Origin of the sequence: Bacillus sp. FSL R10-2201 (genome assembly GCF_038008665.1) — a bacterium.
GTDB lineage: Bacteria > Bacillota > Bacilli > Bacillales > Bacillaceae_G > Bacillus_A > Bacillus_A mycoides.
In genome coordinates, this window is the sequence record NZ_JBBOZP010000001.1 from 4,888,159 (window position 1) to 4,945,829 (window position 57,671).

Below are 57,671 nucleotides of genomic sequence, written 5' to 3' on the forward strand. Positions count from 1 at the left end.
GCTTCCGGCTGATAATAATCGTAATAACTAACAAAATACTCCACAGAATTGTTAGGAAAGAAATCTTTCAGCTCACTATATAACTGTCCTGCTAACGTTTTATTATGAGCCATTACAAGTGTTGGTTTCTGCACTTCTTTAATGACATTTGAAATCGTAAATGTCTTACCCGTTCCTGTCGCTCCAAGCAACACTTGCTTTTTCTTTCCACTATTAATTCCCTCTACAAGCTTCTCTATCGCTCCCGGCTGATCACCTTGCGGGGAATACTCTGAGATAATTTCAAATGGATGTTCCAACTAAAAACCGACCTCCTCATAAAAATCTGTATTATTATTTTACCACGAATGCCCATAAAAAACCTAAAAAAACGAACAGATATTCGGTAAAGTTTTCGACAAGTTATATATAGAAAAAGGAAGGAATAAATACTTCCTTCCTCTACTAACTCTATTTTTCAAGTACATATAATAAGTCATATCCATTGCGCCCATTTTCATTCGTACAATCTATTAACCTATATGCCGTTTCTGATTCACGTTGCTCTTTAACAATCCTTTTACAACTATCTTTATGTAACCCTTTATGGTCACCAGCAAATTGATCTTCTCTATTATCTAACACATAAAGTATATCTTTCTCACTATGCTCTAACGTTTGAAAAATCGGGTCACCTTCATGTGTATACTGTACAATTCTTATTTTATCAACTTCTCCTTGTTCCACATTCCAAACGAACTTCTCGAATTTATCTAGATTAGAAATTTCTGCCCCCTTTGCAACGACATCATTCTTCTTATCAATTGCACTGTTAGGTTGTGAACATGCTACTAAACTAAAGAGAAATAAGCATATAAAACCTGTTCTTTTCCCTATTGTTATCCTCTCCTATACAAACTATTGGTATAATAGAAAAAAGCTACTTTCCTCTATGAAAGTAGCTTCTTGTTTCCTTTCTCCTTCTTCGGAAAAATAACATATGAAAATGAAATCGCAGTATCCACTAAAAGAATAATAGCCCATACTTGGCTTACACGGCTTGCTGTTTTATTTAAAACGATTCCTGACTCTAACCAATTCCCCCACTGTTCTACTGGAATAAGCCCATACATGAAGAAAAAGAATATATGAACCGCAATAAACAAAATAAGATGTAAAACCCAATTTTTTATTTCCTGCTTCGCATGCGCCATCCCTGTTACTTCAAGTGGTTCTTCGATAATAGGCGCCGGTTCATTCCGCCACTTCGCAACTAATTTTTGTACATATATATCTAATTTCTTCAAATCCTTTTTCCCATAAAAAACTGCATATAATAAAATGATTACCGTAATGATTTGAAAATTAGAGAACTTCCCTGTTTGATAGTAGTCCACTACTCCTAAAGTTAAAATAAACACTTCATTTACAAGTAGCACAATCCCCATAATAAAACTTGCCTTTTTCAAGCGAAATCCATACCTTAGTAAAAAGAATCCGATAGCTGATAACCAAAATACAATCTCTGCCCCAATTAAAAAATACCAACGATATTCTGCAAGTATACTCATTTATCCCTCTCCCTTTCGTCATATATACGAAAAGCCTCATCCATATATAATAGAAGCTCTTCTTCAATTGGATACATACTCATTTTCTGTGAATCTTCTTTTGACTTTCTTACTTCCCACAATTTATCTAAAAATGCTTCATCACCATTTGCCATCTCTAAACACTTCTGCATTAATTTCTTTGTTGCGCCTTGTACTTCATCACATGATGCTTCCTTACCGTCTTTCATAAAGTTACGTAGTTGCTTCAATAAATTTACCCATTCTAAAACATTCGGATCTTCTTCACTCATGTTCGGCAAATTATGAAGCAACTTTTGTTCTCCCTTAGAAAAAACTTCATTTTGAAACATCTCACGTATTCGCGGAGACTGTTTCGAAAGCTGAATGAGTTCAAACATAACTTTCCAATCCAGTTCTCCCTCCACATCTACTGAATAAACAACTGCCTGTAAAATACGTTCCATTCGATTAAATTTTTTCTGTTCTTCCTGTACAAATCTAAGTTGCTTTTCAAGCGATACTTTTAAATTGAGCTCATCCGTTATTAACATATTCGTAATCTCTTTTAATGAAAAACCCATTTCTTTTAAAAATAAAATTTGCTGCAAACGAACAACATCTCTCTCGCTATATAACCGATGTCCTCCATCAGTTTTCCCACTCGGCTTTAATAAATCAATTTGATCATAATAACGTAACGTCCTTACTGTAACCCCTGTTTCCCTCGTTAGTTCTTGAATTGAAATCAACTCCATCACCTCTTCTCCTTCATTATAAAAGATGACGTAACGTAACTTTCAAGTAGTTTGTAAAAAAAATACAAAAAGCTGTTTATACCTTTTGTATAAACAGCTTTTATGGAAATAACCCCTTTTGTATAGCACGACCACAAAATAAAATAATTGCCCCTACAACAACACTTGTTGCTGTTTTATGATAATGCGCTAAAATTAATAAATAGTATGATAAACCTACAGCACCAATCATAATACATACACTTGGCACTGGATTACGAGAGAAGTTTTGTATTCCCCAAAACAAAGCAAAAATAGCCGTAGCGACACATAATACCGGTAATCCCATCCCAGTTCCCCTTTTTCTATCTATTCCTTGTTGCTAACACACTCGTCGATGCCATACTTATTAATAAACCAAAAATAGCAATATATAATAACTCATTTACATGTACTACTTGCCTATCTAAATACTTATTTACACAAAGATACATAATGAACAAAAAAACGCAGCTTGTAATACAAATCGTAAAATATGACTTCATATTGTTCACAACTCGCTCATCAATTGACGGTACTCTCTCTTCTTTCAAACGCTTCTGTTCTCTATATTCCGAAATGCCATATAAAATGACTAGTGCTACATTCGATATGAAGATCGTTCCCCACGAAATACTTAAAATCATTAAACTCACATTTAAAACAAGACCCGCTAAAAACAAACTTCCTATGAACCGTATAATATCTTGCTTACTCATACATGATCAGCCTCTTTTTGATTTCTATATTTCCATTTCGGCCAATAGTTCACAAAGAAATAAACAAACTGTCCTAATACAAATAAAACAAACGGCATGCCCGCATTTCCATAAACAATTAAATTATACAAACTCCATACCGCTAAACTCATTGTTAAAAACAACCCTAAATATTTAAACGCTTTATCCGACTGAAATCTCTCAAACTCATCTTGCATTTTCATTCCTCCTATCGTTATGCTCGTTTTCCCGCCATTACTCCTATGATGAGACTACCAGCAAATAAGAAACTACATACAATGAATATTTCTGGAATCGGTATAGTAATTCGCCCTATCGCTTTGCTTGCAACAATATAAACAATAAGCAAAAGAAATGCGAATATAAATGAGACATTTACATACTTTTTTATATTTTCATTTACCCGCTCATCTATATCTGGAAGTTCTTCTTTTTTGTACTTCCGCTTTTTGTAATTCGTATACAATATCAGAAATACAATTGCTAAAATGTTACTAACTATAAGCGATAACATCGGTATGGATGGGTCCATAATCCGAACTAAAACGTCCCCCTCCACATAATCCTAAGACCGTAGCGATATACAACTTTTTAGTATCGTTCATTTTCTCTCCCCTTACTCCAGCGTAAATATTTCCTCTACCTTCATTCCAAAATATTTGGCGATTTTTAGGGATAACTCTAGACTTGGGTTATAGTGGTGGTTCTCAATCGCCACTATTGTCTGCCGCGTCACTTGCATCGCCTTTGCCATTTCAATTTGCGTTATATGATGTTGTTTTCGCAATTCTTTAATTTTATTTTTCACACCCATAGGCTCCACCTTCGAAAGTAAAGATATCTTTACTTTAATTATAAATATTTTCCAAATCCAAGTAAAGATATCTTTACAAAAAAAGGTAAAAAAAAGAGACATCTATAAGATGCCTCTTTTTTTGCTACATAAATCCTAACGCATACACAAGAACATACCCAAGAACAGATAAGCAAACCGAGCCAATCAACCCTGCCACAAATGCTCTGCTTCCTAATTTGCGGAACGTTTTAAACTCTACATTTAAACCGAGCCCTGCCATTGCCATTGCAATAAGCATGTACGCAATTACTACAATATATCCGGCAACAACTTCTGGGATAATCCCAATCGAATGCACCGCACTCATTGCTAAAAATCCGAAGATGAACCAAGGAATCGGAAGGTCGCGCCACGATCTTTTTTCCTTGCTGTCCTCGCTCTTACCAAACCATAATCCAATTAAAATCGCTACTGGCACAAGCATCGCTACGCGCGTTAACTTCACAATAACCGCGATGTCTACAGCCGTGCTACCTCCTGGCGCTGCAGCCGCGATAACGTGAGCGATTTCGTGCAGCGTCGCCCCTGAGAACACCCCGTAACCGTAGGGTGAGAAGCCAAGCACTGGGTATAATAGCGTATAAATAAGTGTAAATATTGTACCTAAAATTGCAATAATTGCTGCCCCGACTGCTGTTTCTTCATCTTTCGCTTTCACTTGCGGTGCAATTGCCACGACCGCTGCAGCTCCGCAAATTGCCGTCCCACATGCTGTTAAAATTCCAAGTTTCTGTTCTACTTTAAATACTTTCGTTAGTCCATATACAACGAAAATTGTAAATGTAATAACAACCGCTGCGATGACCAATACTTTCGGCCCCGCCTTCGCAATATCTACAAGATTTAACCTCATTCCGAGTAAGATGATCCCAAAGCGTAGCAACTTCTTACTCGCAAAGTTCGTTCCCGCTATCGCTTCTTGAGGAATCCCGATTGCCGCGCGCCAAACCATCCCGATTAGAATAGCGATTACTAATTGTCCCATAATATTTAAAAATGGAAGCTCTGCTAAATATTTCGCGGCGATTGCGATTAATAACGTAATCCCAATACCTTGCGAAAATCCAAAGCCCTTCTTCTTTTGTATAACAAGTGTTTGTTCCACTTTGTACCACCCCAATAATCGTATTGGAACATGCATGTTCTTTCTAGTTACATTATAAGAGAGTTTTAATAATAAGTTTAATATCAATATTGAATACCTATCATCAGAAATACTTATGATAAAATAAAAGCAAAAATAAAGGGGCCTAACAAATGAACGTCGACATTTTAAAGATCTTTGTTACTGTCGTTGAACAAAAACATTTTTCGCGTGCTGCGGAACTATTAAACCTTTCACAACCTGGCGTTAGTATGCACATTCGCAACCTGGAAAATGAATTTGGGACTACACTTATTCAGCGCTCCCCAAAGCACGTCCAAGTTACGGAAGCTGGAAACATATTATACATACACGCAAAGCAGATGCTCTCACTTTATGAAGATGCAAAACAGGAAATTAATGCGCTGCATAACGTCGTAACAGGAACACTTCGCATCGGCGCTAGCTTTACAATTGGCGAATACTTACTTCCAAAAATACTTGCGCGCTTTGCCAATGAAAATGCACACGTCGAAGTTCATACATTTATCTCCAATACGGAAGAAGTTTTGCAAAGCCTCCGCTCTAATCAAATTGATATCGGCTTAGTGGAAGGCCAAGTCGTATACGCTGACGTAGATGTTGAAACTTTTATGCAAGATGAAATGAAACTCGTCGTCCCGCCAAACCACCCATTGCTCCATATCAAGGGGATTAACGAAAATGCATTGCAAGACCAAGTCTGGGTATTAAGGGAGAGCGGCTCTGGCACACGTGCCTATAGCGATCGATTTATACACCAACATCATTTAAAAATGAAACGCTTCTTTACATTTAGCAGTATTCAAAGCGTGAAGGAAGCCGTTGCAGCCGGTCTTGGCATCGCCATCCTTTCAGATTGGACTGTTCGAAAAGAACTATTAGCAAAAGAACTATTCCACATCCCTGTTCCGAACGAAGAGCTAATCCGTCCATTCTCCATCGTGCGCGGCAAATATTTTATCCCGTCTAAAGCTATTCAAGTCTTTTTAAAACACGTAGATTCTTTTGCGAAAAAACAGAGTTGACCTTCACATTAGTGTGAAGGTTTACAATACATGTAAAAGGAGTGAAACGCATTGCGAATTGGAGAGTTATCAAAAGAAACTGGGGTTAGCGAAAGGGCACTAAGACATTATGAAGAAAAGGGATTACTCCCTTCGAAACGCCTAGCAAATGGCTACCGTGATTTTGATGAAAGTGCAATCGAAAAAGTAGAGCTGATTCAAATGTACTTGCAAATCGGCTTAAATTTAGAAGAAACAGAACGAATGCTACGTTGCCTTGAAATCGAGCCACATCTCTACGAAAATCCGTGTAGTAGTATCCTTGCACTTTACGAAGACAAACTTGATGAGGTAACGAAGCAAATCACATTACTTTCCAACATTCAAACGAATTTACAAAAACACGTTTCACTCCTAAAACACGTAAAAGAAAAGGGATGATTACATGTTTGTTATACATGGCAGTTCAAGACAAAACGGAAATACGGAAGCTTTAACACATATGGTGATTGATGGGATTGAAACAGAACAAATTTACTTGCGTGATCATATCGTCCACCCAATCATAGATCAGCGCCATGATGTAGAAGGATTTCAACCTGTAAATGATGACTACGAGCAGTTAACCAAACGCATGCTAGAGCACGACACGATTATCTTCGCTACACCGCTATACTGGTACGGAATGAGCGGCCACATGAAGAACTTCGTTGATCGCTGGTCACAAAGCTTGCGTAATAAATCTCTTCATTTCAAAGAAAAAATGAAAGGCAAAAAAATGTACGTTGTCATCGTTGGCGGAGACAGTCCAAAACTGAAAGCATTGCCGCTTATCGCCCAGTTTCAATATATCTTTGATTTTGTTGGTTCATCATTTGAAGGGTATATTATTGGGGATGCGAATGGACTAGATGAAATCAAGAACGATGCTGAGGCACTGGCAAAAGCACAATTGTATAATAATAAATTCAAAAATAGCACACAGAAATAAGTTTGACAAATTCATTTGTATGCGCATACAATAAAAGTAATATTATGAAAGGAAGGTACTTTGACCAATGAAGTTCTAATTCTCTTATTTATTTCATCCATCACAAATAGTGAACAAAAATGATGAAAACTAGCAGAGGATTAGTCTGTCCATTTGTCGATACTTTCTTTCGATACGATCATGTAAAAAATCGTTTATTTATGTACGATTTTTACATTGAAGGGCGACATTTATCCTCTCTAGTGAAACTAGGGAGGTTTTTTTATGACTATTTTAATCGCACGTAATATCGAAAAGAGCTTTGGTGATCGCACCATATTTACGTTACCATCACTAGAAATTCAAGCAAACGATCGTATAGGAATTGTCGGAGTCAACGGAGCTGGAAAATCTACGTTATTACAAATATTAAGTAAAGAAATAGAAGCTGACGAAGGCACAGTAACTCATCATAGTTCTATCGCCATCATTCCACAGCTTAGCGAGGGGATACCGGAAACCGCTTCTTCCCTCGCTAAGGGCAAATGGAATATTTCAAACGTCGCAAATTCAATGAGCGGCGGTGAACGAATGCGCCTAAAGATCGCCCATGCCCTCGAACAAAATGCAGGCATTCTATTTGCTGATGAGCCAACAAGTCACTTAGATATGTTCGGTACAGAGCAATTAGAAAAGGCACTTTTATCTTATAAAGGTGCACTTGTTTTAATATCGCATGATCGTGATCTTTTAGATGCCATATGTACAAAAATCATCGAAGTTGAAGACGGTACTATTCAAGAATATAAAGGTAATTATTCAAACTATCGAAAGCAAAAAGAACGTGAGCGAATACAAAAGCAGGCAGAATATGATCAATATATACAAGAAAAAAATCGGTTAGAACAGTCAATTTCACAAAGAAAGCAACGTGCTTCTAGCATGACAAAAATCCCAACACGGTTCAGTTCATCTGAATCTAAACTTTATAAGTGCAGCGGGGCTCATGGGCAAGAAAATGTTAGCAAAGTAGCGAAAGCACTAGAAACACGCCTTGAAAAGTTGGAACAGAAAGAAAAACCGAAGGACTTTTCTCAAGCTCAGTTTGACGTACAATACCACACACCAATTCATAGTAAAGCAGTTGTTCAGTTTAATAAAACAACGAAGAAAATAGGGGATCGCACATTATTTAAAAATATGAATGGAACAATTGTCCCTGGGGCAAAGCTTGCTATTTTAGGGGCAAACGGAAGCGGAAAAACAACTTTGTTCAAAATGCTTCTCGCGAACGAGCGTGGCATTCAGCTTTCGAAAAGTTGTAAAATTGGATACTTTGAACAAACATTATCTATTTTAAAAACAGATAAAACAATTTTAGAAAACGTTCTAGAAGAAACAAACTATACAGAATCGTTCGTTCGAACAATACTTGCACGGCTCCTATTCCGCCGTGAAGATGTTCATAAACCTGTGCACATCTTAAGTGGTGGGGAACGCATGAAGGTTGCACTCGCAAAAGTATTTTTAGGAAACTATAATATGCTTCTGCTCGACGAACCGACAAACTATTTAGACTTGGCAACGCAAGAAGAATTAGAAAGCATGTTACAGGAGTATCCTGGTACAATACTTTTCATTAGCCATGACCGTGCCTTTATTCGTTCTGTTGCAAACCATATTCTACAAGTAGATGAGAGCGAACCAAGAATATTCCACGGCAATTACGAGCAATACACAAAAAGAACCACCCAAGCTTCTGTAAACGTTACTGAACAAGAATTATTACGATTACAAACAAAATTAACAGAAATCATCAGCCGGATTTCTATCCCAAATCAGCATGATGACATCACATTTCTCGAACAAGAATACGAAAAATTATTAGTTCGAATTCGGCAGTGTAAAGAAGCGCTCTAATGTCTTCCCCATATATCGACGGGACCTTCCACATTTCCCAAGAAATATCGAGGCTTCGACATAGAATATCACCCTACCTATCATGTTAGACACAATAACAACAAAAAGCCGTGCACCAGCACGGCTTTTCACTTTATCCCGCATTAACGGGCAGTAAGACTCCCACCTCAAAATTCGGCTTGAGCAAAGAAATTAGGTGGGAGATCAACTGCCCGTAAACGCCCGATTGGTTCAACTAATAATCAGTGGGGGATGAACCCCCCACTGATTAAAGTTTCACTTTATATACGGACAGCAGTCCCACTTACCGCAACCATTAGCATTCCTTCGCGAACTACTTCGTAGTCCACGTCGATACCAACAATGGCGTTCGCATTTTTTTGTCTTGCGAGAGTTTTCATCTCTTCCATTGCAATGTCGCGCGCTTCTTTTAATTTACTTTCGTAGGCGCCTGCGCGACCACCGACAACGTCACGGACAGAAGCGAAAAGGTCACGCACGATATTCGCACCCATGATTGCTTCGCCATTAACGATATCGATATACTCAATAATTTCTTTCCCTTGAATTGTAGAAGTTGTTGTTACAATCATGCTTTATAGCCTCCCATATAAGATTTCCACTTACTTATGGTGCACTAATTCAGCAGAAATTATATTTACGAACTAAACTGCGCCTCATACAATCGGCTGTAACCCTCGCCTCGTTTGATTAGTTCCTCATGTGAACCTTGTTCTGCAATACCGTCTTTATTTACAACGACGATGCGATCTGCATTTTTAATAGTTGCAAGCCTGTGAGCGATAACTAATGTTGTACGGCCAACAGATAGTTCTGCAAGTGATTTTTGGATAGCAAGTTCTGTCTCTGTATCTAGCGCAGAAGTTGCTTCATCTAAAATTAAAATTGGCGGGTTCTTCAAGAACATACGGGCAATTGCTAAGCGCTGCTTTTGTCCTCCTGAAAGTTTCACACCACGCTCACCAATAACTGTATCTAAACCGTCTGGTTGCGAGTAAATTAAGTCCTCTAGCTGAGCACGTTTTACCGCCTGCCAAATTTCAGATTCTGAAGCTTTTAAGTTTCCGTAAGCGATATTTTCACGAATTGTTCCTGAGAATAAGAAAACATCTTGCTGTACAATTCCGATTTGCTTACGAAGTGACGATAACGTCATCTCTTTGGTGTCAATGCCATCAATTTGAATTGATCCAGATGATTGTTCATAAAAACGAGGTAATAAACTACATAGTGTTGTTTTCCCTGCCCCTGATGGTCCAACGAAAGCAACTGTTTCACCTGCATGTATTTTCAAACTAATATCGTTTAAAATCGGCTCTTTATTTTCATATCCGAACGTGATGTTATTGTATTGAATATCGCCGTGTACATGTTTAACTTCTATTGCATCTTTAGAATCTACAATATCCGGCTCTGTTTCCAGAAGTTCTACATATCTTTTAAAACCAGCGATTCCTTTCGGATAACTTTCAATAACCGCATTAATTTTTTCAATTGGGCGGAAGAAAATATTCGTTAATAAAACGAATCCAATAAATCCACCGTACGTTAATTCACCTTGCAGAACAAACCATGTACCACATATTAATACAAAGAGTGTTACAAGACGCATCAGCATATAACTAATCGATGAATTTAACGCCATAATTTTATACGCCATTAATTTTGTTGTACGGAAACGAGCATTATTTACAGCAAATTGCTCTTTCTCAAACTTTTCATTTCCGAATGCTTGTACAACGCGGATACCACCTACATTGTTCTCGATACATGCATTGAAATCAGCAACGTCTGAGAATAAACGTCTAAACGTACCTGTCATTTTTTTATTGAAGTAAAGTGCCAACCATAATAAGAACGGGATTACGAAGAATGTTAGAAGTGCTAACTTCCAGTTAATCATCATCATAAATGAAAATGCTCCAACTAAAGTCATAATGGCAATGAATAAATCTTCTGGTCCATGGTGAGCAATTTCCCCAATTTCCATTAAATCGTTTGTAAGACGTGAAATTAAATGACCTGTTTTATTATTATCAAAAAATCTGAATGATAGCTTTTGAATGTGATCAAACAATTTCTGCCTCATATCTGTTTCAATGTTAACCCCAAGCATATGTCCCCAATATGTAACGACATATTGCAAACCTGCATTTAACACATAAACTACGAACAAACCGAAACAAGCCCATAAAATAAGCGTCCAGTTTTGTCCTGGTAATAACTTATCAATAAATTGATTTACGATAAGCGGGAAACCAAGTTCGAGTAAACCTGCGATAACTGCACAGGAAAAATCGAGTACGAATAAACCTTTGTACGGTTTATAGTAAGAAAAAAATTTACGTAGCATATCTTTCCTCCCTTTTCCAAATTAAAAGACTCTCTAAATGATAACCATTATCAAATAATTATTCAAGTTATCCGTCTATGAAACTAAAAAAACCTTCATCTATATTTGATGAAGGTTTCCATTTTATTTTATATAGCTTCCGAATCCCACTCGTGCTCTTGCTGAACAAATACAACACCTAATTCATGATGTCCCCCGGCGTATAATGCCGTTTGAGCAAGACGAAGCTCACCATTTGTATCTACTACTTCTAATTTACAAAACGCTCCTGTCGTCTTCGTTTGAAGCGCGTCATAAAACTCTTCGGTACTTCTTGGAATGATTCCATTTACTTTCGTAATAACTTCTCCAGGCTTTAAATTCATCTCTGCCCCAATTGTATTAGGAATTGTATCTAACACAACAAGTCCATCATTACGTGCGGCAAAGTATGCTGGTCTTTTCTCGTCTGCAATTTTCTCTTGCATCGAGATTGTAAAGCGCCCAAGCATTGCGACTCCCATCGCGATAATTGCGAATACGTGCCACCAGTAACTTGCGATACCTAAAACGAGTACGAGCCCCGCTAAACCATAGACACGTCTTCCTGTAAATAATAAAGCTTCCGTCGGCTCATAACTTCTAACCTTTCTCATAAATCCAATTAAAAATGGAACGAGGAATAAAGAGTATGTAGTCGAACCTATTGAAACGACAGGCCACCAAGAAATAAATCCTGTCACCGCGTCTCCTGGTATAAGAATAAATACTGGTACAAGCCATAAACGATTGGATTCATGTAGTCCAATTCGTAGCCCACGCTTACCTTTGTTAATTTTCGGCGTAGAATAACGAACTGCATTTTTAGAGATTAATAAACCCTCTACAACGAGCATAACGCCTAGTAAAATAGCAAGGGATACAATCGTACCCTCTTCACCTTCTCCAAGCTGTAAGAAGGAAACTGGCATCTTAGACGATAACAACACGAGTGCAATCGCGATTCCGAAAGTATAAGCTACAGATAAATATCGATACATAGCAGTTAATCCGAATAATAACGTCCAAAGTAAAATTGCCCATAAACTCGCTTTTGAAACAACAAGCCCAAGCCCAATCGTAATAATAGATACGATTAATCCGTACCCAATACCTGCAAATAGAGTTGTTCGTAGTTCAAACCAAATATCATATACTTTAAAAGAAAAATCTTTTCGTTCTCGTAATATACGTAAGTATCCAACGAAGATACTACTAATTAAAAATACATAGACAGCAGGGTGTAAGAAAAAACGTCCAACTGCTCGTAGTATTTCAAAAAGCCATGCCTCCACGAATTCATTCACCACCATTTATATCATTCTTTCTTTTTATCTTATCATATTTAACACATAAAAAAATACAGGCATCAAAGTGCCTGTATTCTTTCTTATTTCGCTATTAATTTCAATGCCGTCTGTAATTGTAAATCATTTTCTCCAGAACGGATTTTTTCAATGATTTTAGTTTGAATCGCTTCAGCTGTCTTTTTATCAAGTTGTCCTGTTGCTTCCATCTCATTCGCATTTTGGAATGCTTTTAGTGCTGATTCTGTCTCTTTGCTAAAGTATCCATCTTCACGTCCTGGTACATATCCTAAGCTCTTAAGCATTTCTTGCGCGTGTTTTACTTGTACATCATTTGAATTGTATGAAAGTGTCTTTTCAATTTGAATTGGTGTCGCATGATAATAATCTGGTTGCTTCACTTCTACAGTTGGCGCGATTCCTTTTTTATGAATCCAATTGCCATCTGGTGTTAACCATTTAAACATTGTTAATTTAATGTTGCTGCCATCTTTAAATGGAACAGCCTGTTGAACAGTACCTTTACCAAACGTTTTTTCACCAATTAAATCGTATCCTTCTCCTTCTTTTAGCGCACCAGCTAAAATCTCTGAAGCAGAAGCACTTCCGTTATCAATTAATACTGAAATTGGATATGACTTTCTCTCTTTCAGTTCCGTAGAGAATTTCTTCTTCTCACCATTTCGCTGTTCTACTTGTAGCATTGGCTTTTTATCTGTCATGATGTCTCCTAGTATATCTTCTACACTATTTAAATAACCGCCAGGATTACCACGCACGTCAATAACTAAGCCCTTTATGTTTTTCTTCTCTAGCTCTTTTAACTGATCCTTAAATTCTTTCGCAGTATTTTCAGCGAAAGAAGTAATTTGCATATAACCGATATCTTTTCCGCTATCTTGCTTTACGGAACTAAATACAGTGAAAATCGGAATCTTTTCACGCTTAATTTTAAATTCTATCGGATCAGCCACTCCTGCGCGCTTAATTTCAATTGCAACAGTCGTTCCTTTTTTACCACGAATTTTTAATACTGCTTCTTCACGTGATAAATCTTTCACACTATTTCCATCTACAGATAAAATTTGGTCATTCGGTTTAATTCCTATCTTTTCTGCTGGTGAACCTTTAATTGGCGATACGATAATAAGCTTACCGTCCGTCTTGTTCACTTCAGCTCCAATCCCTTCAAGTTCAGGATCCAATGACTGACTAAACTGTTTTGCCGTTTCTTTATCCATATACGTGGAATAAGGGTCCTTCAGCGTAGACAACATTCCCTGTATCGCACCTTCGACTAATTTGTCGTCTTTCACGTCTTCCACATAACGTGAATCAATTAGTGCATACGCCTCATTAATCTTTACCAAATTCCCTTGCGCTGTGCCAGCATTACCATTCGATACTGTTTGCGTTACATACGCTGGGTTTATCCCAAACCAGTACATACCACCAAACATCCCGCCAGCACCAATTAAAAATGCAACAACCATTCCAATAATTGCAACTCTACGTTTCAATGCGGAATTCCCCTTTCCAGAACACACAGGTGGTGTAGCAAAAGGCATCACACGATGTGTGATGCCTTTACCTATTTCTACTATATGATAAGCTTGTACGAATTATGTTTGCAACTTTTTATACTTTTAAGAAGCGACGAATTGACATTACACTTCCCCACATACCGATTAATGCACCGATTAACATTAATAAACCAGCTAATTGGAATACGAATGGGTTGTATGGTAGAAGCTCGAAAATTGTTCCGCCAAGTTTTTCATTAAACACACCTTGCAACGAATTATACATAACTAAAATTAGGCCAATTGGAATAATTGATCCTAATACTCCTAGGAATAATCCCTCTAACAAGAACGGCCAACGAATAAACCAGTTTGTTGCACCAACAAGTTTCATAATTTCAATCTCAGTACTACGAGCATAAATTGTAATTTTAATTGTGTTAGAGATTAAGAACATCGCTGTGAATAGAAGACCCGCAATTAACGCAATCCCGATGTTACGACCAGTTTTTACAGTATCAAATAATTTTTCAACTTGACCTTTACCGTATTGAACATTACTTACAAACTGCATTTTCTCAATCTTTTTCGCAATTGTTGCCGTATCTGTTGGTTCTTTCGCCTTTACAACAAATACGTTTTTCAGTGGGTTATCTTGCTCAAATAACTCGAACGTTTTTCCACTATCGCCTAAGCTTTTAATTAAACGTTTCAACTCTTCTTCTTTAGAAGAATATTTAATAGAATCTACTTTCGCAATTTTACTCATATCTTCTTCTAATTTCTTTTGATCAGCTTCTTTTGCTGCTGGATCAACATGCACACGAATTTCTACATCTTGCTCTACTTTCGTCGCAAAATGGTTCATATTCATAATCGCTGTCAAAAAGACACCTACAAGTAATAATGTAACTGTTACTGCACTTACAGAAGCAAATGTCATCCATCCGTTACGGGATAGATTTTTCACACCTTCTCGCAAATGTCGACTAAGGGTTTTAGCCTTCATATCCGTATCCTCCCTCAATCTCGTCTCGAACAATTTTTCCGCCTTCAATTGCAATTACACGATGACGAATTGTATTTACGATATCTGCGTTATGTGTCGCCATAACAATCGTTGTACCACGCTCATTAATACGTTTAAAAATCTTCATAATATCAAGAGCTGTTTCAATATCTAAGTTACCAGTTGGCTCATCGGCAATTACAACCTTTGGCTTATTTACAATCGCTCTTGCAATCGCCACACGTTGTTGCTCTCCGCCCGAAAGCTCATTTGGAAGTGCATCGGCACGCTCTTCAAGACCAACAAGACCTAACACTTCTGTAACGCGCTCACGAATCGCTTCCTTCTCTTCTTCAATTACTTCTAAAGCAAACGCAACATTCTCATATACCGTTAATTTAGGTAGCAATTTAAAATCTTGGAAAATCACGCCTAATTGACGACGGAAATATGGAACATCTCTTTCTGCTAATGTTTCAATTACAAGTCCATTTACATTAATTGATCCTGTAGATGGCTTCTCTTCACGATACATCATTTTAATAAATGTAGATTTTCCGGCTCCACTCGGTCCAACTACGTATACGAATTCACCTTGTTTAATGTTAACTGTGAGACCAGCAATGGCTTTCATACCATTTGGGTACTCCTTATAAACATTCGTCATTTTTATCATTATTTATCACCCAATACTTAATGATTTTTTTAGAAATACTTTTCTGTACATTTGAAAATAAAAGAAAAACCTTTATTTTCATTCGACCATTCTTGTTGAAGGTAGCTTCCATACATACTTTTTATTAGCAATGCTACTCTATGTAATATATTTCATCAAAATTCTACAAACCCCATTGTAACATCAATCGGTTTCCAATTCGGATACAATTTTGTTACAGTTATGTTACATCCTAATAAAAGGTAAACGAGCTCATGTAATTACTTAACTCGAAGCACTTTTCGGTCAAGTTATACAATCAGCTCGTTTATTAATTACGTTTCTTATTTATGCTCCGCTAACCATTCAGCTACTTTTTTCGCATCTTCACCTTGAATAATTCCTGGTGACATTGAACCGCGGCCTTTTTCAATAATCTTTTCAATCTCTGCTGCGTCATATTTCTGTCCTACTTTTCGTAAATCTGGTCCAGTTGCTCCTGATAAATCTTTAGCGTGACAACCTATACAACTTTTTTGGTAAATTTGCTCTGCGCTATCTGTGCTTGCAGATTGTTTTGATGGTTTACTCTCTTCTTTATTTCCACATGCTCCTAAAGCAAAAACGACTGACGTCCCCAGCATAATAGCCAACAATTTCTTTTTCACTTCTATCGCTCCCCATTGTTGATATTCTTTTCATTCATAACTAGGCAATAGTTTTCATAACACATTCAATATTCATTATAAGCATTATCTTTATATAGAAAAACTAAGGTGTATTTCATATTTTTCACAAATATAGTGAGAAGCCTAATAAAATAAGCTTTCATAAATTGTTTCAATTCTGTGAACACCTTAGAAAGTTCTATAAAGAGCCTTTTTCTCCAATCAAAACTGAGAAATTCTATATAAAGTCCTACTCTATTACCACTTTGTTTTACTATTCTCTACCTTTTACAAAACAATATACGGCATTGTATTCTACATATAATCTCATCAAAAAGAGAAGTTGTCGTTTCCAACTTCTCTTCCTCTTTATTTCATCAATATAAATAAGATAAGCCTCTTTATATCCTCTTGGACCTCAGCATGTGCCAACAATTCTGTTGGCTTTTTCTCTTATTAAATACGAGAACGTAAATACGCATCAATAAACGGATTAATTTCTCCATCCATAACTGCTTGTACGTTACCAACTTCTGTATTTGTACGATGGTCTTTCACAAGAGAATACGGGTGGAATACGTAAGAACGGATTTGGCTGCCCCATCCAATTTCTTTTTGCTCTCCGCGAATCTCATCTAATTGTGCTTGTTGTTCTTCTAATTTCTTTTGATATAATTTCGCTTTTAGCATTTTCATCGCATGCTCACGGTTTTTAATTTGAGAACGCTCTGACTGACATGTTACAACCGTGTTTGTCGGTAGATGAGTTATACGAACTGCTGAATCTGTCGTATTAACGTGCTGTCCACCTGCACCACTTGCACGATACGTATCTATTTTCAAATCTTCTGTACGCACTTCAATTTCAACTTCATCATTGAATTCAGGTACAACTTCACAAGATACGAACGATGTATGACGACGACCTGAAGAATCGAACGGTGAAATACGTACAAGACGATGTACACCTTTCTCCGCTTTCAAGTAACCGTAAGCGTTATGACCTTTAATTAATAATGTAACACTCTTAATACCAGCTTCATCGCCCGGTAAGTAGTCAACCGTTTCTACTTTAAACCTACGTTTTTCAGCCCAGCGCGTGTACATACGTAATAACATAGAACCCCAGTCTTGTGACTCTGTTCCACCTGCACCTGGGTGTAATTCTAAAATAGCGTTATTTTTATCATAAGGATCGCTTAATAGTAACTGCAGCTCGTACTCATTCATTTCTTGAATTAAAGTTTTCACTTCAGATTCTAGTTCCTCATGTAAATCTTCATCATACTCTTCTTTAAGTAAGTCATGCGTCATTTCTAAGTTTTCGAACGTCTCATCTAACTGACGGAACCTTCCAACCATATCTTTCAGCGCATTCGCTTCATTAATTACAGCTTGTGCGCCTTGTTGGTCATCCCAAAATCCTGCGCCCATCATCGTTTCTTCTAATTCTGCAATTTGTTTTTCCTTAGTAGGAAGGTCAAAGAGACCCCCTAAAAGCCGCTAATCTCTTAGCCATTTTTTCTAATTCTTGCCTAATTTCTACTAATTCCATTTCCTTCACCTCTATGTAATTGCTGTTACTTTCATATGAAAACAAGGGAAACTCTCTCCGCTTATTACGGAGAGAGTTTAATCCTTTTCATTATACATTTTTGATGTAAAAATTTGCAAAGCAGTCTAAAACTACAGTTTCTTATTACTGCCCAATGCCACAACAGTTTTTATATTTCTTGCCACTACCACATTTACATAAATCGTTGCGTCCCATTTGGTCACCTTTTACAACCGGTTTTTTCTTCGCGTCTTCGCCATCGCTTGATGGATGAACAGCTTCACCTTGAACAACTTCTTGACGCTCTAAGTTTTGCTCAATTTCAGCTTTCATAATGTAACGAGAGATTTCCTCTTCAATAGAAGCGATCATCGACTCGAACATTGCGAACCCTTCCATTTGGTATTCACGAAGTGGATCGATTTGTCCGTAAGCACGTAAATGAATACCTTCACGAAGGTGATCCATTGCATCGATATGATCTGTCCATTTCGTATCTACAACACGGAATACAACAACCTTTTCGAATTCACGCGTCTGCTCTTCAGGTAGAAGCTTCTCTCTTTCGTTATAACGCTCTAATAATTTCGCGATAATTGATTCGCTCATTTCTTCTGGAGCAAGGCGACGTAACTCTTCTTCTTTTACATCTCCTTCTTCAAGAAGGTTTGTATTTAAGTAATCGACAAGACCTTTAATGCTCCAATCTTCTTCGATTTCTTCTTGCGTATGAAGTGCAACAGCACGTTCTATCGTAGATTTCATCATACCTTCAATAATACTGCGTAAGTTCTCTGAATCCATTACTTCTTGACGCTGTTTATAAATTACTTCACGTTGTTGACGAAGTACATCGTCGTATTGCAATAGCTGCTTACGTGCATCATAGTTATTTCCTTCCACACGTTTTTGTGCAGATTCTACAGCACGAGAAACCATTTTACTTTCGATTGGCTGTGAATCATCCATACCAAGACGATCCATCATCGCTTTCATATTGTCAGAACCGAAGCGGCGCATTAGTTCATCTTCCATTGATAAGTAGAACTGTGTTACACCAGGGTCCCCTTGACGACCAGAACGACCACGTAACTGATTATCAATACGACGGCTTTCGTGACGCTCTGTACCGATAACTGCTAGACCGACGTTTCTAATATCCTCGCCTAACTTAATATCCGTACCACGACCAGCCATATTCGTCGCAATTGTTACAGCGCCTTTCATACCAGCTTCTGCAATGATATCTGCTTCACGCGCATGGTTTTTTGCATTTAAGATATTATGACGTACACCTTTACGTGTTAACATTTTTGAAATAAGTTCTGACGTTTCAATTGCAACTGTACCAACAAGAATAGGTTGCCCTTGCTTATGACGATTTACAATATCCTCAACAACTGCATTGAATTTACCTTCCATTGATTTGAAGATTAAATCAGCACGATCATCACGAATAATATCTTTATTCGTTGGAATTACGATAACATTCATATTGTAAATACTACGGAATTCTTCTTCTTCCGTTTTCGCTGTACCAGTCATACCAGATAATTTTTCGTACATACGGAAGTAGTTTTGGAACGTAATTGTTGCAAGCGTCATACTTTCATTTTGAATTTCTACGCCTTCTTTTGCTTCAATAGCTTGATGTAAACCTTCGCTATAACGACGACCTTTCATAAGACGACCAGTGAATTGGTCTACGATTACGATTTCGCCTTCTTGTACAACATAATCTGTATCAAGGTGCATAACAACGTGTGCACGAAGCGCCTGATTAATATGGTGAAGAAGTGCTACATGTTTTAAATCGAATAAGTTATCGATATGGAAAGCTTTCTCAGCTTTCGTAATACCATCTTCTGTTAACATTACATTTTTCGTTTTCACATCAAATGAATATTCTTTTTCATTTTCTAATGTACGAACGAATGCATTTGCAAACATGTATAGCTCTGCTGATTTTTGAGCTTGTCCCGAAATAATAAGCGGCGTACGTGCTTCATCAACTAAAATAGAATCGACTTCATCGATGATAGCAAAATTAAGTGGACGCTGAACGCACTGCTCTCTATATAACACCATGTTGTCACGTAAGTAATCGAACCCAAGCTCGTTATTTGTGCTATACGTAATATCAGCAGCATAAGCAGCTTGTTTCTCTTCACGTGACATACTATTTAAATTAATCCCTACAGTTAGGCCAAGGAACTCATGAAGTTGTCCCATTTCGCTCGCATCACGTTGCGCTAAGTATTCATTGACTGTAACAACGTGAACACCTTTTCCTGTTAATGCGTTTAAATATACAGGTAAAGTAGATGTTAACGTTTTACCTTCACCTGTTTTCATCTCAGAGATATTTCCTTCATGTAAGGCGATACCACCCATTAGCTGTACGCCATATGGACGCATTCCAAGAACACGATTCGCTGCTTCACGAACAACCGCAAAAGCTTCAGGAAGTAGATCATCTACTGTCTCACCTTTTGTTAGACGTTCTTTAAATTCAATCGTCTTTCCTTTTAATTGTTCATCAGTTAGCGGCTTAATAGATGATTCTAATGCATCAATTTGCTCCACTGTCTTCTGCATACGTTTAATTTGGCGTTGGTTGACATCAAATACCTTTTTTAAAATACCGATCATAGGAAATACGCTCCTCTTTTATTAAAATAAAACTTCCGATTGCTTTCTTTTTCTCTTTACAATCAGTCGTTATAAAAATCAAATTTATGTTATGCCAATTTTTCTCCTAATTAAAAAACTAAAATGTATAAACCTAATGATAATTGTAACACTTGTCTTATAACTATGACAACAATCGTCCAAATGTCGAGCCGTAGATTCAGAAAAAGTTTTTATTTTATTCGTTTCAACAAATTAATAATTCTTTTCCCTACCTCTCTATTTCAAATTCATATTCCAAATTTCATATTAATTCTAAATAATATTCTTTCCCGTTCCCTTTAAAGAGAGTAGCTGGAATGAACATATTAGTAAGATTTAAATCGACAATTACAAAAGCCAAAGATTTTGCCGATGCAGCATCCATAGATACTCACACAATGCGCAAAACCTTCAGCTTTTGATTTCTATAAACAATATCTATCATTATATTGCAAGATATACTCAACCACAGCAGCTCAAAAATAAACTTAATATATATAGATATCAATAAAGAAGAAAAAGACACTATACTTAATACATTTTATATAGAACTTTTTCTTTTTTTACAATTACACTTCAAATTAATACTACTAATAAATGTTATTAATTTATTGGTATTTCTAATTCATGATATTTCCCTTTCTTATCCTTCATAAAAGAAATGAATTTCACCTTAGTTGATTCATTTGAAAAGTTTTTATAATTTTTATAAGGGTCATCTCCTATAAAATAATTTGTCCCTATATATCCTCGTACTGTTTTACCAGCAGGTATTACAGGATCAAACTGATATTTTTCAGGTAATTCCATTGAATAAGGAACTAAATTATAAAACTCCCCTATTTTAGAATAAAACATTGTATTAGAAATAGACTTATTACTAAATAAGTTAATATCCCGATTTGTTGTATTTGTAATATTTAAAGGTAACACATACGTCACTACTTCACGGTCTTCATAAGGATCATAAACTTTTGTAGGATCAAGAGGCTCAAGTGCATGAAACTTCACTCCTTGTCCATCATCAAAAGTTCTATTAGATAAAAACTCATCTTTTACCACTTTATAAGATTCATTATTTTGATTTAATGTTTTAAATCTAAACAAACTAGCAAATGTACATAGCAACACACACAATCCAATGATTATTAAGACATGTTTTCTTGTCACTATTAATCTACCAACTTTCCATTATTAACATGTACAATACGATCTACTATTCCATTATCTAGAACATGCACATCATGACTAGCTACAATAATAGTCGTTCCCTTAGATTTTTCTACTTCCAAAATATCTAAAACATCTTTTATCCCATCATTATCTAAAGCATTAGTTGGCTCGTCTAATAACAATAATTTTGGTCGTTCCATTAAAGCTTGCGCTATCCCTAAACGTTGTTTCATACCTAAAGAGTATCTTTTATACTTTCTCTTATCTGCTTTATCAAGTCCAACCCTTTGAATAATATTATAAATTTCCTCATCAGAAATTTTATTGTTAATCGATGCTAAAAATTTCAAGTTCTGAAAACCAGTATACCCTGGAATAAAACTTGGATATTCAATCAATATTCCCATAGAATCAGGAAATTGCTTTTGTTTTCCAATCATTTTATTATCTACATAAACAAATCCAGAATTCAAACGCATTAACCCTGATATAGCTCGTAAAATCATCGTTTTACCAGAGCCATTATGCCCCTTCAAAACTAAAAACTCGCCTTTTTTTATCGATAAACTAATATTATCTAACACAATATTTCCTTTTAATTTTTTCATCATACATTCACATTTAATATAATTGTCCATAAATTATTCACCTATCACATCTAGTTTTTTAAAACAAAAACTACCTAATAAAATCATTACAACAACAATTACTACTCCTATTAAAAGTAAATCATTACATTGAATAGATTGATTATTACCTAAAGTCAATTGAATTGAACTGTGATCAACAAAATACCAGCGATTTGGCATAACAAAAGAGCCTAAAAAATAAATATTATGAAAGAAAATAGACATAAATAGGTACATCAACATCAGTACAAAAACAATAGTTATTGGTATATAAAACGTTAAAAACTCAAAAATTAAAGCTAATAAAAAGCTTATGATTATTTGAATTAGCATAGTACCTAATATTTTATAAGAAAATTGACTATATAAATTTAAAAAAGAATACTCGCCAAAAGAAAGCAAATAGTAAACAGTAAACCAAAGAAAATACATAACAATCCAAATACTAATTATATAAAAGACCAAAGATAGTATTTTCGTTAACCAAAGAAAATGCTTCTTTTTAACACGAGGAAATAAATAAACACCATTCTGTTGAATATCTGAAAAAGCAAAATTCCCTACAAGCAACAAAGGAGTGATTTGAAAAAAAATCCAATAAAAAGGGATAGAAAATCGCCCCTCCTTATAAAAGTGAGATAAATCAACAAAGTCTACTCCATGAAAAAATCGATAAAAGGTAACATCTACTAATCCAGGTTCTTTACCATTAATAAGAGACTGATTGTATAAAAAAGTAAATACAATCATAGCGTAAATTAAGAATAAAAAAGCCATTATCTTGATGGAATCTCTAAACCTTACATGTAAATCTCTTTTTAACAAATGATATAAAATCATAATGTAAACTAGATCACCTCTGTTTCATCATTCATAGAAATATAACTTTTTTTAGATAAAATCCATACACTTATAAAAAAGATAGAAAAACATCCAAATAAACGTATAAATAAACCCGTAGCATCTTCAAACACATTTATATAAAAAACATTTGTAAATAAAAATCCATGTAATATAAATCTATCTAGTAAAACAGCAGTGATCATACATATTATTGCAAGTAAACTAGGTAAAAATAATTGCAACAAAGCACTTATCATACATATGAAAATATTCGCAAATAATTGAATGCAAAATAATAATGGATAATTCACAGAAATACTATTTACAGCCATCATATTTGACATCAAAAATAACTGTAAAATCATACTCCCCGCAAAAAAACAAACGAAAACTAATAATTTTAAATAATATATAGAAACTAATTTCAATGCATTATTCACTCTATAAACAACATAAATACTAAAAAAATTCGACATAGAATATACAGAAAAAACGATTGTTAAAGGAATAAATATAGTTGATAAATTATAAAACGACATAACCTTATACAAAGTTTCCAATTCATTCATTTTCTCTTTTACAATTCCAGGTTCAAAATAATTGAACAAACAACCAATGATACTGACATTAAGTAAAAAGAGAATACTTAACCAAACATATTTCATCCTTATAGTTTCTTTCATTACATTATAAAAGAACATGCTTCCTACTCCCCCGTAAATAAAGAACTACAGAGCAAAACCAAATACATAACAGTACACTAAGAAAAATTTGTAATTCAAAAAAGCCGAAATCTTTAATTAAATAATCCTTAGGATTGAGAATCCCTTTTCCAATACCAAGCCAAAAAATATGTAAAATAAATGGAACTAAATAAATAAAATAAACTCGTTTTATAAAAAACGAAATTGATAAAGCCAAACTTGAAAAAACCGCACCGTATAAACCATTTAAAAATACATACATTAGAAAATATAAAGTAGGGTACTCATAATAAACCGTATTAAATTGAGCTGTTGGCGAAACAGTAGCAGCCATATAATTTAATATTGGATGCGGAGCAACTGTTGGATAAGTCATTGCATATAAATAAAAATTAAATAGTAAAGGGAAACTTATAATAAAAAAAGATACAATAAAATTAATAAAATAAAGTAGCTTAAAATAATAACCTGTTCCCATTTTAGAAATAACAGGATAAATAAACCCATAATTTTTATCAGTTCTGTAAATTCCGGCTACAGCCATCGCGGAAAGCATAGGAAATATAAGTAGATAAAACTCACAATAAAACGATAATCTATTAAAATGTAAAATATTAGACAAATATGGGGATACCTTTATAATCCCATCATCGTTAAATCCTTTAGTTGTTACACACATAGCAATATATTGAGCAATGACAATTACTAACATAATAAATAAAGACAACCAAAACATCCTACCTTTTAAAATCCTTCCTAAAAAGTAACTCATCTATAGCTCCTCCATAAACCATTAATTAAATTTAAATCTTTTTTAATATGAATAATTGATCCGCAACACCATAACATTTATTTTCTTTATTTAACCAAATGTAACGAAAAGAAACATTTGCTCTCTCTCCTTCAAATTTAGGAAACTCAACTTCATACTGATAAACATCATACTGATAAACACCATTTGCATCTTTTCTTTGTACACTCTTAACTTCTTGTTTCCACTGAATTACTTTTCCATCAATTTGTTCAATCCGTCCCAAAAGATACGTTGGTTTTTTCTTATTCGTAACACCCGTTAAAAAAACATAATAATTTTCTGGTATAACTCCTGACTTTAAATTTTTATCTAAAAGCTTATCTTCTATTGCAATATCATTTCTATCTATTTGACCTTGAAAGAAATCATTACCATTTTCATTCCCGAAAAATACTTGTTCATAAATAGTATTTTTCTTAATTTCTTGCAACTGAATACTTTTTAAATTTCCTTTTTCCGTTAAAGTATCTTCAATATTTACAATAGGTTCATCTACTTTCTTTTGACAAGAAACTAAGAAACTAATACTCAATATAAAAAAACAAACTAAAATATATTTTGAAATAAGTTTCATTACAGCTCCTCCTATTTTTAAAAATTAAATAGCAGAAAAAGTCGTATAATCTAGATTAGAAACTATACGACTTTTTCTAGCGCTACAAAATAAATAATTTCAATTTATAATTTCTAAATCAATATTCGATGTAAGGTCCATTAGGTCTTACACTATCAGGGCTCCAAGCAGTAGGATAAGCATTATTTTCTCTAGAATAACCACCAAATCTAACAGGAACATTTTTCCCATAGTTTTCATATGCATAATTTTTGAAAAGATATGTTTTACCTGGTTGCACTTCTCCTTCATGCTTACCTGAATCACCTGAAACATTTACCGATTTTCTATTTTCTGCATTTTTATTTTTATCCGCTTCTGTCCAAACGTTGAAAGAACCACCGCCCTTCTCACTGCTCTTCACACGCATATACATAGAAGTATCATTCTCTTTAGGACGTGCATTAGTATAATCATATGCATTCCAAAGTCTAAAGGTAAATTCCACATGATCATCCCTTGTATTAGCCTTAGTATCAGCCTTGGCCGGTTCGGTTAAAGCAAAAGTACTAGCTAAAATACCTAAAGATAAAACAGATCCAAACATAAAACGACTTTTTTTCTTAATACTCACTAAAAACACCTCCGATAATTTGTAGCATTATATTGATTTTATTTTTTCACTGAAGGAATAAAATAAATCCTTATAATACAATATTAGGATATAAAAACCGAAATGCACTATCAATTAATTTCAGAAGACTTAACATTTTATTTACAATTATAAAATTTTGTTAAATTAAACAAAATTAGTATGCTCATGGCAAGGAAATACTTGTAGAGATAATCACACTCAAAATCTCAATACAACCACTAAAACATATAAAAAAAGCGCAGCCATTTCGGCTGCGCTTTTGAATGATTATTTAGTTTCGATTAAACCATATTTCCCATCTTTACGGCCATATACAACATTAGTTTCATTTGTATCAGCATTTGTGAAGACGAAGAAACTATGTCCTAGCATATCCATTTGCAAGATCGCTTCTTCAACGTCCATCGGTTTTAAATCGAATCGTTTTGTACGTACAAGTTCTAATTCATCCTCTTCTACCGCATCCAGAACAGCTACTGCTTCCGGAAGGATAAAGTTAGTTTTCATAGAACCTTTCTCACGTAATTTACGGTTTACCTTTGTTTTATGTTTACGAATTTGTCGCTCAATTTTATCAACTACTAAATCAATCGCAGCGTACATATCGCTATTTGTTTCTTCTGCACGAAGTAATAAATCTGTAAATGGAATTGTTACCTCGATACGTTGCTTGTCAGAGTATACTTTTAAATTAACCTTAATCTCTGGGAATGTATCAAAATAACGCTCTAATTTACTTAGCTTTTTCTCTACATATTCCTTTAATGCTGGAGTTACTTCAATATTTTCACCACGAATGTTGAATTTCATAGATGAATTCCTCCTTTCAAGCCTATGTACTATAATTTCGACATTGGCTTAAAAACTCCTTCTAATTTTTTTGAAAAATTAGTGGAATTGCGATTTTTTTATCGTTTTTTGTTGAAATGAAAAGATGCATCGTTTCTATCTTTATTTTATCCTATTAACATCGTGAATAACGAATGTAACTGTGGACAATTAGTTACAGAAAAGAAACAACTTTTTGACAACTCCTCTAAAACAAAAAAGCCCTTGTTACGAGCAAGAGCTTTCGCCATCTATATAATGCTGCTAAAAATACAGCTCTATCTTTTCCAAAAACTTAATTTTACAGTTTCACAACATTAGCCGCTTGTGGCCCACGTGCTCCATCAACAATATCAAACTCCACTTGTTGACCTTCTTCTAACGACTTATACCCATCTTGTTGAATAGCAGAAAAATGAACAAACACATCGTCACCATCTTCACGCTCAATAAACCCAAATCCCTTTTCTGCATTGAACCATTTTACTCGTCCTTGCATGTTCATTCCATTCCCTTCACTCTTAAAATCAGGGCATTCGCCCCATATTCTGACTATAACGAATGACAAGACTGTAAGTCAAAGAAGACCTGTCGTCTTTTTATTACTCCTTTCGACATTCACATATTAACCTCTACAAAGCGTCAAACAAGAAACCTCTCTCGCTCCTCGATCATACAAAAGGCTTCCAATTTGCCTAACAGTAATTCCTGTCGTATACACATCATCCACGATTAAAACGTGTTGCTCATGAAACATCTCTTCTCCCTGAAAATAAAAAGGATTAACTCCCGATATCCTTTCTTTACGCTTCTTCTTACTTTGTTTTTCCGTTTCTATTCTTCTTAATGATGTACAAAACATTTTGATAGGCAAACAAGAAGCTAGTAACTCCGCTTGATTAAAACCACGCTCGTATTCTCGCTCTTCACTAAGAGGAACCGGAATGGCAACTGAAACATTCGCAAAATATTTTTGAAAAAGACTTCGAAAAGGCTGATGAAAAATATGCACTAATTCAGCATCTCCTCGAAATTTAAACTGTGCTAATATTTCTTTCATCCCTTCATCATACACATGCAACGAACGATTTATGAGAGACGGAAACCCCTGCTCGTTCGTCCACCTTATGCAGTCCATACAAATATCCCCGTTTTTATATTCAGCTGGTACAAGTTCTAAAGGCCGACCACACTCCTTGCAAATATCTCCTATAATATAGGAAAGTTTTTGCTCACATCTATCACATATATACTTTTTATGAAGCTTAACAAAAAAAGTGTACCAACTAATAGCATATGAAATATACTCATCACAAAGTAGACAATGCATCAATCTATCAATCCTTGTTCTTTAGCATTCTTATTCATACTTTGAATATGTTTTTTCGCACGCACCATCGCCTCTGTCTTTCCATAATGAAAATAGATAACATCTCCATGCGGTCCATCAGAGCTTCTGCCAGCACGCCCTGCAATTTGAACGAGAGCACTTTCTGAAAATATTTCTTCCTCAGCTCCTAAAACTGCAACTTGTAAATTTTTAACAGTTACTCCTCGCTCCAAAATCGTCGTTGTAACTAATAAAGGGATTTCTCCTTTTCTGAAAGCTGCTACCTTCTCTTTTCTCGCCGGATCTTCTGCATGCACACCTTCAATTTGATTGTTTAATGATTTTAATAACTGACTAATTTCTTCTACATATCGCACATGAGGAACAAATAGAAAAATGGGGTATCGTTTCGATAAGTACAGATTTAACCATTGTAATAAAGCACGAGGAATTTTTTTACGTATAAGACCCTTTTTCCAATTTCCGCACCACCGAAATATCGGAACTGGCAATGGATGACGATGGTATCGCCCTGAAATAATAACCCCTTTTTGCTTACCACTTCGCAACTTACGCTTCCACTTTTCATCTGGAGTTGCAGTTAAATAAATACGTGCTGCCTTCTCTTTCATCGCTTCGTTTACTGCATACTGCAACATCTTATCTGCATGATACGGAAAAGCATCTATCTCATCTACAATCATGACATGGAACGCCCTATAATAACGTAACAATTGATGTGTAGTTGCAACGATTAACGCCGCATCTTTTTCTCGGTCTAAACTCCCTCCGTATAAAGCAGCTACATTTATATTTGGAAACACTTCTTGTAATCTTGGTGCTAATTCAAGTACAACGTCCGTTCTCGGCGTTGCAATACAAACTCTTTCTCCCTTTTGTAGTGCCTCTGCAATTCCGCGAAACAACATTTCTGTTTTTCCAGCCCCGCACACCGCCCAAATAAAAAATGATTTTTTCTGCTTAACAGCGTCAACGACACTTTGCGCAGCTAACTCCTGACCAGCAGACAAAACGCCTTCCCACTGTAACGGATTCAAATAATTTTCTCCTTGTATTTCAGCAATCCCGCGAACAAGTACAGTACATTCACTTACCCTGCCCATCGTTATACATTTCCGGCAATACGTGCATACTTCATTGCACCTTTTACATAGCAATGATACAAATAGTCGCTGCTCTATATTTCCGCAGCGCTGACACGTATATTTTGAAAACTTCTTAATTACACCTTGCACACAAACGACTTCTCGGTGCTTTTTCAGATGATCCAATTTATTCTGCAAATCTGAAGAGAGTTCTTCTAACAGTAACTGTCTACCAGCTAACATCATCAATAGCCACCTCCAGCACTACTATAAATCCTTCTCTTTATCTCGTAAAAACTCAAAAAAGCCGATAACCTACTTATAAAATAGTAAGCTATCGACTTTATACACGTTTTTTATTCAGTTATAAATCCTAGAATCTACCGTATCCTAAGAAATGTTTCTGGTTGTAGCTACTGCTTAAGCTAGCGTAAGCAATCCCTTTATCACCAGCATGAATCATTTGGTCGTTACCAACGTAAATACCGATGTGAGATGGACCTGCTTTATAAGTACCTTGGAAGAATACTAAATCTCCAGGTTGTGGGCTACTTACTTTAGAAACTGAGTTCCAGTAACCTGCAACGTCTTGACGACCTACACCAAATACGTAAGAAATGAATCCACTACAGTCAAAACCACCGTTTGATGGAGATGCACTCCCCCAAACATATGGTAAACCTAAGTATTGTTGTGCTTTACCAATCACACCATGAGTTGGTGGAGTTGGTGGAGTTGGTGGTGCTGGCTTTTTCTCTTCTTTTTTAGGCTCTTCTTTTTTAGGCTCTTCTTTTTTAGGCTCTTCTTTTTGAGCTTGTCCAGCATTGTTTGCTGGTGCAGCTTCTTGTACTGGCGCTGGCGCAGCTTGTTGTGCTTGTGCTTCTTTAGCAGCTTGTTCTGCTTGTTTTTGAGCAGCAGCTTCTTGTGCAGCTTTTTCTTGCGCTTCTTTTTCAGCGATTTGTTGTAATTTTAATGCCTGTTGTTCAAGCTCTTTCAATTGACCTTCCGTACTTGTCATTGTAGTTACAACTGTATCCATTTTACCACTTAAATCGTTTACTGCTGTTGCTTTTTTCTCTTTTTCAACGTCAAGTTCTTTCTTAGCAGTTTCAATTTGAGCTTGTGCTTCTTTTAATTCTTTTTGTTTTTCTTTTACTGTCTCAACATCTTTTTTCACGTTCGTTTGATCTTCTTGTTGTGTTTTCATGATATCTTCGTCAGATTCCATAATTTTAGACACAGAAGCTAAACGATCAACTAAATCTGCAACGTTTTTAGAGTTTACAAGAACTTCTGTTACAATGTTCGTATTTGGCTGTTCTTGTAGTGCAACTAAACGTTTTCTTAATAACTCTTCACGTTTTGCAATCTTTGTTTGTAGTTCTGCAATATCTTTATTTTTATTTTCGATTAATTGCTCAGTATCAGAAACTTTTTTTGTTGTTTCATCAAGTTTTGAAGCGTTCTCTTGAACAGACTTATCCAAACCTTGGATTGTTTTGTTTAAGTCATTCATTTGTTTTTGTAATTCATCACGTTCTTGTTGTTGTTTATGTAAAGTATCATTTTGTGTGTTAATTTGTGATTTCACGTCAGAAATTTTATCTTCTGCAAATACATTTGGTGTTAGCCCTGAAAACATTAACCCTGCAACTAATGCGCAAGATGCCATTTTTAGCTTTTTCATTTTATTTTTTACACCGCTTTCTTTTTTCATTTTCCGTATATAACCTATTAAAATTTATACCATAATTCGGGAGTTTTTTTGCTAATGTTACGGTTTTGTAAAATAAATGTAATATTACATTTATCTCTATAGCAAAGTATATCTAAATTTGTATATATATGTAGAATTTTAAGAGCCTTACACCGTTTTTTATAGGATTGAAAAAAAACGTAAGGGAACCCCTTACGTTTTGAAAATACTCCAATATGAATGAAATAGAAACGTTACTTCATCCATTTCTCAGCCCAATTTTGGACCTCATCCATAACACTTTCCAACGCTTTCCCTTTATCAGTTACACCGTACTCTATTCTAACTGGTACTTCTGGATAAACATTACGAACTACAATACCTTCGCCTTCTAATTCCTTTAAACGTTCTGACAACATACGATCGCTCATATTCGGTATAATATCTGCGATTTCTCTGAAACGTTTCGGCTCTTCGAGCAAAGATTTAATAATTAAGCCAGTCCATTTCTTACTAAGCATTGTAAAAGCTGACTCAAACTTTGGACATAAACAAGAATTATGCTCCATATGTTTCACCTCTCTTCTATTATAATATAGTTTCTTGTAAAAAGTAAGTAATAAAACTTTCCTCATTATTTAATTTTACATACATTTTACCATTTCCAAATATTAACTTGTCAAATCCCCGTAAAAAAACCCTCTTCAAGTAAGAGAGCTTTTATATCTTTATCACTTCGTATACCAACCTAAACCAAGCGCACCTTCACCTAAATGCGTCCCAATTACAGCTCCGAAATAACTCGTACGAATTGTAACATGAGGGTATATCTCTTCTAATTCTTGTTTCCATTCATTAGCTTCCTCTTCACGATTCGCATGAATAATAACAGCTTCCATAGGCACACCTTTATTTGCCTGCTCATCAAAGATTTCAACGATACGCTTTAACGCTTTTTTACGCGTACGAATTTTTTCGAATGGAATAATTACTTTATCTCTAAAGTATAATACTGGTTTTACTTGTAACAAACTACCGATGAAAGCTTGTGCACTATTTAATCTTCCACCACGTTGTAAATGATGTAAATCATCCACTACAAAATAAGCATCCATCGTTTGCTTCATTTCATCAAAGCGAGCGATAATCTCTTCTGGGGCTTTCCCTTCACTTACTAATTTCGCCCCTTCACGCACGTAAAACCCTTGTACTTCACAACTAATTTCAGAGTCGTACGTATATACATCAATACCATCTACCATCTGTCCAGCTGCCGTTGCTGTTTGATATGTACCACTAATTCCACTGGAAAGGTGAATGCTAATAACTGCATCATATTCTTTAGATAACTCTTCATATAACTCTAAAAACTTTCCAATTGCTGGTTGCGAAGTTTTCGGAAGTTCTTCTTGTTCACGTACTTTTATATAAAAATCATTTGCTGAAACTTCAGCCTCTTCTTGATAAGATTCCGTTCCAAACACAACGTTTAATGGAATCATATATATATTGAGTTCGTCACGAATATGCTTCGGTATATATGCTGTACTATCGGTAACAATAGCTGTTTTCATTTTCGTACCTGCCTTATAAAAAATTTTTATCCCCTAATTTTACACGAAAACTAGAAAAGGTGCATCCATACATAAAAATGCCGGCTAGAAACTACAATCACTCGCTCGACAAATTACAACAAAAAGATAAAATACTCACCAAAAATTTCAACATATTTGTAAAAAATGTTTGAATATAAAAACGCTCGCTTTTAAAATGTAAAGTACTAGTTATTTTGAAAGATAGGGGCGTATACCATTGTTATTACAATATTTAACAATAAAAGGCTATGGAGAGCACGAAATTGTGATTCAAAAATCAAGATTCATTTGCTATGTGAATCGCGCCACAACGGAAGAGGAAGCTCAAGCATTTATACAAAAAATAAAAAAACAGCATTGGAATGCAACACATAATTGTTCCGCATATTTAATCGGTGAACAAGATCAAATTCAAAAGGCAAACGATGACGGCGAACCGAGCGGCACAGCTGGTGTACCTATGTTAGAGGTATTAAAAAAGCGAGGTCTAAAAGATACTGTCGTCGTCGTTACGCGCTATTTTGGCGGTATTAAACTTGGTGCTGGCGGATTAATTCGTGCATATGGAAAGTGTACAAGTGAAGGTCTTAATCACGTAGGCGTTGTTGAGCGAAAACTAATGCGCGTTATGGAAACAGAAATTGATTACACATTGCTTGGCAAAGTTGAAAATGAATTACGTAATTCAGAATATAACATTAAAGATATACATTATCTAGAAAACGTCACATTCGATGCGTATGTAGAAGAAAATCGAAAACAAACATTTACAGATTGGATGATTGAATTAACAAACGGGAAGTGTACAATTAAAGAAGGAGATATGTTGTACTTAGAACAAGACGTTATCTAAGAATAGCTAACGTATCGCCTTTAAAGATTAATGTAGTGAATTAATTCCCTACAAATGAATAAGGAGATTATATATGGAAGAACGTTATTATCATCTCCAAAATAGCAGAATAAAAAAGAAACGTAGAAGAAAGTTTTTCTTCTTTCTTATTTTCGCATTTTTATTTGGTAGCGTAGGACTTTATATGTTAAATTCCTACACTTCTCTCATGGGGATGTACAGTGGATTTAGCCGTGAAAAATCTAAATTACGAGCAGAAGATGTGGAAATCACAAAAAAACCTTTCACAATACTAATTATGGGTATTGAGGATTACGCAACAGATGGTCAAAACGGCCGAACAGATTCACTCATGTTCGCGACAGTTAATCCAAACTCAAAAAAGGTTTCACTTATGAGTATCCCACGCGATTCTCGTGTTAAGATTGTTGGCAAAAATAAAGAAGACAAAATTAACGCTGCCCATGCTTACGGTGGAGAAAAAATGGCAATCGACACCGTCGAAGAGTTTTTAAAAGTTCCTGTTGATCATTATATTAAAATTGATTTCCAAGGATTTAAAGGTATCGTTGATGCTGTTGACGGTATTACCGTTGATGTCCCCTTCGATTTCTGGGAACGCTCTGACGTGGATTACTATAAAAAAATCCAATTTAAACAAGGTCAACAGAACTTAAATGGTGAAGAAGCACTCGCATACGTCCGTATGCGAAAGCAAGATCCTAACGGTGATTATGGTCGAGCTGCTAGACAAAGACAAGTACTGGCTGCTGTTGCCCAAAAGCTAAACTCTGCTTCTACCGTATTTAAAATTAAAGATTTAACAAAGGTAGTTGGAAAATATATAAAAACCGATATTCCTATTTCAGACGGACTTGCTCTTTACAATAAAATCTCTGGATTCGACCCTTCTACAATACAAACGTTAAAACTTGAAGGAGAAGACAGAAAAATTGGCGGTATTTATTACTTCCTTCCAGATCCAATCAGTGTAGAGACTGTACGTAACGAAATTGAAAAGGAAATAGGAGAAAAAGCAAAAGTTCCAACAGAGACTACGAAAAATGAGAATACAAATTCCGATTCAAATTCTAACTCCAGTGCAAAAGCAAAGAAGGAGCCGAGTGAGAACAAAACACCACCGCCGCCTCCTCCCCCTTCTACAAATGCTCATGCAGAGTGGATTATGAGGAATCATGAATAAAAAAAGAGCCAAATCGTATACGATTTGGCTCTTTTTATTTCACGCAATTGTTGTTACTTCTTAAAGTGTTGTAAAATCGCTTCTACAATACGCTCAGATGCACGACCATCGCCGTAAGGGTTAGATGCTTTCGTCATCTTATCATGAGCTTCTTTATCAGATAACAACTCATCAGCAAGACCAAAGATTGTCTCTTCATCCGTTCCTGCTAATTTCAGCGTACCTGCTTCGATACCTTCTGGGCGTTCCGTCGTATCACGAAGGACAAGGACTGGCACACCTAGTGATGGTGCTTCCTCTTGTACACCACCAGAATCAGTTAACATTAAGTATGAACGAGCTGCAACATTGTGGAAATCAATTACATCTAACGGCTCAATTAAATGAATACGGCTATGCTCGCCTAAAATATCATTCGCTATTTCGCGAACAACAGGATTCATATGAACAGGGTATACAACTTGTACATCTTCGTGCTTATCAACAAGACGCTTAATTGCACGGAACATATTGCGCATTGGTTCTCCTAAATTTTCACGACGGTGTGCTGTCATAAGTACAAGACGATCATTTCCAAGTTTCTCTAACACCGAATGGCTATAAGTTTCTTTTACAGTTGTCTTCAGTGCATCGATCGCTGTATTTCCTGTTACGAAAATGCGTGACTCATCTTTATTTTCTTTTTGTAAGTTCGTTGCTGATTTTGTAGTAGGTGAGAAATGAAGATCCGCCATTACACCTGTTAGTTGGCGATTCATCTCTTCTGGATATGGAGAATACTTATCCCATGTACGAAGTCCTGCTTCAACATGTCCTACTGGAATTTGATTATAAAAAGCAGCTAAGCTTGCAATAAATGTCGTCGTTGTATCACCATGCACAAGTACGATATCAGGCTTCGCTTCTTTCATTACTTTATCTAAACCTTCTAAACCACGTGTTGTAATATCGATTAACGTTTGACGATCTTTCATGATATTCAAATCGAAATCTGGCGTAATTCCAAAGATATTTAATACTTGATCTAACATTTGACGGTGTTGTGCTGTTACAGTCACAATTGATTCAATCTTTTCTGGGTGCTTTTGCAACTCTAATACAAGAGGTGCCATTTTAATTGCTTCTGGTCGTGTCCCGAAAATTGTCATTACTTTTAAACGTTCAGTCATTTCATTGCCTCTTTTCTTTCACTAGTTAAAACTTCTATTATCGCATATAAAAATATGCATGTGAAAATACACTTTTTAACGCACCTGAGAAACATTACTATTACAGGCGCCTTTTCGCCCAACTGAGTAATAATCTAATCCATGCTTCTCGGCATCCCCATTAGTATAACAATTTCTCCCATCAAATAGAATAGGTTCCCTCATAAGCTGTGCATACTTTTCTAGCGGATAATTTCGAATTGATTCCCATTCTGTTACGATAAAAACTGCATGCGCCTCTCTAATCGATTCATCTATACACTCAGTGTATCGTATCGTATTTCCAAATAAACTTCTTACATTTTGAATAGCTTGCGGGTCATATAAAACCACATCCGCACCTATATTAATTAATTCTTCTATTATAATAAGAGATGACGCTTCCCTAATATCGTCAGTATTCGGTTTGAATGCTGCACCAAGAACCGCAATTCGCTTCTTCTTCATATCTATAATTTTCTTCGCTTTTTCAACTAACAACAACTGTTGTTTATTATTCACTTCAATGACTGCTTTCAACAAGCGAAAATCATGAGAAACATTCCCTGCAATTTGCACAAGTGCTTTCGTATCTTTTGGAAAACAAGATCCTCCATATCCGATGCCTGCATTTAAAAAAGATGCACCAATTCTCTTATCCATCCCCATCCCTGTAGCTACATCTACTATATCTGCACCCACTTGCTCACATATATTAGAAATTTCATTAATAAAACTAATCTTCGTAGCTAAAAAAGCATTAGATGCATATTTAATCATCTCAGCACTTCGAATATCTGTAATATACGTTTGTAAGCTTAATTTACTGTACAAATTCTCTACTTTCCTTGCAGCTTCTTCACTACATGCTCCAATTACGATACGATCACCATGAAAAAAATCATAAATACCAGAACCTTCTCTTAAAAACTCTGGATTCGATACAATATATAATTCATGTCTACCTTGTAGTTTATCCTCAATCCATTCTCTCATTACATCATTTGTCCCTACAGGAACCGTACTTTTCGTAACAACAATAATATCGTTATTCACATATATTCCAATATCATCACAAGCGCTACGAATATACGTTAAATCTGCTGTTCCATCTAATAAAGATGGCGTTCCAACTGCAATAAATATAAACTCTACATCATTAAATGCCGTTGATTTACTTGCTGTAAAAGTTAAATGATTATTCTCGTATGCTTCATTTATTAATTCACTTAATCCACATTCATAAATAGGTAACTCGCCTTGTTTAATCCGTTCAATTTTTTCACTATTTATATCGAAACATGTGACTGAATGTCCCAATCTCGCCAATCCTACTCCCGTAATCAATCCAACATATCCGGTACCTATTATCGTAATTTTCATTTTCCTTTCGCACAGGAATATACATAAGAAAATATACGAATACACAGAATTCTCCCTGTGCTTCCCCCTCTCACACTAAAAATGAGAAAACTCTTTCACTTCTTTATTATATGAATTGTTTTTTTATTATTTTTTAAGATTTTGTAAAGTTAAATGATGCAATATATACAAAATGTAAATTCCCACATTTTAACACGGAACTTACTCAATTTTACGTGCAACACTTATAATACTGAAACAAAAGTCATCGCTATATGAGAGGGAAGTACAATGTCACATTACAAGCCACAATATGAGATCAACCTTCTCTAAGGACACAACATTCCATATCCAATTGTCATATATTCTATTCACTCCCCTTTACAGCCGAAAGAAAAAAAGATTGAATTCTAATCTTTTTGTGATACCATATGTTATGAGCCTGTAAATAAACATCATAATTTTCAGATAAATACAATTAGAAAAATTACGTTAAACTATAAAGGGTGGGGTATTAATGGACTCACAAGTGATTTATGCCATTTTGGCATCTTTCATCACTGTACTCGTCGTTACTCCTTTAGTTATTAAATTAGCTTTCAAAATAGGAGCAACAGACAAGCCAAATGCGCGTAAAGTACACCAAAAAATTATGCCTCGTCTTGGCGGGTTAGCAATTTTCATCGGTGTAGCCGTAGGATTTGTTGTCGGTGGATTGTACGAACAAAGAATGTTATCGATAACTTTAGGTGCTATCATCATTGTTATCATCGGGATTTTAGATGATATGTACGAACTATCTGCGAAGGTAAAATTCGGTGGACAACTATTAGTTGCCATCATGATTGTAAAAAGTGGATTATTAGTGCAAGTATTATATATTCCAATTCTTGGAGATACTGAACTCGGATGGCTTGCTTATCCAATTACTGTATTTTGGATTGTAGGTATTACAAATGCCATCAACTTAATTGATGGATTAGATGGATTATCCGCAGGGATTTCATCTATCGTACTTGCAACGCTAGCATATATGGCCTTCACTAGCCCATGGGGTACTGGAGCAGCTATTATATTACCTCTAGCACTGATTACATTAGCAAGTACAATTGGATTTTTATTCTACAACTTCCATCCAGCAAAAATTTTCATGGGAGATACAGGAGCACTATTTTTAGGATACTGTATTTCTGTTATATCGTTACTTGGATTATACAAAAGCGTAACGTTATTCAGTTTTATCGTTCCAATCATCATTTTAGGTGTACCTATATTCGATACGACATTTGCAATTATCCGCCGTATCGTAAATAAAAAGCCTATTTCAGCACCTGATAAATCGCATTTACATCACCGTTTGCTTGCAATGGGATTCTCTCATCGTAAAACGGTACTAATTATTTACGCATTGGGTATTTTCTTTAGTGTAAATGCAATTATTTTCAGTAGTGCAACATTATGGTTATCCATTATTCTTCTTTTCATTTTAATCTTCTTTACAGAAATAATTGCTGAAGTAATCGGTCTTGTACACGAACGTTACAAACCAATTATTTCCTTCTATAAAAAAGTGAAAAAACGCGAAGACTAATTGTAGTATAGCCTTTACTATTATGAAATATTCAAATAGCATCCTCTTTTCATAAGAGGATGCTATTTTTTATTTTTTAATCCTTATTCCCCATTTCCAAAATATAGATTGTTTGAGAGTGCCTCTATTGGAGAAAGATATACGTATAACGAAAAAAGTATCAAATTTTCATTTTTACATCTTGATTGTCAAACTGAGGGTGAATGTTATGATCAAGCGATTACTTCAATGTATAATTTTATTTTTAACTATTACTATGTACGCATCATCGAATACAAAAGCAACTACAGACATTCAAGTAAAAGATTACCAAAGTATTCAAACTACCTCTCCTACAACAAAAATTGCGTACTTAACATTTGATGACGGACCAAATAAATACACACCACAAATTTTAAATATTTTAAAAGAGAAGAACGGAAAAGCAACTTTCTTCGTTATTGGCGGAAAGGTGCCACATTATAAAAAAACGATGGAGCGATTGATTAAAGATGGACATTATATCGGTCTCCATAGTATGTCGCATGATGTAAAACGTCTTTATACTGGCGATCCATCTGTTTTAATTGCAGAAATGGAGCAAACCCAAAACATTGTCCAGCAAGTTACACATTTAAATACACATCTCGTTCGGGTCCCATACGGTAGCATGCCTTACTTAAAAAAGAATTACCGTGATGCACTCGTATCTGCCCAGTATAAAATGTGGGATTGGACAATTGATACATATGACTGGAAAAGCTATGATAATCCTTCCGCAATACTAGAAAGGGTACGAAATCAAAGCGATGAACAAGTAGAGGTTATTTTAATGCATGATTCTAGTGTCACAGTGCAAATACTCCCAAAAGTAATTGATTATTTACACTCACAAGGATATAAACTACTTCCCTACAATCCATCTTCCCATCTCGAAGTGAATTTTTGGAAAGACACAAGATTGTAACAGCTTTAGTGCCTATGTACTAAAGCTGTTTTATTTTTCTCTTCCCACACTTCTCATTTTTGTGTAGAATTTTAAATAGTGATGAAGTTTCGAGGTGAATAGAAATGAAACGAATAGATCTCATTTTTAACGCAATACAAAAAGGGAATTATACAGAAGGTATAACAGCATCAGAACTCGCTACACTTCTACAGCTAGACCGTGCAAATGTTAGTAGCGATTTAAACAAGCTTGTGAAAGATAATCGTTTATTAAAAACGAGTACACGCCCTGTCCGTTTTTATATAGAAACGAACACTTCATTGGAAACGCATTCAACAAAGGGCACTTCATTAGATACATTTGCTATTGAAAATACAAGCCTAAAAATTGCAATTGAAAAAGCAAAAGCTTCTATTCTCTATCCTCCAAACGGTATGCATACTTTACTACTTGGAGAAACAGGTGTCGGAAAATCGATGTTCGCTTCTTTAATGCACGAATACGCAATTGAAGTGGAACAACTTCCAAAAGATGCACCTTTTATCGTCTTTAACTGTGCTGATTATGCAAACAATCCACAACTACTACTTGGACAGTTATTTGGGATAAAAAAAGGAGCTTACACAGGTGCCAGTGATCAAAAAGGGTTAATTGAAAAAGCACATGAAGGAATCCTCTTCTTAGATGAAGTACATCGCCTTCCTCCAGAAGGACAAGAGATGCTCTTCACATTTATTGATCGCGGAGTATACCGCCGCCTTGGAGAAACGGAAAATGAACGTAAGGCACGAGTGTTGATTATTACTGCAACAACCGAAGAACCAAATTCATTTTTATTAAAAACATTTACAAGACGTATTCCGATGACCGTTACGCTTCCACCACTTCGTGAGCGAACACATAAAGAACGGTTTGCTTTACTGCAACTATTTTTCACAAATGAAGCAATTCGTCTAAGGAAAGAGATTCATGTTAGTCCAAATACAATGCGTGCTTTCGTCTTTTACAATTGTCCAAATAACATCGGTCAATTGAAAACGGACGTACAAATTGCCTGTGCGAAAGCTTATTCTGATTTCGTAACAAAAAAACGTGATTCTGTCTGTGTTTCAAGTACAGATTTACCCTGGTATATGAAAGAAGGATTATTTATTGAAAGAAAGAGCCGTCATCTATATCAAATACCAAATGAAACATTTGTATTTACAGGTGATGAAGGTTGGAGTAAACATACAATAAAACCCGAAGGAAGTCGCTCTTCTATTTACGATTATATTGATTATAAATATGAAGAACTTCAAGCACGCGGCATTGAAGAGGAAGAATTAGAATTACTAATAGAAAATGATATTCAAAGCTTTTTCGTCCAATACTTTAACCAAATATCTAAAAAAACAAGTCATGAAAATGTTTTCAAAATTGTGGATCGTAATATCGTTTCCGTATGTGAAAAAATTGCGGAACTAGCTGAAAAATATTTATCTAAAACTTTCGATGAAAAAGTATTTCTCGCTTTAAGTTTACATGTACAGACAACTCTACAACGTTTACAGGGCGGGAAACAAATTCACCACCCACAATTAAATCAAATTCGTACGAAATATAAAGAAGCTTTTTCCGTAGCTATGCAATGTATTCAGCTATTAGAAGAAGAATTACAAATAACAATACCTATTGATGAAGCTGGCTTTTTAACAATGTTCTTCGTTGTTGATCCAATTCCTGCCTCACAAACAGAAGTAAAAGTATTAATATTAGCACACGGTAATGGCATCGCAACAGAAATGGCAAACGTTGCAAACGAACTTCTCGGTATTGATGAAGTAACTGGTATCGATATGCCCTTGCATGAATCACCAAAAGACTTCTTAGAGCGTGTTAAAGTGTATATGAAAACACTTCAAAATGTAAACGGGCTTCTTTTACTTGTTGATATGGGATCTCTCGCTTATATTGGTGATATATTAGAAACTGAATTCAAAATCCCTGTACGTGTTCTTTCCATGACGAGTACACCACACGCACTAGAAGCAGCTCGAAAAGCTCAGCTTGGCTATTCATTAGATGCACTATACGAAACAGTTAAGAACTTAACGCCGTTCTATTTAAACGTACAGGAAGAAAAGAAAAAGCCACTATCGCCAATGAAATCTGTGATTTTAACAGCTTGTTTAACCGGCGAAGGAAGTGCTTTAGCAATTCAAAAAATGTTAGAGAACTATTTACGCTTTGATAAAGACTTAATTGAAATTATTCCGATTAGCATCGTTCATGAAAAAGATTTAACGAAAATGATCGAGAACATAAAAAAAGAGCGTAATATCATTTGTATCGTCACGAATTTCGATATACAAATACCTTGCTTAACATATCATTTCCAAGACATTGTGAACTACACAGCTATTCAACCAATTCAAGAATTGATTACGTATGAAGAAACATATGCAAAAATGGCTGATATTCTTGAACAACAAATGCAGCGTAACGATGGAGCATTACTTATTAAAACAATTCGTTATGCATTAAATACAATTCAAGAATTGATTTCTTTACAGCTAACTCCCGACAGTTTAATGGGTGTGATTTTGCATATGAGCTGCATGGTTGACCGTCTTCAAAAAGGTGAAAGTCTCCTCCCTCATCCTGATAAAGAGAAACGAAGACAAGATGAGTACTGGATGTATATGAAAGTGAAAAAAGCATTGCAACCTATTGAAAATACATTTGAAATACAAATCCCAGATGACGAAGTATTTTATATAATGGACTTCTTCATTAAAAATCAGCCTGTAAAAAATTAAACTAGGCGATATTGTAGCACTCTATATAATTAGAAAAGGCTGTTCCAAAATGTTTTTTGGACAGCCTTTTCGCTTACTTCTTTACTTCCCTTATTCTCCCCCTTATTTCTCCCTTTTTATTAGATTTCGTATTAACATTTACATATACATTTGCTTGCATTATTTCTTGAAACAAGCTGTCAAATGCTCTCCCCTGTAAAGGCCCTTCAAAATCCTCTACTCTAGCTACACCAGTAACGACTCCTTCATTCACACTAATTCCTTGCTCTAACGGACCAAACAAACTTAAAACAACTGGACCAATTTGATTCGCTTTTCCTAAATGAATTTGGCATGACGTGATTTTTTTTATATTTTTTAATATGACCCGATATTGCAACTTCTTTAAATCTTCACTAAAAATGAGCTCTGTTACACCGTAAGCTTCTGTATTTACAGGAGGTACTTCCCTCTTCCCTGTTAACCTAGCAAAGAAATGTGTTGTCATACGGGCATTCTCCTCATATAAATTTCCCAGCACTACTTCTACTACTTTATGGTTTAGACATAATCATTTATGACTTTTTCAAATTTTAATTACGAAGAAAAGATTCACACAATCTTTACATTAAAATCGTTTCTTTTGCTTTACTCCCTCTTGTATAATGCACTTAGAAAAACAGTCTAGGAGGAAATTTTGAAAAATAATAACTACTCTTTCCAATCATTAATAGAGATTTTTCTCGTATCATTTAAATTAGGACTTACTTCATTTGGTGGTCCCGTCGCCCATCTTGGTTATTTTCATCATGAATACGTGCAAAAAAGAAAATGGATGGATGAACGAAGTTACGGAGACTTAGTAGCGCTATGTCAATTCCTTCCTGGCCCTGCTAGCAGCCAAGTCGGTATGGGAGTTGGCTTATTACGCGGCGGATTATTAGGAGCCATTATTTCATGGATCGGATTCACTCTCCCATCTGTGCTCGTTTTAGTTTTCTTCGCTTCATGTCTTAACCAATTCGAGCTTGGAAGTACTGGCTGGATTCACGGACTGAAACTTGTAGCGGTCGCAATTGTCGCTCATGCAATATGGGGAATGGCTCAAAAGTTAACACCAGACCGAAACCGTGCAACAATCGCAATTGCAACTGCCGCAATCGCCCTATTATGGCCAAGTAGCTGGACACAAGTAATTCTCATTATAGTATCTGGTTTCATCGGTTGGTTTTTATATCGTGACCGGCCAGTTAGCCAAGCTCATAAAATAAACGTACCTATTTCAAAAATGGTAGCCATATCTTGTCTCGTCTTATTCTTCGGACTATTAATACTGTTACCGATGTTACGACCATACTCTTATTTCATCTCTTTATTTGACAGCTTCTATCGCTCTGGTGCACTTGTATTTGGCGGAGGGCATGTCGTACTTCCTCTTCTTGAAAGTGAGTTTGTACAAAACGGGATGATGACAAAAGAACAATTTCTTGCTGGATACGGATTAACACAAGCAGTGCCAGGGCCACTATTTACATTCGCTTCTTATATAGGAGCAGTGCTAAATGGAACCGCCGGAGCAGTTGTTGCAACGATCGCTATCTTTCTTCCTGCCTTCCTGCTCGTTGTTGGCGTTTTACCATTTTGGGACAGTGTAAGGAGAGTATCTTACATACAAGGTGCACTACTTGGAGTAAACGCAGCCGTTGTCGGCGTTTTACTTGCAGCTTTTTATGATCCAATTTGGACGAGTACAATTATGAATTCTGTAGATTTCGTTTTTGCTTCTCTTCTATTTTGCTTACTCGCTTTTTGGAAAACACCACCTTGGATTATCGTTATAATCGGGGCCTTCGGTGGATATGTTCTATCCATTTTGTAAGCACAAAAAACGACGGCCCCATTTAGCCGTCGTTTTCCTATTAAAACTTCACAAGCTCCATTCCCTCAGGCAGCTCACTCTCCGTTAAAATACGCAACTCTTTCACGCGATCCATTACGTAAGAAGAACGTTTCACAAGCTCTGGGTCAATATAAGCTGGATGCACCATAATTTCTACCGTTTGCTCGTCCTGCACTCTTTCCTTTAACTTCACAAAGTAATCTTCCGTCACACCGTCAGCGTAAAAGTCACTGTAAAACACATCTGAAAATGGGCGCACCGCTCGCTCTTCTTCACAACGACGAATTGGAACATTATATTTACTTGCTAATCTCTCAAGAACGTCGTGTAAAAGCGGTAATCCATGCACGTGATGATGACTATCTAAATGAGTTGGTGTTAATCCGTAAGATAAAAACTTCTCAATTTGAGCAGTCCATTCTTTTTCTACCTCTTCTGGATTTATATTTCCTTCCCATACAACACTTTGTTTATGAAAAAATCCATCGCTACTTACAAGTGATGGAACGTCTTTAAGAAGCGGTTCTCCTGCCGTTAATACGAGATGAACTCCTATCCCTAACGTTTTATACTCTTTCGCTAAGCGTACGGCATGCTCTGTCCCTGGCATATTCATCATTATCGTCGTTGAATTTACAATCCCGTTTTTATGTCCATCAATAATTCCGTAATTTGTACCTTCCGTAAGACCGAAATCATCTGCATTTACAATTAGTTTAATCATCGCAATACCTCCTACTAGAATTAAAAAAAGCGGGCTAAACAGCGCCGCTTCTTATTTCTCTATCTTCTTAAAGAATTGTGGAAGATGTTCTTTATGTGCTTCCAACATTTCATCTAAAATTTGTTTTGCAACTTTATCTGATGGTACAAGTGGGTTAATTGTCATAGCAAGCAGCGCCTTATGATAATCCCCTGTAACAGCAGCTTCAATTGTTGTGCGCTCAAATGATTTAATTTGCTGTACTAAACCACGAACTGGTACTGGAAGATCTCCGACCGCAATTGGTTTTGGACCTTCTTTCGTAATAATACAGTTCACTTCAACAGCCGAATCATGTGGCAAGCTTGCAATTGTTCCGTTGTTTCGTGTATTAACAGGCTGGATATCACCTTTATTATTGTAAATAGACGTAATTAAGCTACATGCTGCGTCACTATAATAAGCTCCGCCGCGCTTTTCTAATTGTGGTGGCTTAATATCTAAATTCGGGTCTTTATATAGCTCGAATAAATCATCTTCTAATTGTTTTACTACTTCTGCACGTGTACCTTTTTCAATCGAAGCTGTTTTCTCTTCTTCCAACATTTCACGTGTTTTATAGTAGTAACGATGATATGGACACGGAATTGCACGAAGACCGCGAATAAAGTCTGGCTCCCAGTTAAGCGCAGCAATGTTTTCCATCGTAATTTGCTTTTCTGGATCTGTTACAAGTTCTAATACACGATCCATTACGCTTACGCCATCCAAGTATACATCTAATCCGTATACCATATGATTTAAACCAGCGAAATCAACGTGTACCCGGCTTGCATCTACTTCAAGTAATCTTGCAAGACCCATACGAATTCCGATTGGAACGTTACATAGACCAACTACTCGTTGAATGTTCGTGTAGCGAAGTACAGCTTCTGTTACCATACCAGCCGGATTCGCAAAGTTAATTAACCATGCATTCGGACAAAGTTCCTCCATGTCCTTACAAATATCTAAAATAACAGGAATCGTTCTCAGCGCTTTGAACAAACCACCAGGACCATTCGTTTCCTGACCAATTACATCATATTTTAATGGAATTGCTTCATCTTTTGCACGTGCTTCTAACAAACCAACGCGAAGCTGCGTTGTTACGAAGTCAGCACCTTTTAATGCCTCACGGCGATCAAGTGTTAAATGAATATCAATTGGTAAACCTGATTTTTTCACCATACGTTTCGCTAAGTCACCAACGATTTCTAACTTCTCTTTTCCTGCCTCAATATCTACTAACCAAATTTCACGAACAGGAAGCTCGTCATAACGTTTAATAAATCCTTCAATTAACTCTGGTGTATAACTAGAGCCACCGCCGATTGTAGCAATTTTAATTCCAGTCATGCTTTATTCCCCTTTCGCTTCTAGCTTTTTATAAAGGTCAATAAATTCTGCCGCTAATTCTTTTACCGTAATAGAATTCATTAAATGATCTTGCGCATGAATTAAAAGAACACTAATCTCTGTTTTTTCCCCTCTTGCTTCTGATTGTATGAGCTCTGTTTGGAAATGATGCGCTTCATTAATCGCTTCTTTCGCCTTTACCATCGCTTCATCAGCTTCTGCCATTTTCCCCTGTTTGGCAAATTGAAGTGCCTCCATTGCAAAGCTTCGTGCATTACCACTATTTAAAATCAATTGGAATGGAATTTGTTCTGCTGTAGTCATCATAATTACCGCCCTCTCTATTATGGTTCAACCGATTTAAATACCCCTTCAGTTTGAACATTTCTATTAAATTATTATTTTATTAATGATAGTTTGGTGTTCTTGTAGATGGGTCTCATCTTTCTGAACATGATATAAAAGTTAGTTGTTCTGACGAGCTATAAAAACTCGTCAGAACAACACTTTTTAAAGTGATACTGAATTGTCGTTTCCTTTTGTTTCAGCTTTCGCAGCTTGTACATACGTACGGTCACACATTAATACGAATGGATAGTAAATAACTACCGCGATTGCAAAGTTTACTAGCTGCAATGCAGCACCAGCAATACTTCCACCTGCTACAAGATAACCACTAAAGATTGGTGGCATTGTCCATGGAACTAAAGCAACTGTTTTTGGCACCCATCCTAAGGAAATTGCTGTATAAGAAGTAATAACTAATACAACTGGTGTAAGTACGAATGGAATGATTAACGCTGGGTTTAATACAATTGGTGTACCGAAAATAACTGGTTCGTTAATATTGAAGAAACCAGGACCGATAGATACGCGACCTACACCACGAAGTTGCGCACTCTTTGCAACAAGCATTACTGCTACTAAAAATGCTAATGTTGCACCTGATCCACCGATGTATACGTATACATCAAAGAATGGCTTTGTGAAAATGTGCGGTACATCATATGCAGACATACCATCGTTAAATAATTTAATGTTCTTTTCTAGTGCTGGTAAATAGATTGGGTCGATAATACCACCAATAATATTAGGGCCATGTAATCCGAAGAACCATAATACGTGAATAAGTAGAGCAACAATAATTGCACTTGGTAATGTACCTGCTAAACCTTGTAATGGTAATTGAATTGTTTCAAATACGATTTTATGAATACTTGTTCCCGCTAATTTCACAGCTAATTGAATACTTGCTGTTGCGATTAAAATAACAAATGCTGGTACTAATGCTGCAAAGGATTTCATTACTGCTGGTGGAACACCATCTGGCATCTTAATTGTAATATCCCTTTGAACAAAGAACCTGAATACCTCGGTTACAAGAAGAGCTACAATGATAGAAACGAATAAACCTTGTGATCCTGTCCAAGCTAAATCAATACCGCCTTCTTTTGGCGTTGTCGGAGATATAATAATTAATGCACCGAATGTAATAATTGCTGCTGACAACGCGTCTACACCGTAAGATTTCGCTAAATTATAACTTATCCCAACTGCGGCTATGAGGGCTAATATTGCAAAGGACCCTGTCCACATACCACCGCCGATATCTTTCCAAACATCCCCAAATGCACCCTTCATAAGTTTTTGGAATGCATCAACCGGTAGATTATTTATAAGTACTGCAAACGATCCAACTAAAATAAGAGGCATAACTGCGATAAAACCATCACGGATTGCAACTAAATGACGCTGCGATCCGATTCTTCCTGCGACTGGAACTAAATATTTCTCCATAAATGCAATAAATTTTTGCATTTCGCTTCCCCCCTAATTATTTTTTTAGTGTTAATGCGTGATCTAAAACTGCTTCTCCATTCATCATGCCGTAGTGCATTGGGTTAATAACATCGACTCCAACGTTTTTCTCATCGGCAAGCGTTTTCATTGTAGAAAGCATGTAACGAACTTGCGGTCCTAATAATAGTACGTCTGCTTGATCGATATTGTTTTTTACTGCATCCCCAGATACAGCCCAAATCTTACCTTCTAGACCACGAGCTTTTGCAGCCGCTTCCATTTTTGTAACTAGTAAACTTGTAGACATCCCTGCTGAACAACATAATAAAATATTCATTTATAAATCCCCCTTGTGTTGTATAAAAAATTTATGTTTTTTATTTTTCTTTACGCTATTTATTAATGCAATTACCGTGCCAACTTTTCAAAACGCCTAAAATCAGCGTTTTTTCGAGTGATTTCTTTGTGTGTTACCGCTTTCAATCAGTGTGTCCCCAAAAAAACACACAGTGTGTTATAAAACACCTCACTTTTAACACATAACTGTATGAAAATAGATTAGTGTTTAGTTGTCTAGTTGTGTTTAAAACAAAAAAACACTAATTTTTTTAAAAGTGTGAAAATATAGTACCAAAAAATATAATATTTCAACTCAAATCAAAACAAATACCTATTCAAGACACTCGTCTAGTTATTGTCCAGTCAAACTCTATTAAATTACATAGAATAGAATAAAATAAAGTATTTTGAAAGGGGATTCCAATGCCAAAGCATAGAAAAAAGAATAGAATGAAGATTTATAGAATACAGGTTCAAAATAAATGGTATAAACATGAAGAAGGTTCTGAATTAGATTCAAACACGTATAAACTAGACAAACAGGACACTGAAGATACGCCAGACGAGCAAGATAAGCAAGATAAACAAGACAAGCAAGATAAACAAGACAAGCAAGATAAACAAGACAAACAAGATAAGCAAGACAAACAAGATAAGCAAGACAAACAAGATAAGCAAGATAAACAAGACAAACCAGGTAAACCAGGTAAACCAGACAAGCAAGATAAACAAGATAAACAAGACAAACCAGGTAAACCAGATAAACAAGACAAGCAAGATAAACAAGACAAGCAAGACAAGCAAGATAAACAAGACAAGCAAGATAAACAAGACAAGCAAGACAAGCAAGACAAGCAAGACAAGCAAGATAAACAAGACAAGCAAGATAAACAAGACAAGCAAGATAAACAAGACAAGCAAGATAAACACGATAAGCAAGACAAACCAGATAAACAGGACAAACCAGATAAACAGGACGAAGACGATAAACAAGTACAATCGGAAAATGTAATAATAGTACCCACAGATTCGCACAGCTTAGATGTATGGGATGAAATTTCGCTAAAAGAAATACAAGCTGGCGAACATACAAGTTTATTTGAAAAAAAAAGTAATTATCAAAACATTAACTTACTCCAAGTAAGCGATATTCGTTTATATTTGGATAAACAACTACAATTTAGTTCCGTTGATGAGCAAATCTATCATGAAGCACTAGTTCATCCGATTATGTCAAAGGTAATAGATCCAAAGCGTGTTCTCATATTAGGCGGTGGCGATGGTCTTGCTTTAAGAGAGGTTTTAAAATATGAAACGGTTCTTCATGTAGACCTCGTCGACTTAGATGAAGAAATGATTAAGATGGCTCGCAATGTTCCAGAATTAGTTGCTTTAAACAAACGCGCATTTTTTGATGATCGTGCAAATGTACATGTATGTGACGCAAAAGAATTCCTAAAATCTCCTTCCTCTTTATATGATGTAATTATTATTGATTTTCCGGATCCAGCGACAGAAGTATTAAGCACTTTATATACAAGTGAACTCTTTGCCCTTATAGCTACGTTCCTAACAGAGGATGGCGCATTTGTTTGCCAATCTAATTCACCTGCTGATGCACCTCTTGTATATTGGAGTATCGGTAATACAATTGAAAATGCCGGATTAACTGTAAAAAACTATCATATAATTGTTCCTTCTTTCGAAACTGACTGGGGATTTCATATTGCTGCTAACTCTTCACATGTACTCAATCAAATTGAACAACTATACGTAGTACCAACTCCTCGCACATTACCGTCTCTTCTTGCTCCTTTATTTCAATTTAAAGAAGAACATTTAGATCACCGTAACAATGCCGTTTTAAATTTAGAATCTGACCTTACCCTACATCATTGCTATCAACAAGAAATGCAATTTTGATGATATTTTAACAAAGGGGGTACAAGTAGATGGACTATTCTACATTTGGTCGGCATATAATAGTAGATTTATGGGGCGTGGACTTTTCTCTATTAAATGATATTCATTTTTTAGAACATCATTTAGTTTCCGCTGCGAATCGCTCTGGTGCCCACGTTTTAAATGTAAGTAAAAAGGAATTCCACCCATATGGAGTTACAGTATTAATTTTATTATCAGAAAGCCATCTCTCTATTCACACTTATCCTGAAAAGAAATTTGCAGCAATTGATTGTTATACTTGCGGCACATCTGTCGATCCTCAAAAAGCCATTGATTCTATACTAAGCGTATTAAAACCAGAACGTATGCATATAAAAAAATTAATTCGTGGTGTAGGAGAATTTATTACTATCGATTAATTCTCATCCATATTTATCCACAAATAAGGAGGTTTGTTAATATAAAAATACCATCAGTGGAACTTATAACACTCCACTGATGGTAAGCACACATACATAGTCTATTCACCCCGCTATTCGCCGGGCAGTAAAACTCCCACTGATTAAAGTTTCACTTTATCTTAATTGACGATTTAATTTTGCTATTTTTCGTTTCCAATATAAAGTCATCATAAACCATATAATGAAGCTCCCTTTACACTTTCATTTTTACATAAACTTGGAAATAATAAATAAAATCATGCGTAAGTGGTCTTCTTTTCGTCATAACAGTATCTTTGCAAAACATAAAAAAACCTCGCATAAGCAAGGTTCATTCATCCACCGACATCTTCCTATATAATTCTACAAACTCACTCGCCAATTCCTTCACTGTAATTGCGTTCATTAAATGATCTTGTGCATGCACCATCAAAAGGGTAACTTCGGTTTTTTCCCCGGCAGCCTCTTTCTGTATGAGCTCTGTTTGTAAACGATGCGCCTCTTGCAATTCATTTAAAGCTTCTTGTAGTTTCGCTTCTGCTTCCTGAAATTCACCGCGCTTTGCGCAATCAATTGCTTCCATTGAGCAGCTTCTCGCATTACCACCATGCAAAATTAAGTGAAAAGCTTTCGTCTCTATCGTATCCATTTTAGTTCTTTACTCCCCCTTTTCTTCCGCTACTTTTTGTTTATCCCATATTTTTAAGAACGGTAAGTAAATAAAGAATGCAAGTGCAAAGTTAACAAGTTGTAAAACAACACCTGAAATTTTCCCGCCTGATCCTAAATATCCACTAAAAAGAATAGGTGTCGTCCAAGGTACAGCCGCTCCGCTCGGACGTGCGACCCATCCCCATTCCATTGCAAAGTAAGAAACAACCGTTAACACAACTGGTACAAGTATAAATGGAATAAGTAAAAGCGGGTTCATTACTATCGGCATACCGAAAGTCACCATTTCATTAATATTAAAAATACCTGGTGCAATCGATAATCGCCCTAAACTTTTTAATTGCTGACTTCGCGCAAATAGTAACATTCCTACAACTAAAGCGAGTGTTGCACCAGAACCGCCCATATAAATCCATAAATCAAAGAACTGTGCAGTAATCGTATTCGGTACATCTTGCCCTGCTTGGAAAGCAACTCGGTTTTGATCCATTAACGACAACCAAACGGGGCTCATTACACCACCAACAATAGTAGCACCATGAATTCCACACGACCAAAGAACATGAACGAGAATAACTGCTATTATTGCGCCCCAAAGACTAGCACCAAGTACACTAAGTGGTTCCTGTAAAATTTGCCCCACAATATTATGGATACTGCCAAAAGAAGTATTTTCTATAATTAAGCGCAAAATCCAAATAACCGTTACAACAATAAAACCTGGAACAAGTGCCGCAAATGAACGTGTCACAGCTGGTGGAACTGTCTCCGGCATCTTTATAATCATCTTTTTTTGTACAATAAACCGATAAAGTTCAGTAGATATAATTGCAATAATCATCGCTACAAATAAACCTTGGCTTCCCATTAGCGCCGCTGGGATTGCTCCATCTACAATCACACTTTCCTTCGTGCTTGGTATAATATATGCAACTTGAAATGGAGTTGCAAGTAAAAACGTCACAAGCGACAATGCTCCGGATGCTAAAGCGTCCACTTTATAATATTCTCCAAGTCTGTAAGCGATTCCAAAAACAGCTATTAAAGCCATTATATTAAAAGTTGCACTAACTGGATACCCTAAAGCCCTCTGCCAATTCTCACCAAATAAACCTGCCATAAAATCATTATATCCTGGTATTGGTAATGCACTAATAATGAGGAAAAATGATCCAATAATCAAGAAAGGCATCGTTAAAACAATTCCATCACGAATCGCTTGCAAATGTCTCTGTTCTGCAACCTTCCCTGCCACTGGCATCACATATTTCTCTAAAAACCCTATCATCTATCCCACACTCCTCATGGTTTCATTAACAAAGCTGCTTGCAAGATAGCTTCTCCATTACAAAGCCCGTAATGGACAGATTGAATGACATCAACAGGTATTCCCTTGTCCTTACATAATTCTTTCATTTTCGGTAATAAATAACGTACTTGCGGTCCAAGTAAAAGTACATCTGCAGTATCAATATGATTTCGCACTTCTGAACCTGATACTGCCCAAATCTTTACCTGTATCCCTCTTGCCTCTGCTGCTTTCTCCATTTTTGTAACAATCAAACTGGAAGACATTCCCGCTGCACAGCAAAGTAAAATATTCATCTCGCTCCCCTCCCCCTTTTTCCAAACCTAAGTTATGGTGTAGCCCTTGCCACCACTAGGTTACAAATATATATGTCTAGATTTCTAACTGTATGCCGAGCTTAAAAACAAAAATTTCTCGGTTTTCACGCTATTCCATCTATCCGTATTTTCCTAGTAAAGAAGTCTCTAACTCGCTATAATGATTCAGTATGATTTTTTATAATCGATAGGAGGATATATTTATGAAGGCATATCGCTTTCCGCTTATTTTATTATCTTCTATCCTAATTGGTGGTTTCATTGGTTATTTCATGGGTGCCGATGCAGTTGCTTTAAAGCCGCTTGGTGACATTTTCTTAAACTTAATGTTTACGATTGTTGTACCGTTAGTGTTCTTTAGCATCGCGTCATCTATTGCTAATATGGATGGATTAAAACGTTTCGGTAAAATTATGTCTAGTATGGCTGGAACTTTCTTATTTACAAGTATTTTAGCTGCTATTTTTATGATTATTATCGTGAAAGTATTCCCGCCAGCACAAGGTGTTGTATTAGAACTAACGCAGCCTGATAAAGCTGAAAAAGCAGTTAGTGTTGCTGATCAAATTGTTGGTATCATAACAGTATCAGACTTTTCAAAGTTACTATCTCGCGAGAACATGCTAGCTCTTATTTTCTTCTCTATCTTAATGGGGGTTGCAACTTCAGCAGTTGGTGAAAAAGGGAAACCATTCGCTACATTCCTACAAGCTGGTGCAGAAATTTCAATGAAAGTCGTATCTTTCATTATGTACTACGCTCCAATCGGACTAGCTGCCTACTTCGCAGCATTAGTTGGTGAATTCGGACCACAACTTCTTGGAACTTACTTCCGAGCAGCAATGGTATACTATCCAGCTTCTCTTATTTACTTCTTTGTATTCTTTACATTCTATGCGTACCTTGCAGGTCGCAAACAAGGTGTACAAGTATTTTGGAAGAACATGGTCTCTCCTACAGTTACATCACTTGCAACTTGTAGTAGTGCCGCAAGTATTCCAGCGAACTTAGAAGCAACGAAGAAAATGGGTATTTCTTCTGACGTTCGTGAAACAGTTGTCCTTCTTGGATCTACACTTCATAAAGACGGATCTGTTTTAGGCGGGGTATTAAAAATTGCTTTCTTATTCGGTATTTTCAACATGGAATTCGAAGGACCGAAAACATTAGCAATTGCACTTGTTGTTTCTCTATTAGTAGGAACAGTAATGGGTGCTATTCCGGGCGGAGGTATGATTGGTGAAATGTTAATCGTTTCTCTATACGGATTCCCACCAGAAGCATTGCCAATTATCGCAGCAATTAGTACAATCATCGATCCTCCTGCAACAGTGTTAAACGTAACAGGAGATAACGCTTGTGCCGTAATGACAGCTCGCCTTGTAGAAGGTAAAAACTGGATCAAAAATAAATTTGCTTAATATATAGAAAGAGGATGCTCGGTGGAGCATCCTCTTTTTTGTTGTTATTTGTCGAAACGTCGATATAATCCCATCCCGCCACAATTTTGTTATAATCTTCACAAATATTCCACATCCATTATCCATTCTCCGTACTATAATCATGTATGGAAAAGGAGATGGATACAATGACTCAAAGCGCACCAGAATTCAAAGTTTTGCAAAGCATTGCATTTCTTGCTGTCGTTTTGCAAAGTTCCTTATTATATACAATGAATCAAGGAAATGTCTTACTCGAGCAATCCCTCATTATGGGCATGCTATTTAATCTTGCAAAATTTTCAGCACCTGCATTCATATTTATCGTCGGCTTCCATTTAATTCGGCTATATACGAAGCAACTCGTTTACAGAGAATATATTTATGAAAAAGCCGCACATTTACTCATTCCTTATTTCTTCTGGTCTATTCTTTACCTATTAACAACAAACGATGTCATTACACTACAAGGCGGAATAAAAAGTTTATTACTCGGAACAGCTGCACCTCATCTTTGGTACGTTATTATGATGTTCCAAATTCACTTATTATTCCCGTTACTATGCACACTATTTTATTGGTTTCAAAAACGAACAGAAAATAAAAAAGACATATATAAATATATGACCATTTTCGCTTGTCTATATTTCTTCTTAATGTGGTACTCTTCTCACTACATTTTTAATGGAGAGAAACTGACTAGTTCAACCATTTTACATTATACAGATCGTTCCTTCTTCTTCTACTCATTCTATTTCGTCATGGGAGGAATAGCTGCTGTAGCATTAAAAACTTGGCGTATATTTGTCATGAAACATATTCCGCTTATCACAATACTATTTTTCATCTTATTTTTATTCATCAATTATGAGTTATTTAGTTTTTACGGCGCCAATTCTATTCATTTAACGGTTTCTACTTATTTAAAACCGTCCATGTTTTTATATATTGTTTGTGAAATTATGATACTGTACGTGTTATCTATTACAATTGTACAGCGACGTGGTTTCTTATATAAAGCTTTACGTTTTATCGGGAATTACACGTATGGCGCTTATTTAGCTCATTTTTTCTTCTTGCAACTATGTACAAAATTTCTTTCCTTATTCGCATTGCAAGAAAACACAATATTATATAGCCTATTACTATTTATATTAACGACCACAATCTCTATTTCAGCAATGGTCATTGGTAGCATACTACCATTTCACACGTGGGTTACAGGGCCTTCCCCTACGACAAATATGAGATGGGCGAAGATTGCCATTCGGAAAAATCACGAAAAGGTATTCAAACCATATCTTTGATATAATAAAGTGAAACTTTAATTAGTGGAGGGGTTCTTCATCCCCCATTGATCATCAGCCCTCACCAATCGGGCATTTACGGGCAGCCCGATCCCCACCTAACTTCATTTCTTTTGCTGAATTTTGAGGTAGGGGTCTTACTGCCCGTTAATGTGGGATAGAATTCCATACAAGAAAAGAAAGTAGGACACACCTATGATTAATCAAATTGGACAAATTATGTTATATGTAAATAACCAAGATGAATCAGTACAATTTTGGACAGAAACAGTAGGATTCCAAATTGTTGCAGAAGAAAATAACGGTCAAGGATTTCGCTGGATTGAAATTGCGCCGGCAAAAGAAGCTGGAACAAGCATCGTCCTTCACGATAAGGCGTTAATTGCGAAGATGCAACCTGAATTAAACTTAAATACCCCTTCACTTATGTTCTTCTCTAATAACTTAGATCAACTGTATAAAGATCTTTCTGAGAAAAGTGTTACAGTTGGACAAGTTGTAGATTTACCTACTGGTAGAGCATTCAACTTTGCTGATAATGAAAATAACTACTTTGCAGTTATGGAAAAGAAATAAGAAAAAGCTATCCGAAAAGGTCATAATAAAACCTTTTATTCGGATAGCTTCTTTTATTAAGAAACTTGCTCTGCATTCGTTTCCTTATGCTGTATATGACTCGTAACCCATGTGATTCCGCCAGCAACAACGAGATAGCATAACAATATTAAAATTTGCATTTGTAATTGCGACCAATCGCCCAAAGAAATCACATCTTGTAACCCTCTAAGAGAATGAGACATTGGGAGAAATTGTCCAATTTTGCTAAGAACAGCTATATTTAATTCTCCTGGGAAAGTACCTCCGCTCGTCGCTAATTGAAGAACGAGAAGCGTTACCGCTGCGAACTTCCCAACAATGCCGAATACCGTTACTAACATAAGAATAAATGTCATGAACGTAAAGGAAATAACAATACTTGATAAAACAAAGAGTGATACACTTGCAACTTCTAATTTCATAACTCCTAACACTACCACATCTACAAGTAGTGCTTGAATGAGTCCAATTAAATATACTAATCCTAGTTTATTAATAAAATGTACTGTTCCGCTTACCTTCATATTTTGTCTACGGCCAAGAGGTAAAATATTCGATGCCATAATTCCGCCAACATAAAATGCCAGTGATAAAAAGTATGGTGCAATACCTGAACCGTAGTTAGGCACATCAGAAACTGTCGACTTCACTAATTGAACCGGCTCTGAGAACATCGTATTGCGTGCATCATCATTGCGAACATCCGCCATCTTCTCTGCGCCCTCTCCCAATTTCGTAGAAAGTTCTTTCGCACCATCGTCAAGTTTAACAAGTCCGTTCGTTAACTTATCAGCACCATGATTCAGCTCTGTTCCGCCACTCGCAAGGTGATTTACACCTTCTTGTAATGATGTAAATCCATTTCCCCACTTCGTAAATCCATCAGCTAAATTCGAAGTACCATCTGCTATCTTTTTCGTTCCAGCGGTAGCTTCGTTTAACTTAACTCCGAATGTATTCATGCCTTCCTCAATCTTATGCTGACCATCA

Annotated in this window: 60 protein-coding genes and 2 pseudogenes (2 of these 62 only partly in view); 16 read left to right on the forward strand and 46 right to left on the reverse strand. The window is 35.9% G+C overall.

What is annotated here, in order from left to right; genetic code table 11:
* The 10 genes and pseudogenes from uvrB to NSQ69_RS25530 all read right to left on the reverse strand — a co-directional run.
* A protein-coding gene (uvrB, locus tag NSQ69_RS25485) for an excinuclease ABC subunit B (RefSeq protein ID WP_002016097.1) crosses the window boundary here: on the reverse strand, positions 1–299 show its 5' end (the start). It extends 1,678 nt beyond the left edge of the window; the window shows 299 of its 1,977 coding nt (coding positions 1–299); the start codon lies at positions 297–299; the stop codon falls past the left edge of the window.
* A 151-nt stretch (positions 300–450) separates the two neighbouring features.
* On the reverse strand, positions 451–882 hold the full coding sequence (locus tag NSQ69_RS25490) for a DUF4362 domain-containing protein (RefSeq protein WP_078203623.1): 432 nt from the start codon (positions 880–882) through the stop codon (positions 451–453).
* Between the two features lie 47 nt (positions 883–929).
* On the reverse strand, positions 930–1,550 hold the full coding sequence (locus NSQ69_RS25495; protein ID WP_078421832.1) for a hypothetical protein: 621 nt from the start codon (positions 1,548–1,550) through the stop codon (positions 930–932).
* On the reverse strand, positions 1,547–2,308 hold the full coding sequence (locus NSQ69_RS25500) for a MerR family transcriptional regulator (protein WP_002034711.1): 762 nt from the start codon (positions 2,306–2,308) through the stop codon (positions 1,547–1,549). The genes NSQ69_RS25495 and NSQ69_RS25500 overlap by 4 nt, the downstream gene beginning before the upstream one ends.
* A gap of 100 nt (positions 2,309–2,408) precedes the next feature.
* On the reverse strand, positions 2,409–2,636 hold the full coding sequence (locus tag NSQ69_RS25505) for a hypothetical protein (RefSeq protein WP_002034710.1): 228 nt from the start codon (positions 2,634–2,636) through the stop codon (positions 2,409–2,411).
* Positions 2,637–2,652: 16 nt separating this feature from the next.
* Positions 2,653–3,045: a hypothetical protein gene (locus NSQ69_RS25510; protein ID WP_002129904.1), complete on the reverse strand. Its 393-nt coding sequence runs from the start codon at positions 3,043–3,045 to the stop codon at positions 2,653–2,655.
* The gene (locus NSQ69_RS25515) at positions 3,042–3,263 is read right to left on the reverse strand and encodes a hypothetical protein (protein WP_002089582.1); all 222 of its coding nucleotides are present in this window, start codon (positions 3,261–3,263) and stop codon (positions 3,042–3,044) included. Before NSQ69_RS25515 ends, NSQ69_RS25510 begins: the two co-directional genes overlap by 4 nt.
* A 17-nt stretch (positions 3,264–3,280) precedes the next feature.
* Positions 3,281–3,671 (reverse strand): annotated as a pseudogene (locus NSQ69_RS25520) (hypothetical protein).
* Between the two features lie 11 nt (positions 3,672–3,682).
* Complete coding sequence (locus tag NSQ69_RS25525) at positions 3,683–3,880, reverse strand: helix-turn-helix transcriptional regulator (protein ID WP_002016109.1); 198 nt, start codon at positions 3,878–3,880, stop codon at positions 3,683–3,685.
* A gap of 124 nt (positions 3,881–4,004) precedes the next feature.
* Positions 4,005–5,027 carry a YeiH family protein gene (locus NSQ69_RS25530; protein WP_002167391.1) on the reverse strand — a complete coding sequence of 341 codons (1,023 nt, stop codon included), beginning with the start codon at positions 5,025–5,027 and terminating at the stop codon, positions 4,005–4,007.
* A gap of 152 nt (positions 5,028–5,179) precedes the next feature.
* On the opposite strand from NSQ69_RS25530, the gene NSQ69_RS25535 reads away from it, so the two are divergent.
* The 4 genes from NSQ69_RS25535 (at position 5,180) to abc-f (ending at position 8,942) form a co-directional block, all read left to right on the forward strand.
* Positions 5,180–6,073: a LysR family transcriptional regulator gene (locus NSQ69_RS25535; protein ID WP_002034705.1), complete on the forward strand. Its 894-nt coding sequence runs from the start codon at positions 5,180–5,182 to the stop codon at positions 6,071–6,073.
* Positions 6,074–6,124: 51 nt separating this feature from the next.
* Positions 6,125–6,493 (forward strand): MerR family transcriptional regulator, encoded by a 369-nt coding sequence (locus NSQ69_RS25540; protein ID WP_078206526.1) that lies wholly within the window; start codon positions 6,125–6,127, stop codon positions 6,491–6,493.
* 4 nt (positions 6,494–6,497) lie between these two features.
* The gene (locus NSQ69_RS25545; RefSeq protein WP_002016115.1) at positions 6,498–7,043 is read left to right on the forward strand and encodes a flavodoxin family protein; all 546 of its coding nucleotides are present in this window, start codon (positions 6,498–6,500) and stop codon (positions 7,041–7,043) included.
* Between the two features lie 264 nt (positions 7,044–7,307).
* Positions 7,308–8,942 carry a ribosomal protection-like ABC-F family protein gene (gene abc-f, locus NSQ69_RS25550; protein WP_341099795.1) on the forward strand — a complete coding sequence of 545 codons (1,635 nt, stop codon included), beginning with the start codon at positions 7,308–7,310 and terminating at the stop codon, positions 8,940–8,942.
* A gap of 281 nt (positions 8,943–9,223) precedes the next feature.
* On the opposite strand, the gene NSQ69_RS25555 is transcribed toward abc-f, so the two are convergent.
* From NSQ69_RS25555 to NSQ69_RS25600, 10 genes are all read right to left on the reverse strand, one after another.
* Positions 9,224–9,535 carry a heavy metal-binding domain-containing protein gene (locus NSQ69_RS25555; protein WP_002068307.1) on the reverse strand — a complete coding sequence of 104 codons (312 nt, stop codon included), beginning with the start codon at positions 9,533–9,535 and terminating at the stop codon, positions 9,224–9,226.
* A 65-nt stretch (positions 9,536–9,600) separates the two neighbouring features.
* Positions 9,601–11,316: an ABC transporter ATP-binding protein gene (locus NSQ69_RS25560; RefSeq protein WP_002034767.1), complete on the reverse strand. Its 1,716-nt coding sequence runs from the start codon at positions 11,314–11,316 to the stop codon at positions 9,601–9,603.
* A 128-nt stretch (positions 11,317–11,444) separates the two neighbouring features.
* A complete protein-coding gene (locus NSQ69_RS25565; RefSeq protein WP_016121049.1) occupies positions 11,445–12,629 on the reverse strand; it encodes a PDZ domain-containing protein in 1,185 nt (394 codons plus the stop codon).
* A 95-nt stretch (positions 12,630–12,724) separates the two neighbouring features.
* The gene (locus tag NSQ69_RS25570; protein WP_012261984.1) at positions 12,725–14,161 is read right to left on the reverse strand and encodes a S41 family peptidase; all 1,437 of its coding nucleotides are present in this window, start codon (positions 14,159–14,161) and stop codon (positions 12,725–12,727) included.
* 118 nt (positions 14,162–14,279) lie between these two features.
* Positions 14,280–15,173 carry a permease-like cell division protein FtsX gene (gene ftsX / locus NSQ69_RS25575; RefSeq protein ID WP_002089596.1) on the reverse strand — a complete coding sequence of 298 codons (894 nt, stop codon included), beginning with the start codon at positions 15,171–15,173 and terminating at the stop codon, positions 14,280–14,282.
* Positions 15,163–15,849 (reverse strand): cell division ATP-binding protein FtsE, encoded by a 687-nt coding sequence (gene ftsE / locus NSQ69_RS25580; RefSeq protein WP_003192357.1) that lies wholly within the window; start codon positions 15,847–15,849, stop codon positions 15,163–15,165. The genes ftsX and ftsE overlap by 11 nt, the downstream gene beginning before the upstream one ends.
* A 323-nt stretch (positions 15,850–16,172) precedes the next feature.
* Entirely contained in the window at positions 16,173–16,496 is a 324-nt protein-coding gene (gene cccB / locus NSQ69_RS25585; protein WP_002184667.1) for a cytochrome c551, read from the reverse strand.
* Between the two features lie 456 nt (positions 16,497–16,952).
* Positions 16,953–18,051, reverse strand: a protein-coding gene (gene prfB / locus NSQ69_RS25590; protein ID WP_100248371.1) for a peptide chain release factor 2 whose coding sequence is annotated in 2 segments (ribosomal slippage) — positions 16,953–17,978 and positions 17,980–18,051 — 1,098 coding nt in all. Because the reading frame shifts where the segments join, the coding sequence is not laid out codon by codon here.
* A 144-nt stretch (positions 18,052–18,195) separates the two neighbouring features.
* Positions 18,196–20,703 carry a preprotein translocase subunit SecA gene (secA, locus tag NSQ69_RS25595; protein ID WP_002129917.1) on the reverse strand — a complete coding sequence of 836 codons (2,508 nt, stop codon included), beginning with the start codon at positions 20,701–20,703 and terminating at the stop codon, positions 18,196–18,198.
* Between the two features lie 283 nt (positions 20,704–20,986).
* Positions 20,987–21,109 carry a hypothetical protein gene (locus tag NSQ69_RS25600; RefSeq protein WP_341099796.1) on the reverse strand — a complete coding sequence of 41 codons (123 nt, stop codon included), beginning with the start codon at positions 21,107–21,109 and terminating at the stop codon, positions 20,987–20,989.
* Between NSQ69_RS25600 and NSQ69_RS27810 the strand changes: the two are divergent.
* Positions 21,072–21,272 (forward strand): annotated as a pseudogene (locus NSQ69_RS27810) (tyrosine-type recombinase/integrase); the annotation flags it as partial. The gene NSQ69_RS25600 and the pseudogene NSQ69_RS27810 overlap by 38 nt on opposite strands.
* Positions 21,273–21,327: 55 nt before the next feature.
* On the opposite strand, the gene NSQ69_RS25605 reads toward NSQ69_RS27810, so the two are convergent.
* From NSQ69_RS25605 to NSQ69_RS25670, 14 genes are all read right to left on the reverse strand, one after another.
* Positions 21,328–21,855 (reverse strand): hypothetical protein, encoded by a 528-nt coding sequence (locus tag NSQ69_RS25605; RefSeq protein ID WP_033731110.1) that lies wholly within the window; start codon positions 21,853–21,855, stop codon positions 21,328–21,330.
* 41 nt (positions 21,856–21,896) lie between these two features.
* A complete protein-coding gene (locus NSQ69_RS25610) occupies positions 21,897–22,535 on the reverse strand; it encodes an ATP-binding cassette domain-containing protein (RefSeq protein WP_341099797.1) in 639 nt (212 codons plus the stop codon).
* A gap of 3 nt (positions 22,536–22,538) precedes the next feature.
* A complete protein-coding gene (locus NSQ69_RS25615) occupies positions 22,539–23,303 on the reverse strand; it encodes a hypothetical protein (RefSeq protein ID WP_002129923.1) in 765 nt (254 codons plus the stop codon).
* A gap of 71 nt (positions 23,304–23,374) precedes the next feature.
* Entirely contained in the window at positions 23,375–24,070 is a 696-nt protein-coding gene (locus tag NSQ69_RS25620) for a hypothetical protein (RefSeq protein ID WP_060749253.1), read from the reverse strand.
* Entirely contained in the window at positions 24,057–24,845 is a 789-nt protein-coding gene (locus NSQ69_RS25625) for a hypothetical protein (RefSeq protein WP_002129925.1), read from the reverse strand. Before NSQ69_RS25625 ends, NSQ69_RS25620 begins: the two co-directional genes overlap by 14 nt.
* Before the next feature lie 31 nt (positions 24,846–24,876).
* Positions 24,877–25,461 (reverse strand): hypothetical protein, encoded by a 585-nt coding sequence (locus NSQ69_RS25630; RefSeq protein ID WP_002068272.1) that lies wholly within the window; start codon positions 25,459–25,461, stop codon positions 24,877–24,879.
* Positions 25,462–25,579: 118 nt separating this feature from the next.
* Positions 25,580–26,074, reverse strand: a complete 495-nt coding sequence (locus NSQ69_RS25635) for a hypothetical protein (protein WP_340804363.1) — start codon at positions 26,072–26,074, stop codon at positions 25,580–25,582.
* A gap of 288 nt (positions 26,075–26,362) precedes the next feature.
* Positions 26,363–26,905: a ribosome hibernation-promoting factor, HPF/YfiA family gene (gene hpf, locus NSQ69_RS25640; RefSeq protein ID WP_002089603.1), complete on the reverse strand. Its 543-nt coding sequence runs from the start codon at positions 26,903–26,905 to the stop codon at positions 26,363–26,365.
* Between the two features lie 319 nt (positions 26,906–27,224).
* Positions 27,225–27,422 carry a cold shock protein CspC gene (gene cspC / locus NSQ69_RS25645; protein WP_001990088.1) on the reverse strand — a complete coding sequence of 66 codons (198 nt, stop codon included), beginning with the start codon at positions 27,420–27,422 and terminating at the stop codon, positions 27,225–27,227.
* 126 nt (positions 27,423–27,548) lie between these two features.
* The gene (locus NSQ69_RS25650) at positions 27,549–28,253 is read right to left on the reverse strand and encodes a ComF family protein (protein WP_002129929.1); all 705 of its coding nucleotides are present in this window, start codon (positions 28,251–28,253) and stop codon (positions 27,549–27,551) included.
* Positions 28,253–29,602, reverse strand: coding sequence for an ATP-dependent helicase ComFA (comFA, locus tag NSQ69_RS25655; RefSeq protein WP_341099798.1), 1,350 nt, complete (start codon positions 29,600–29,602; stop codon positions 28,253–28,255). The genes NSQ69_RS25650 and comFA overlap by 1 nt, the downstream gene beginning before the upstream one ends.
* Before the next feature lie 130 nt (positions 29,603–29,732).
* On the reverse strand, positions 29,733–31,076 hold the full coding sequence (locus NSQ69_RS25660) for a C40 family peptidase (protein ID WP_002129932.1): 1,344 nt from the start codon (positions 31,074–31,076) through the stop codon (positions 29,733–29,735).
* Between the two features lie 233 nt (positions 31,077–31,309).
* Complete coding sequence (locus NSQ69_RS25665) at positions 31,310–31,624, reverse strand: winged helix-turn-helix transcriptional regulator (protein ID WP_002089608.1); 315 nt, start codon at positions 31,622–31,624, stop codon at positions 31,310–31,312.
* Positions 31,625–31,786: 162 nt separating this feature from the next.
* Positions 31,787–32,629, reverse strand: coding sequence for a DegV family protein (locus NSQ69_RS25670; RefSeq protein WP_002016143.1), 843 nt, complete (start codon positions 32,627–32,629; stop codon positions 31,787–31,789).
* Between the two features lie 238 nt (positions 32,630–32,867).
* On the opposite strand from NSQ69_RS25670, the gene NSQ69_RS25675 reads away from it, so the two are divergent.
* The gene (locus NSQ69_RS25675; RefSeq protein WP_033731072.1) at positions 32,868–33,503 is read left to right on the forward strand and encodes a YigZ family protein; all 636 of its coding nucleotides are present in this window, start codon (positions 32,868–32,870) and stop codon (positions 33,501–33,503) included.
* A 73-nt stretch (positions 33,504–33,576) separates the two neighbouring features.
* Positions 33,577–34,707 (forward strand): LCP family protein, encoded by a 1,131-nt coding sequence (locus NSQ69_RS25680; RefSeq protein ID WP_341099801.1) that lies wholly within the window; start codon positions 33,577–33,579, stop codon positions 34,705–34,707.
* A gap of 53 nt (positions 34,708–34,760) precedes the next feature.
* Here the strand turns inward: NSQ69_RS25680 and wecB are convergent, their stop codons facing one another.
* Both wecB and NSQ69_RS25690 read right to left on the reverse strand, forming a co-directional pair.
* Positions 34,761–35,876 (reverse strand): non-hydrolyzing UDP-N-acetylglucosamine 2-epimerase, encoded by a 1,116-nt coding sequence (gene wecB / locus NSQ69_RS25685; RefSeq protein ID WP_002034751.1) that lies wholly within the window; start codon positions 35,874–35,876, stop codon positions 34,761–34,763.
* A gap of 75 nt (positions 35,877–35,951) precedes the next feature.
* Entirely contained in the window at positions 35,952–37,322 is a 1,371-nt protein-coding gene (locus NSQ69_RS25690) for a UDP-glucose dehydrogenase family protein (protein ID WP_341099802.1), read from the reverse strand.
* Positions 37,323–37,773: 451 nt separating this feature from the next.
* Between NSQ69_RS25690 and NSQ69_RS25695 the strand changes: the two genes are divergently transcribed.
* From NSQ69_RS25695 to NSQ69_RS25705, 3 genes are all read left to right on the forward strand, one after another.
* Positions 37,774–38,847 carry a glycosyltransferase family 4 protein gene (locus NSQ69_RS25695; protein WP_000378307.1) on the forward strand — a complete coding sequence of 358 codons (1,074 nt, stop codon included), beginning with the start codon at positions 37,774–37,776 and terminating at the stop codon, positions 38,845–38,847.
* Between the two features lie 208 nt (positions 38,848–39,055).
* Positions 39,056–39,793 (forward strand): polysaccharide deacetylase family protein, encoded by a 738-nt coding sequence (locus NSQ69_RS25700; RefSeq protein ID WP_002129943.1) that lies wholly within the window; start codon positions 39,056–39,058, stop codon positions 39,791–39,793.
* A 104-nt stretch (positions 39,794–39,897) separates the two neighbouring features.
* On the forward strand, positions 39,898–42,576 hold the full coding sequence (locus NSQ69_RS25705) for a PRD domain-containing protein (RefSeq protein WP_078206531.1): 2,679 nt from the start codon (positions 39,898–39,900) through the stop codon (positions 42,574–42,576).
* Positions 42,577–42,649: 73 nt separating this feature from the next.
* On the opposite strand, the gene exsM is transcribed toward NSQ69_RS25705, so the two are convergent.
* Positions 42,650–43,063, reverse strand: a complete 414-nt coding sequence (gene exsM, locus NSQ69_RS25710; RefSeq protein WP_050000995.1) for an exosporium regulatory protein ExsM — start codon at positions 43,061–43,063, stop codon at positions 42,650–42,652.
* 189 nt (positions 43,064–43,252) lie between these two features.
* On the opposite strand from exsM, the gene NSQ69_RS25715 reads away from it, so the two are divergent.
* Complete coding sequence (locus NSQ69_RS25715; protein WP_341099804.1) at positions 43,253–44,434, forward strand: chromate transporter; 1,182 nt, start codon at positions 43,253–43,255, stop codon at positions 44,432–44,434.
* Positions 44,435–44,474: 40 nt separating this feature from the next.
* Here the strand turns inward: NSQ69_RS25715 and chbG are convergent, their stop codons facing one another.
* From chbG to NSQ69_RS25740, 5 genes are all read right to left on the reverse strand, one after another.
* A complete protein-coding gene (gene chbG / locus NSQ69_RS25720; RefSeq protein WP_341099805.1) occupies positions 44,475–45,179 on the reverse strand; it encodes a chitin disaccharide deacetylase in 705 nt (234 codons plus the stop codon).
* A gap of 51 nt (positions 45,180–45,230) precedes the next feature.
* Positions 45,231–46,556, reverse strand: a complete 1,326-nt coding sequence (gene celF / locus NSQ69_RS25725; protein WP_078206534.1) for a 6-phospho-beta-glucosidase — start codon at positions 46,554–46,556, stop codon at positions 45,231–45,233.
* Between the two features lie 3 nt (positions 46,557–46,559).
* The gene (locus tag NSQ69_RS25730) at positions 46,560–46,883 is read right to left on the reverse strand and encodes a PTS lactose/cellobiose transporter subunit IIA (protein ID WP_000989054.1); all 324 of its coding nucleotides are present in this window, start codon (positions 46,881–46,883) and stop codon (positions 46,560–46,562) included.
* A gap of 183 nt (positions 46,884–47,066) precedes the next feature.
* Positions 47,067–48,374 carry a PTS cellobiose transporter subunit IIC gene (gene celB, locus NSQ69_RS25735; RefSeq protein ID WP_002129949.1) on the reverse strand — a complete coding sequence of 436 codons (1,308 nt, stop codon included), beginning with the start codon at positions 48,372–48,374 and terminating at the stop codon, positions 47,067–47,069.
* Positions 48,375–48,390: 16 nt separating this feature from the next.
* Complete coding sequence (locus tag NSQ69_RS25740) at positions 48,391–48,693, reverse strand: PTS sugar transporter subunit IIB (RefSeq protein WP_001023565.1); 303 nt, start codon at positions 48,691–48,693, stop codon at positions 48,391–48,393.
* A 425-nt stretch (positions 48,694–49,118) separates the two neighbouring features.
* Here NSQ69_RS25740 and NSQ69_RS25745 point away from each other — a divergent pair, with 425 nt between their 5' ends.
* The gene (locus NSQ69_RS25745; protein WP_341099807.1) at positions 49,119–50,618 is read left to right on the forward strand and encodes a polyamine aminopropyltransferase; all 1,500 of its coding nucleotides are present in this window, start codon (positions 49,119–49,121) and stop codon (positions 50,616–50,618) included.
* 29 nt (positions 50,619–50,647) lie between these two features.
* Positions 50,648–51,019, forward strand: coding sequence for an adenosylmethionine decarboxylase (gene speD / locus NSQ69_RS25750; protein WP_002129953.1), 372 nt, complete (start codon positions 50,648–50,650; stop codon positions 51,017–51,019).
* 352 nt (positions 51,020–51,371) lie between these two features.
* Here speD and NSQ69_RS25755 read toward each other — a convergent pair whose 3' ends face one another.
* Genes NSQ69_RS25755 through NSQ69_RS25765 form a run of 3 tightly spaced genes read right to left on the reverse strand, consistent with a single transcriptional unit; the run spans position 51,372 to position 53,317 of the window.
* Positions 51,372–51,689, reverse strand: a complete 318-nt coding sequence (locus NSQ69_RS25755) for a PTS lactose/cellobiose transporter subunit IIA (RefSeq protein ID WP_002016162.1) — start codon at positions 51,687–51,689, stop codon at positions 51,372–51,374.
* Between the two features lie 9 nt (positions 51,690–51,698).
* Complete coding sequence (celB, locus tag NSQ69_RS25760; protein WP_002016164.1) at positions 51,699–53,000, reverse strand: PTS cellobiose transporter subunit IIC; 1,302 nt, start codon at positions 52,998–53,000, stop codon at positions 51,699–51,701.
* Between the two features lie 14 nt (positions 53,001–53,014).
* Positions 53,015–53,317: a PTS sugar transporter subunit IIB gene (locus NSQ69_RS25765; RefSeq protein ID WP_002016166.1), complete on the reverse strand. Its 303-nt coding sequence runs from the start codon at positions 53,315–53,317 to the stop codon at positions 53,015–53,017.
* A 224-nt stretch (positions 53,318–53,541) separates the two neighbouring features.
* Here NSQ69_RS25765 and NSQ69_RS25770 point away from each other — a divergent pair, with 224 nt between their 5' ends.
* The 3 genes from NSQ69_RS25770 (at position 53,542) to NSQ69_RS25780 (ending at position 56,660) form a co-directional block, all read left to right on the forward strand.
* The gene (locus tag NSQ69_RS25770) at positions 53,542–54,759 is read left to right on the forward strand and encodes a dicarboxylate/amino acid:cation symporter (RefSeq protein ID WP_002016167.1); all 1,218 of its coding nucleotides are present in this window, start codon (positions 53,542–53,544) and stop codon (positions 54,757–54,759) included.
* Positions 54,760–54,926: 167 nt separating this feature from the next.
* Positions 54,927–56,084: an acyltransferase gene (locus tag NSQ69_RS25775; RefSeq protein ID WP_002129955.1), complete on the forward strand. Its 1,158-nt coding sequence runs from the start codon at positions 54,927–54,929 to the stop codon at positions 56,082–56,084.
* Positions 56,085–56,279: 195 nt separating this feature from the next.
* Complete coding sequence (locus NSQ69_RS25780) at positions 56,280–56,660, forward strand: VOC family protein (RefSeq protein ID WP_002034775.1); 381 nt, start codon at positions 56,280–56,282, stop codon at positions 56,658–56,660.
* 56 nt (positions 56,661–56,716) lie between these two features.
* Here the strand turns inward: NSQ69_RS25780 and NSQ69_RS25785 are convergent, their stop codons facing one another.
* Positions 56,717–57,671: the 3' end of a YhgE/Pip family protein gene (locus NSQ69_RS25785; protein ID WP_002184650.1), read on the reverse strand. Its footprint extends 1,046 nt past the window's final position; only the last 955 of its 2,001 coding nucleotides appear in the window; its start codon lies off the right edge, out of view; its stop codon occupies positions 56,717–56,719.

Bases quoted from the DNA above. Each gene is read 5' to 3' on its own strand.
- ftsX (WP_002089596.1), bottom strand. From the start codon at position 15,173: ATGAAGGCTAAAACCCTTAGTCGACATTTGCGAGAAGGTGTGAAAAAT.
- cspC (WP_001990088.1), bottom strand. From the start codon at position 27,422: ATGCAAGGACGAGTAAAATGGTTCAATGCAGAAAAGGGATTTGGGTTT.
- celF (WP_078206534.1), bottom strand. From the start codon at position 46,556: ATGACTGGAATTAAAATTGCTACAATCGGCGGTGGCTCTAGTTATACA.
- NSQ69_RS25495 (WP_078421832.1), bottom strand. From the start codon at position 1,550: ATGAGTATACTTGCAGAATATCGTTGGTATTTTTTAATTGGGGCAGAG.
- secA (WP_002129917.1), bottom strand. From the start codon at position 20,703: ATGATCGGTATTTTAAAAAAGGTATTTGATGTCAACCAACGCCAAATT.
- exsM (WP_050000995.1), bottom strand. From the start codon at position 43,063: ATGACAACACATTTCTTTGCTAGGTTAACAGGGAAGAGGGAAGTACCT.
- NSQ69_RS25695 (WP_000378307.1), top strand. From the start codon at position 37,774: ATGGACTCACAAGTGATTTATGCCATTTTGGCATCTTTCATCACTGTA.
- NSQ69_RS25510 (WP_002129904.1), bottom strand. From the start codon at position 3,045: ATGAGTAAGCAAGATATTATACGGTTCATAGGAAGTTTGTTTTTAGCG.
- abc-f (WP_341099795.1), top strand. From the start codon at position 7,308: ATGACTATTTTAATCGCACGTAATATCGAAAAGAGCTTTGGTGATCGC.
- NSQ69_RS25670 (WP_002016143.1), bottom strand. From the start codon at position 32,629: ATGAAAACAGCTATTGTTACCGATAGTACAGCATATATACCGAAGCAT.
- wecB (WP_002034751.1), bottom strand. From the start codon at position 35,876: ATGACTGAACGTTTAAAAGTAATGACAATTTTCGGGACACGACCAGAA.
- NSQ69_RS25555 (WP_002068307.1), bottom strand. From the start codon at position 9,535: ATGATTGTAACAACAACTTCTACAATTCAAGGGAAAGAAATTATTGAG.
- NSQ69_RS25780 (WP_002034775.1), top strand. From the start codon at position 56,280: ATGATTAATCAAATTGGACAAATTATGTTATATGTAAATAACCAAGAT.
- ftsE (WP_003192357.1), bottom strand. From the start codon at position 15,849: ATGATAAAAATGACGAATGTTTATAAGGAGTACCCAAATGGTATGAAA.
- speD (WP_002129953.1), top strand. From the start codon at position 50,648: ATGGACTATTCTACATTTGGTCGGCATATAATAGTAGATTTATGGGGC.
- NSQ69_RS25775 (WP_002129955.1), top strand. From the start codon at position 54,927: ATGACTCAAAGCGCACCAGAATTCAAAGTTTTGCAAAGCATTGCATTT.
- NSQ69_RS25515 (WP_002089582.1), bottom strand. From the start codon at position 3,263: ATGCAAGATGAGTTTGAGAGATTTCAGTCGGATAAAGCGTTTAAATAT.
- NSQ69_RS25700 (WP_002129943.1), top strand. From the start codon at position 39,056: ATGATCAAGCGATTACTTCAATGTATAATTTTATTTTTAACTATTACT.
- comFA (WP_341099798.1), bottom strand. From the start codon at position 29,602: ATGTTAGCTGGTAGACAGTTACTGTTAGAAGAACTCTCTTCAGATTTG.
- NSQ69_RS25740 (WP_001023565.1), bottom strand. From the start codon at position 48,693: ATGAATATTTTATTATGTTGTTCAGCAGGGATGTCTACAAGTTTACTA.
- NSQ69_RS25535 (WP_002034705.1), top strand. From the start codon at position 5,180: ATGAACGTCGACATTTTAAAGATCTTTGTTACTGTCGTTGAACAAAAA.
- NSQ69_RS25615 (WP_002129923.1), bottom strand. From the start codon at position 23,303: ATGGCTTTTTTATTCTTAATTTACGCTATGATTGTATTTACTTTTTTA.
- NSQ69_RS25765 (WP_002016166.1), bottom strand. From the start codon at position 53,317: ATGAATATTTTACTTTGCTGTGCAGCGGGAATGTCTTCCAGTTTGATT.
- NSQ69_RS25625 (WP_002129925.1), bottom strand. From the start codon at position 24,845: ATGAGTTACTTTTTAGGAAGGATTTTAAAAGGTAGGATGTTTTGGTTG.
- NSQ69_RS25525 (WP_002016109.1), bottom strand. From the start codon at position 3,880: ATGGGTGTGAAAAATAAAATTAAAGAATTGCGAAAACAACATCATATA.
- NSQ69_RS25650 (WP_002129929.1), bottom strand. From the start codon at position 28,253: ATGCATTGTCTACTTTGTGATGAGTATATTTCATATGCTATTAGTTGG.
- celB (WP_002129949.1), bottom strand. From the start codon at position 48,374: ATGCAAAAATTTATTGCATTTATGGAGAAATATTTAGTTCCAGTCGCA.
- chbG (WP_341099805.1), bottom strand. From the start codon at position 45,179: ATGATTAAACTAATTGTAAATGCAGATGATTTCGGTCTTACGGAAGGT.
- NSQ69_RS25665 (WP_002089608.1), bottom strand. From the start codon at position 31,624: ATGGAGCATAATTCTTGTTTATGTCCAAAGTTTGAGTCAGCTTTTACA.
- NSQ69_RS25680 (WP_341099801.1), top strand. From the start codon at position 33,577: ATGGAAGAACGTTATTATCATCTCCAAAATAGCAGAATAAAAAAGAAA.
- NSQ69_RS25505 (WP_002034710.1), bottom strand. From the start codon at position 2,636: ATGGGATTACCGGTATTATGTGTCGCTACGGCTATTTTTGCTTTGTTT.
- NSQ69_RS25560 (WP_002034767.1), bottom strand. From the start codon at position 11,316: ATGCTACGTAAATTTTTTTCTTACTATAAACCGTACAAAGGTTTATTC.
- NSQ69_RS25545 (WP_002016115.1), top strand. From the start codon at position 6,498: ATGTTTGTTATACATGGCAGTTCAAGACAAAACGGAAATACGGAAGCT.
- NSQ69_RS25770 (WP_002016167.1), top strand. From the start codon at position 53,542: ATGAAGGCATATCGCTTTCCGCTTATTTTATTATCTTCTATCCTAATT.
- NSQ69_RS25500 (WP_002034711.1), bottom strand. From the start codon at position 2,308: ATGGAGTTGATTTCAATTCAAGAACTAACGAGGGAAACAGGGGTTACA.
- hpf (WP_002089603.1), bottom strand. From the start codon at position 26,905: ATGAAATTCAACATTCGTGGTGAAAATATTGAAGTAACTCCAGCATTA.
- celB (WP_002016164.1), bottom strand. From the start codon at position 53,000: ATGATAGGGTTTTTAGAGAAATATGTGATGCCAGTGGCAGGGAAGGTT.
- NSQ69_RS25630 (WP_002068272.1), bottom strand. From the start codon at position 25,461: ATGAAACTTATTTCAAAATATATTTTAGTTTGTTTTTTTATATTGAGT.
- NSQ69_RS25745 (WP_341099807.1), top strand. From the start codon at position 49,119: ATGCCAAAGCATAGAAAAAAGAATAGAATGAAGATTTATAGAATACAG.
- NSQ69_RS25620 (WP_060749253.1), bottom strand. From the start codon at position 24,070: ATGTTCTTTTATAATGTAATGAAAGAAACTATAAGGATGAAATATGTT.
- NSQ69_RS25600 (WP_341099796.1), bottom strand. From the start codon at position 21,109: ATGGATGCTGCATCGGCAAAATCTTTGGCTTTTGTAATTGTCGATTTA.
- NSQ69_RS25660 (WP_002129932.1), bottom strand. From the start codon at position 31,076: ATGAAAAAAGAAAGCGGTGTAAAAAATAAAATGAAAAAGCTAAAAATG.
- NSQ69_RS25610 (WP_341099797.1), bottom strand. From the start codon at position 22,535: ATGGACAATTATATTAAATGTGAATGTATGATGAAAAAATTAAAAGGA.
- NSQ69_RS25705 (WP_078206531.1), top strand. From the start codon at position 39,898: ATGAAACGAATAGATCTCATTTTTAACGCAATACAAAAAGGGAATTAT.
- NSQ69_RS25730 (WP_000989054.1), bottom strand. From the start codon at position 46,883: ATGATGACTACAGCAGAACAAATTCCATTCCAATTGATTTTAAATAGT.
- NSQ69_RS25755 (WP_002016162.1), bottom strand. From the start codon at position 51,689: ATGGATACGATAGAGACGAAAGCTTTTCACTTAATTTTGCATGGTGGT.